The sequence below is a fragment of the Mycobacterium terramassiliense genome, assembly GCF_900157385.1.
Lineage (GTDB): Bacteria > Actinomycetota > Actinomycetes > Mycobacteriales > Mycobacteriaceae > Mycobacterium > Mycobacterium terramassiliense.
Map to the genome: position 1 here is coordinate 1,778,769 of NZ_LT717701.1, position 56,698 is coordinate 1,835,466.

The window sequence follows — 56,698 nt, forward strand, 5'->3', positions numbered from 1 at the left end:
TCGGGATCGTCGCAGCCGGCGACCATCAGCGACGACTCGGCCATGGTCGCGACCAGGACGCGGCTCAGGAGCTGTCCGCGCACCGACGTGTCCAGCCCAAGCACCGCCATCCAGCGGCGGAAGGCCGCCTGCATGCGGTCGCGCCGGGCGACCTCGAATCCCGGGGGCGTGTCCCCGGACGTCAGCACCCGGGCCAGGCGCCGGTTCTCCCACATCGCCTCGAGGTAGGCCCGCACGTGCAGCTCGAAGACGCGCCGCGGGGCGGGCGCCTCGCCGGCCTGCCGCATCGCCTCCTCGATGCGGCGGTCGACGGCGGTGGCCATCTGCTCGAAGATCGCCAGGAACAGCTCGTTCTTGCCGCCGAAGTGGTGGTAGATGCTGCCGACGCTGGCGCCGGAACCGGCCACCACGTCGGCCATCGTCGCCGCGGTGAATCCCCTGGTCGCGAAGACCTCGGTGGCCGCATCGAGGATCCGCTGCTGGGTGGCGCCGGTCTTGGCCCACCGACGGGCCTGCGTTGGGGTCGCCATACCCCAGACGCTATCAGTAGCGCACTGCGGATCCGAAAGGGATTGGGGCCGTGAGGATCTCGCTTATCTTCGACGGTGGTCGGTGCGTCGTGAGTGAACAGGCGTTAGGTTGGTCGGTGCGGACGCGCGCCGACGAGGGAGTGAACATGGCTGACGACACCGAGCGAGCCCGCGATGGGTGAACCGGGCTGGCTGGACGTGCCCGGCCCGGCCGGGGATCTGAAGGCCCTGACGTGGGGGCCGCCGGAGGCGCCGATCGCGTTGTGCCTGCACGGGTTCCCCGACACCGCCTACGGATGGCGCAAGGTCGCCCCGCGCCTGGTCGAGTCGGGGTGGCGGGTCGTCGCTCCGTTCATGCGCGGATACGCACCGTCGTCGCTTCCGGCCGACGGCGATTTTCACGTCGGCGCGCTGATGGACGACGCCCTGCGGGTGCGCGCGGCCGCGGGCGGCACCGAGCACGACGTCGTGATCGGCCACGACTGGGGCGCGATGGCCGCGACCGGCCTGGCGGCGATGCCCGACAGCCCGTTCGCCAAGGCCGTGATCATGTCGGTGCCGGTCTCCGCGGGATTTCGCCGCCGCGGCAGCGCGGCCGACCGGCTGCGGCTGCTCGGCCACCTGCCGCCGCAGCTGGTGCGCAGCTGGTACATCCTGTACTTCCAATTGCCTTGGCTGCCAGAACGTTCCGCGTCCTGGGTGCTGCCGCTGCTGTGGCGGCGGTGGTCGCCGGGCTATCGCGCCGACGAGGACCTGCGCCACGTTGACGCGGCCATCGGCACGCCGGAGAGCTGGCGGGCGGCGCTGGGAACCTATCGGGCCACGATCCGCCACCCGCGGCCGCCGGCGGAGTATGCCGACCTGAACCGGTTGTGGACCCAAGAGCCGTTGCTGCCGTGCCTGTATCTGCATGGGCGTGACGACGGTTGCATGACATCGGCTTTCACCCGCTGGACGGAAAAGGCGCTGCCCGCGGGCAGCGAGGTCGCCATCGTCGAGCACGCCGGGCATTTCCTGCAGCTCGAACAGCCGGACAAGGTCGCCAACCTGGTGCTGACCTTCATCGGCTCGCCCGGCTGAAGCGATGACGGCGCGGCGGATGGCGGCCGTCGACGCGCAGTTCTACTGGATGTCGGCCAAGATTCCCAACGACGAGTTCCTGCTCTACGCGTTCGACGGCGAACCCGCGGATTGCGCGCGCGCCGTCGAGCAGGTGTGCGCGCGGGCGCGCGCGTGCCCGGACCTGGCGCTGCGGGTCGCCGAGCGGGGCCGGCTGGCCTATCCGCAGTGGGTGCCGGCCGCCCCCGGGCCCGAATGGGTGGTCCGCCACGACCTGGCCGACCCCGGCTGGCGCGAGTGCCTGGGGGCCGTCGTCGCCCTCGCCGACGACCAATTGGACGTCCGGACGATGCCGTGGCGGCTGCACGTGTTCACCCCGGTGTTCGGCATCCCGGGCGTTGCCGGGCCGGGCAGCGTCGCGGTCATGCAGGTCGCGCACCCGCTGGCCGACGGCGCCCGCGCCTCGGCGATGGCGGCCTGGCTGTTCGGGCGGGCGGTGCCGGTGCCGGAGGTGGCGGCGCCGTCGGCGGGTTTCTTGCCGTGGCGGGCGATCGAGGCGGCGCGCGCCCATCGCCGGCTGGTCCGCGACACCCACGCCGGGTTGCTGGCGCCGGGGGCCGGGTCGCGGCCGCCGCAACCGACCAACGCCCGGCCCGGCGGCACCCGGTCGGTGCGCACGCTGGTGCGGCGCCGTTCGCAACTGCGCGGCCCGACGGTCACCGTCGGGGTGCTGGCGGCGGTGTCCACGGCGCTGTCCACGCTGCTCGGCGAGGGAACCGACACTTTGGGCGCCGAGGTGCCGATGAGCAAACCCTTTGTGCGGCAGGCGCACAACCACTTCGGGAACGTGGTCGTCGGGCTGTACCCGCAACTCGGCCCCGCTGCCCGGGTGGAGCGGATCGCGGCCGAGTTGGCGAACGCGCGGCGCCGCTTCGAACACCCGGCCACGCGGGCCGCCGATCGGGCCTTTGCCGCGGTGCCCGCGGCGTTACTGCGTTGGGGCGTCGCGCAGTTCGACCCTTATGTCCGGCCCACGCAGGTGTCCGGCAACACCGTGGTGTCCAGCGTCAACCGCGGGAACGCCGATCTGAGCTTCGGGGGAGCGCGGGTGGTGCTGACGGCCGGATACCCGGCCCTGTCGCCGGCGATGGGGCTGACTCACGGGGTGCACGGCATCGGCGACACCATAGCGGTCAGCGTGCACGTCGCCGAGTCGGCCATCGCCGACATCGACACATATCTCGAGCTGCTCGACGCGGAGCTGTGAATTCTATTGCGCGTCATCGGATCTCGCCGCCTCCGCGCGGGTCAGCCCGACGGCGCCGATCAGCTCCTCGTGCAGCTCGAACCACACGGTGTGGTAGGAGTCGATGAGCGGCCGGCTCAGCCACGCGGTGTCGCCGGCTTTGACTTTGTCCAGCGCGGCAAGCAGTTTCGTCGCGTAGAAGCCCAGCCGCGGCACCTGGACCGCGGCGGCCTCGATGATCGGCACCACCCGCGCGTGCACCTCGTCGAGGCGGGCCAGCACCGCGGCGTCGTAGTCGGCGTCGTCGTGGGCGTTGGGCGCGTCCCCCCTGACTTGCCAATCGGTGACCAGCGACTTGAACTCGGTGTTCACCGGCCGAAACTCGCGATAGGCGGCGGTTATCGCGTCCGAGTCGATCCCCCGGCGCTCCTGCTCGAGCAGCGTCTCGAGCCGGGCCCGGCCGCTGGGGCTGATCCGCAGGGTCGCGTCGTCGAGCAGCAGCCCCGCCGCGGTGAGCCGCTCGACGACGTCGGCGATGTCGCCGGGATCCCGGCCCAGGGTCGAGGCCAGCTCCGCGGGACGCACCCGGCCCTTCAGCCGGACCGCCTGCAGCACCGCCAGTTCGGTCATTCGGCGACCTCGGCCGTCAACCGGATCGCGGCCAGCATGACGGTCAGCGGGTTTGCGGAGACCACGTCGTGGCGGCCGGCCTCCAATGCCGCGCGCACCGCGGCATCGGAGGTGTCATCCAGCCTCGGGTGCTCGCCGGTGGCATGGGCGCGCAGCGGGCTGATGCGCCGTGCGATGCCGGCCAGCTCGCGCAACTCCGGGGTGTCGCTCTCCGACCAGGCCGACGGGCTCAGAGTGCCTTCGCGCACTTCGCCTTCGTAGCCGTCGACGGTGATCTGCCTGCCTGCCAGCGCTGCGGCGGCGCCGCGACCGCAGCCCACCACGGCCACCCGGCCGAGTTCGCGGCTGACCACCGCCGCGTGGCTGGCGGCGCCGCCGACCTCGGTGACGATGCCCTGGGCGGCCAGCATCCCCAGGACGTCCTCGGGCCTGGTGTGGTCGCGCACCAGGACGACGCGCTCACCCCGGTCGGCGGCGCCCAGCGCCTCGTCGACGTCGGTGTAGGCCGTCCCCGATGCCACGCCCGGACAGGCGGGCAGGCCCTTGGCCAACAGGGGTGCGGCCAAACGCGTTTCGGGCTGCAACGCGGGCTGCAGCAAAGCCGCGACGTGCGCCGGCGTCACCCGGCGCAGGGCCTCGGCATCGTCGATGAGGCCCTCGCCGCGCAGTTGCAGGGCCAGCCGCACCGCGGCCTGGGCCGAGAGCTCGGCCGCCCGCGTCTGCAGCAGCCACAATTTGCCGTCGTCGACGGTGAACTCGATCTCCTGGATGTCCGACGCGAGCCGCTCCAGGCCGCGGGCGGCGTCCGTCAGCTCGTCGTAGACGGCCGGTTGCTCGTCCCGCAGCGCCGAGATCGGCGCGACGTCGATCAGTCCCGAAACGACGTCGTCGCCCTGGCCGCCGGGCAGCCATTCACCGAAGGGCTCGGCGGCCCCGGTGACGGGGTTGCGCGAAAAAAACACCCCGGCACCGGAATTGGGGCCCCGGTTGCCGAACACCATCGCCTGCACGACGACCGCGGTGCCGCCGCCGCCGCCGTCGAGGCCGTAGTGGGCGCGGTAGGCGAGCGCCCGGGGCGAATCCCACGAGGCGAACACCGCGGCGATGCCGGCCCGCAGCTGCGCGTAGGGGTCGGCGGGCACGGGTTGCCCGACGACCCGCTCATACATCGTCGTGAACCGCCGCCGGGTGTCGCGGGCGAACCCCGGGCCGCCTTCGGAGATGAGCGCCCGCTCGACGGCGTCGTTCATGCCCACATCCAAGATGGTGTCCATCATGCCGGGCATCGAGTGGGTGGCTCCCGAGCGCACGCTGACCAGCAGCGGCCGCGGGCCCCGGCCGAACGTCCGTGAGGTCTCCGCCTCCAGCCAGCGCATCCGGTCGAGCACGTCGTCCCAGATCGCGTCTATCGTCGCCGCGGGCTGGGCGAGGTAGTCGAGGCCCACCTCGGTGGTGAGGCAGAACGCCGGCGGCACCGGCAGGCCCTGCCGGCGCATCGCGTCGATGCCGTGGCCCTTGTTGCCGAGCAGCTCGCGCGGGTGGCGCGTGCCGCCGTCCAGCGCGACCACGGGATTGATGCGGGTCGTGGTGTACTCCCTCGTCGTGCGGCCCGGCCTATCGGGACCTTCCCGGCAGGCCCCGACGAGTATGTCAGTACCGCCCGCGTAGCAGCCCGAAACCGAAGCTCGTGCCCGACCTGCGGCGCAACGCCAGGTGAATCCACAGCGGTCCGTAGGGCTCGAGCAGCCGCGCCGGCGTCAGCTCGCCGGCGTCGACGGTCTCGAAGCCGAGCTCGCCGACCAGGCCGGCGGTCACCGATTTGGCCTCCGGCCGTGGCGAATTCGTTGGTCTCGACCGCGTCGAGCGACGCGTACTCGGGGTCGTCGGGGTGCGGACGCCGACCATGACCCGGTGGCCCCGGTCGTGCCACGTGGTGCCCAAGGCGTTGCCGACGTTGCCGGCCCGATGACCGCGATCTTGATGTCGCGCTCCTTTCCGGTTCGCGATGGCCACCCGCTAGGTTTGCACCTATGAATGTGTATGACGTCGGGTTACTGATCCTGCGGCTGGTGCTGGGACTGACGCTCGCCGCGCATGGCTTCAACAAGTTCTTCGGCGGCGGCCGCATACCGGGCACCGCGCGCTGGTTCGAGAGCATCGGCATGAAACCCGGCAAGTTTCACGCCACCGTGGCCGCGACCACGGAGATGGCCGCCGGGCTGGGCCTGGCGGCCGGGTTGCTGACGCCGATCCCCGCCGCGGGCTTCGTTTCGCTGATGCTGGTCGCGGCGTGGACCGTGCACCGCGCCAACGGCTTCTTCATCGTCAAGGAGGGCTGGGAGTACAACCTGGTGCTGGCCGTCAGCGCCGTCGCGGTGGCCACGCTGGGCGCCGGTCGGTTGAGCCTGGACTGGGTGATCTTCGGCAAGAACTGGTACGACGGCTGGCCAGGGCTGATTATCTCGGCGGGGCTCGGCCTCGCCGGCGCCGTCGGGCAGTTGCTGATCTTCTACCGGCCACCGGTCAAGCAGACGGGCTAAGCCACTGGATACACCAGGAGCCGGAAAAGCAACTGGCTGCGGGCCGGGCGTGGGCTACGGCAACCCGTTCATCCCGTTTTGGCCGAGCAGTAGCCCGCCGGTGCCGCCGGCGCCGGGATTGCGGATGACCGCACCAAACCCTGTGTTTCCGCCGTTACCGCCGTCGCCAATCAGCACGGCGTTGCCGCCGTTGCCGCCTGCGCCCTGAACGCCGCCGAGGTCGCCGTTTCCGCCCTCGCCGCCGTTGCCGCCGTCGCCCATCAGCCCGGCGTTGCCGCCGGCCCCGCCGGCGCCGCCGACGGGATTCGTGCCGGCGGCAGCGCCTCCTGTGCCGCCGGCGCCGCCGGAGCCGTCGAGGAGACCGGCGTTGCCGCCGGCCCCACCGGCTCCGCCGGCCCCGCCGGCCCCGCCGGCCCCGCCGCTATCTCCGAACCCGCCGCTGCCGCCCGCGCCGCCGTCGCCGAAGAACATGCCGGCCCCACCGGCGCCGCCCGCACCGAACAATCCGGCGGACCCGCCCGCGCCGCCGGCCCCGCCGATCCCGTTGGTGCCGGTGGCGGTCCCGCCCGCGCCGCCGCTCCCGCCGCTCCCGATCAGTCCGGCGGCGCCGCCGGCGCCGCCATTGCCGCCGTTGATGCCGGTGGTGCCGGATCCGCCGGCGCCGCCGTTGCCGATCAACCACCCGCCGGGAGTTCCGTTTTGCCCGGTCCCGACGGCGCCGTTGGTGCCGTTGCCGATCAGTGGCCGCCCCGTGAGCGCCTGGACTTCCCCGTTGACCCCACCGAGCAGGGTTTGCAGCGGGGACACGTTGGCCGCCTCCGCGCCGGCAAACATCGCCCCACTGGCGCTCATGGTCTGCACGAACTGCTGATGGAACGCCGCCGCCTCGGCGCTCAGCACCTGATAGGCCCGGGCGTGCCCGGAGAACAGCGACGCCAGCGCCGCCGACACCTCGTCGGCGCCGGCGGCCAGCACCGCGGTGGTCGGGCCCGCCGCCGCCGCATGCGCGGCGCTGAGCGCCGATCCGATGCTCTCCACATCCGCCGCGGCCGAGGCCACCACCTCGGGGGCCACCATCACAAACGACATCGCTATCCTCCCGCTCGTCATCGAGCGTTCGGGCGGATGCGCGTCGCCGCCCATCCGGACGCTCGTCTGGAATCGAATTCAGGATGCGGGGGATGCGGCGTGCGAAACGTCGGTCAAAGCACGTAATAGCGCACGTTGGGGGGTCGTAGATTCGCGCGCCGGCGGTGCTTAGCGATCAGCTGCGACCGGTGACTTCCTGGGCGAGTTGCACGCGGGAGCTGATGCCCAGTTTCGCGTACACGTGCGTGAGATGGGTCTGCACCGTGCGCCGGGAGATGAACAGCCGGGCGGCGATCTCGTTGTTGGCCAGCCCCTCGGCCACCAGCCGCGCGACGTCGCGCTCGGTCGGGGTGAGGGAGGCCCAGCCGCTGGTCGGCCGCTTGCGCTCCCCGCGGCCGCGGCGCGCGTAGGCGATGGCCTCGTCGAGGGACAGCCCGGCTCCCTCCGCCCACGCGCTGTCGTAGTCCTGCTCGCCCATGGCGTCGCGAAGCGCGGCGACCGTCCGCTCGTGGTCCGCGTCGTGGATGCGGTACCGCACCGCGCCGATTCGCCGGCGAATCTGGTCCGCCGCGCCGAAGAGCCGCGCCGCGTCGCGATGGCTCAGGCCGTCCGCGGCCAGCCGCCCCAGGCACTCGAGGATGTCGGGGACGGCCAGGTGCGCCTGGCACTCCGCGGCGCAGCCGAGCGCCTTGTGCGCGTCGCGCTCGGCCTGGTCGGGTTCGCCCTTGGCGATCGCGATGCGCGCCCGCGTGGTGAGCGCCCGGGCCAGGTGCCAGCCTGCCGACGCCGCGACCTGTTGGTCGGCCCAGCGTCGGGCCTCGATGAGATCGCCGCGCGCCAATGCCACGTCGGCCATCGGGTTGACGATCGCCGCGCCGAGCTCGCCCTGCGCGCTCAGGCGTTGCTGGGCGGCCTCGCACGCTACGGTCGCCATTTCCAGGTCGCCGGCGGCCGCCGCCGCGGTGACCAGGACCGCATAGCTGAATCCCTCGTTGTAGGGCCAGAGATCGGCGGCGGCGTCCAGCGATGCGTCGGCAGTGGCGGTGGCCGCGCCGGTATCGCCCTGGAAAGCGAGTGCCAGGCTGAGGCTCAGCCGGGCTCCCCACCTGAACAAGACGTCGTGTGCCGCGTCCGCATCGGCGGTCACCGCCTCGAATTGCTCGACGGCCTTGGCCAGATCGCCCTTCATCATCTGCGCCAGGCCGAGGGTCCAGCGGCACGAGCGCGCGTGGAAGCGGTCACCGATCGCATCGGCGAGCTCGCACCCCTCCTGGGACGCCTCTTCGGCGGCGATCGGGTCGCCCGCGTAGAACGCGCCGTTGGCCTGCCAGGTCAGGATCTGGGTCAGCCGCCACTGGTCATCGAGCGAGCGGGCGATGCCGATCGCCTCGGCCAGGTACGGGCGGGCCGCGGCGGCGCTGTAGGAAGCGATCGCGCCGCATGCCGTGAGCGCGCGCGCCAGTAGGGCGGGGTCATCGATCTCGCGGGCGATCGCCACCGCTTGCTGCGCCTGCTCGAGGTTGTCGCCGATGCTGCGCGACGCGTCGAGCACCGCCTTGTCGGCGAGCGCGCGCCCACGCACCACCGCCGAGATGTCAGAGCGCCGCGCGTCGTCCTCGGCGAGCGTGGCGTCGAACCAGGCCAGCCCCTCCTGGATGCGGCCCCGCGTCTGCCACAGCGGTTGCAGCGACGACGTCAGCTCCAGCGCGCGCTCGATGTCACCGGCTTGGCGGCTCCACACGAACGCCGCCCGCAGGTTGTCGATCTCGACCTCGACCTGTTCGATGCGGCGCTGGTGGTCGGCGTCGGCGGCGCTGTCCAGCAGGGCGGCCAGCGCCGCGTAGTAATCGCGGTGCCGCGAATGCACCTCGTCGGCTTCCCCGGATTCCGCCAGTTTCGCCGCCGCATAGTGGCGCACCGTCTCGAGCAGCCGGAAACGGGTGCGATCGCCGGCGTATTCGGCCACCACCAGCGACTTGTCCACCAGCTGGGCGAGCCGGTCGAGCACCTGGTGCTGCTGCGCCGGATCGCCGTCGCCGACGACCCGCGCGGCATCGAGGTCGAAGCCGCCGCGGAACACCGCGAGCCGCCGGAACAGGACGCGCTCCGGCTCGCTCAGCAGCGCGTGGGACCAGTCGACCGACTCCCCCAGTGTCTTCTTGCGCCGCGTCCCGGCCCGGGGGCCGGTCACGAGCCGGAAGCGGTTGCGCAGGCCGTCGAGGATCTCGGTCAGCGACATCATCCGCACCCGCGCCGCGGCGAGCTCGATGCCCAGGGGCAGGCCGTCCACGCGAACGCAGATCTCGCGCACGGCGGCGCTGTCGTCGACGCCGATGCTGAAATCGGGCCGGGCCAGGCGCGCACGGTCGACGAAGAGTTCGATCGCCTCGTCCGCCAGCGACAGCGACGGCACCCGCCAGGTCACCTCGCCGGGCACCCCGATCGGCTCGCGGCTCGTCGTCAGGATCGTCAGCTGCGGGCAGGCGCCCAGCAGCGCGACGGCCAGTTCGGCGCATTCGTCGATCAGGTGCTCGCAATTGTCCAGGACCAGCAGCACCGGCCGGTCACCGAGGAATCGCGCCAGCGTTTCCGTCGCCGAGCGGCCGGGCTGGTCGGGGAGGCCGAGGGCCCGCATCGCCGCGACCGGCACCACCTCGGGGTCGGTGACCGGCGTCAGGTCGACGAACCACACGTTGCCGTCGAACTCCGCCGCCGCCTGCGCGGCGACCTGCACGGCCAGCCGCGTTTTGCCGACACCGCCGGGACCGGCCAGGGTCACCAGCCGGTTCTCATACAGGGCCTTGACGACGTCGTTGGTCAGGGTGACGCGACCCACGAACCGCGTCAGCTGCACCGGCAGGCCGTGCGGGACGACGCTTCCGGTGGTGCGCAGCGGCGGGAATTCGACGTCCAGGTCGGAGTGGCAGAGCTGCGCCACCCGCTCGGGGCGGGGAAGACCGCCGAGCTGGTGGGTGCCCAGATCGGTCAGCCAGGCGTCGGCCGGCAACTGGTCGATGACCAGGTCGCGCGTGATGCCCGAGAGCAAAATCTGGCCGCCGTGCGCCAGGTGGCGCAGGGCGGCCGCCCGCTCGGGGGTCGAGCCGACATACTCGCCGGCGTCGCCGAGCTGCACCTCGCCGGTGTGCAGGCCGATGCGCAGCCGGATCGGCGCCAGCGGCGCCCGCTGCAACGCCACGGCACACGCCACCGCGTCGGTCGCGTGGGCGAACGCGGCCAGGCAGCCGCCGCCCGCGCCCGCCGAGTCCGCCAGCACGCCGTCGTGGGCGGGGACGATCTCGGCGGCGGCTCGGCCCAGCCGCGCGAGCGCCGCCGTCGTTTGCTCCGGCTGGCTCTCCCACAGTCGCTCGGAGCCCTCGAAATCGGCGAGCAGCAGGGTCACCGTTCCTGTGGGCATACGCTCCCTCACGCGAGGGCCATGCCTTTTACATGACCGTAAATCCCCGCGCACACCAGTTTCGCTCATGGCCGCCGCCAAGGGTCGAATACCACCCGAAAACTATTGAGGTCACCGGGGCGGCGGGGCCTACCGGCGGCGGCCCCGGGCACCCGGGCCGACCATTTGCCGGGGGCGGCCCTACGACCCCGCACCTCGCTGCATTTACGACCCCTCATGCTGAGTATCTACGCGATTCGACCGACGTTAGTTCGACGTCGGACCCCGCATATTTGACTCGCTTGGACGAGAAGCCGGGGCCGGTATCGCAATTCGCTGCGCTTTCGCCGATCGCCCGGACGGCTTGGGAACGGGAGGACGGCGATGTCGCACCTGAGGGCGGCCCCGGAGGCGCCGACGGCGGCGTCGGCGGATCCGGCAGACGGCCGCGCGGCGCTGAGCGCGCCAAACGCGGCGGCCCCGACGACTCCGGCTTATTCGACGGGCCGATGGCGCTCTCGGGTTTCTGCCACTAACGGCGAAGGACGGGTGTGATGAATTTCTTGGTATTGCCGCCGGAGATCAATTCGGCGCGGATGTATCTGGGTGCGGGGCCGGGTCCGATACTGGAGGCGGCCGCGGCCTGGGAGGGGCTGGCCGGCGAGCTGGGTTCGGCGGCGCGCTCCTTCGGGTCGGTGACGTCGGGGCTGGCCGGGGCGGCCTGGCAGGGTCCCGCGGCGGCGGCGATGGCGGGCGCGGCGGCGCCGTACGTGGGGTGGCTGTCGGCCGCCGCGGCGCAGGCGCAGGGCGCGGCCGGCCAGGCGCGGGCGGCGGCGTCGGCGTTTGAGGCCGCGGTGTCGGCGACGGTGCATCCGGGGGCGGTGGCGGCCAATCGCAACCGGCTCGTGTCGCTGGTGCGGTCAAACCTGTTCGGGTTCAACGCCCCCTCGATCGCGGCGGCCGAGGCGCAGTACGAGCAGATGTGGGCCGCCGACGTGTCGGCGATGGTGGGGTATCACGGGGGGGCGTCGGCCGTGGCCGCGCAGTTGACGCCGATGCAGCAGGCGCTCGCCAGCCTGCCCGGCCCGCTCGGTCCGGTGCAGGCTGCCCAGGCGGCCCTGGTCAACCTCGGCGGGGGAAACGCGGGCGGCGGCAACGTGGGCGGCGGCAACCGCGGCAACCAAAACCTGGGCAGCGGCAACAACGGCAGCCAGAACGTCGGCAGCGGCAACATCGGCAGCACCAACGTCGGCAATGGCAACAACGGCATCAGCAACATCGGCAGCGGCAACCGGGGCAACCAAAACCTGGGCGCCGGAAACGCGGGCAACAACAACACCGGCTTCGGAAACGCCGGCCTCGGGAACGTCGGCAGCGGAAACCTCGGCAACACCAACGTCGGCAGCGGAAATCTGGGCAGCGGCAACATCGGCAGCGGGAACCGCGGCGACTCCAACATGGGCATCGGGAACCGCGGCAGCAACAACGTCGGCATCGCCAACACCGGCAGCCACAACTTCGGCCTCGGCAACACGGGCAACAACGACATCGGCTTCGGGCTCACCGGCGACAACCAGATCGGTTTCGGCGGGCTGAACTCGGGCACCGGGAACATCGGCTTCGGCAACTCGGGCACCGGCAACGTCGGCTTCTTCAACTCCGGCACCGGCAACGTCGGCCTCTTCAACTCCGGCAATCACAGCTTCGGTCTCGAGAACTCGGGCAGCTTCAACACCGGGTTCACCAATTCGGGCCAGGGCAACACCGGCTTTTTGAACAGCGGCTTCAGCAACTTCGGTGCCGGCAACGGCGGGTCGAACAACATGGGGATGTTGAACGGCGGTTCGCAGAACTTCGGAATGGGCAACTCCGGCTTCCAGAACACCGGCAGCGGCAACGCGGGCTCGCTCAACACCGGGGACTTCAACGCGGGCGACATCAACACGGGGTGGGGCAACGCGGGTTCCAGCAACACGGGCGGCTTCGACTCCGGCAACCTGAACACCGGTTTCGGCAGCGCGATCACCCCGGTCGGCGTCAAGAACTCGGGATTCGGCACCACCGGCCTCGATTCGTCGGGCTTCTTCAACTCCGGCGGCGACACCTCCGGGTTCCAGAACACCGGCCTTGCCTTCGAGTCGGGCTTCGGTAACTCCGGCAACGGCAACAACGTCGGGATCAACAACGCGGGCAGTTTCCTGGCCGGCATCGGCAACACGGGCTTCGACAACATCGGCATCGGCAACTCGAACGTCTTCAACTCGGGCATCGGCAACTCCGGCAACGACGATTCGGGGTTCTTCAACAAGCGCGACGCGCAGTCGGGCTTCTTCCAATAGGGACTGTGATGTCAGACTTTTCGTCGCTCCCGCCGGAGACCAACTCTGCGCGGATGTACGCCGGTGCCGGGGCCGGGCCGCTATTCACGGCGGCGACGGCCTGGGACGGGCTGGCTGCCGACCTGCGGGCGTCGGCGTCGTCGTTCGACTCGGTGATCTCGGCTCTGATCGGCGGCCCGTGGTCGGGTCCGGCGTCGGCGGCGATGGCGGGCGCGGCGGCGCCGTACCTGGCGTGGCTGGCCGCGTCGGCGGCCCAGGCCGAGGCGGCGGCGGCCCAGGCGCGGGCGGCGGCCGCGGCGTTCGAGGCGGCGCAGACCTTGACCGTGCACCCGGCCGCCGTCGCGGCCAATCGCACGCAGCTGATGACGTTGGCGGCGACCAACTTTCTGGGCCAGAACACGCCGGCGATCGCGGTCACCGAATTCCACTACATGGAGATGTGGGCCCAGGACGTCGCCGCGATGGTCGGCTACCACGCCGGGGCGGTGTCGGTGGCGGCGGCGCTGCCGCCGTTTGCGGCGCCGCCGATCAGCCTGGCGGGCGTGGCTGCTCCGCTGGCGCAGGGGGCCGCGGAGGCGGCCCCCGGGGTGGTGACCGCCTTGCAGTCGCTGCTTTCCGGGGCGCCGCTGCAATCACTGTCGTCGGTGGCCCAAGTCGCGACCCTCCCGATCAGCATGCTGATGTCCCCGATCCTGTCGTTGGCGCAGGGCGCCAACGCCGGCACCGCCGGACTGGCCAATGCCACGGCGGTCGGGGCCGACGTCGGAAAGTTTGTCGGCAGCACCGCCCCGGAAATGAAGCCGTTCGGCGGAGCGGCGGGCCCGGGGCCGGCCGTGTCGGCGGGCCTGGGCAATGCCCGGTTGGTGGGCTCGCTGTCGGTGCCCCCGACGTGGCAGGGATCAACCCCGGCCGGCATGGTCAGTGCGGCCATGTCCGGGCTGGGTGGCGAAATGCCCGGCGCCGCAGCGGGAGTCGGCGCCGGCGCGGGCGGCATGCCGATGATGCCGATGCCGATGGGCGGTACGGGCGGCGCCGGAATGCCCGGTGGGATGTCGGGCCGCGGCGGGGCGAGCCCGCACGTACTGCAGTCACGGCCCAGCGTGGTGCCGCGCGTCGGGGTCGGATAGGGCGGGGGTGGGCAGTCGGGCTTTTCGGACTCGCCGCCGGCTGTCATGCGGCGGCACGTGATTGGACAGTAATTCACTTGTTGAAAGGAGACCGTGATGACTACGCGGTTCATGACCGACCCGGACGCGATGCGGGCGATGGCGGGCCGGTTCGAGGTGCACGCGCAGACGGTTGAGGACGAGGCGCGCCGGATGTGGGCGTCGTCGCAGCACATTTCGGGCGCGGGATGGAGCGGCGCGGCCCAGGCGACGTCGTACGACACGATGGGGCAGATGAATCAGGCGTTCCGCAACATCGTGGGCATGTTGCACGGCGTTCGCGACGGGCTGGTTCGGGACGCCGGCAACTACGAGCAGCAAGAGCAGGCTTCGCGGCAGGTTCTGGGCAGTTAGGAGATTTCGCGATGACGATCAATTATCAGTTCGGTGACGTCGACGCTCATGGCGCGCTGATCCGGGGCCAGGCGGCGTCACTGGAAGCCGAGCATCAGGCCATCGTGCGGGATGTGTTGGCGGCAGCGGATTTCTGGGGAGGCGCCGGCTCGGTGGCCTGCCAGGAATTCATCACGCAGCTGGGCCGCAACTTTCAGGCGATCTACGAGCAGGCCAACGCGCACGGTGCCAAGGTGCAGTCCGCGGGTAGCAACATGGCCACCACCGATTCGGCGGTGGGCTCTGGCTGGGCCTGACCGGATGCTGCGGCGCAGGGGATTTGGCGATCCGCTCCTCGACGGGCCGCCTATCCTTGCGCGATGGTATAGCGCCGCGTGTTATGCGTTGTCTCGCTCGGCCTTGCTCTACGGGATCGGCTTCACCGGAAACGTCGTGGTTCCGCGGAGTATTGACCATGGTCTGGCGGCACCGCCTGACAACGCGATCCTGATCGATCTGCTGCTGCTTGGCCTGTTTGCGGTTCAGTACCACTTCACGGCGCGGCGGATCGAACACGGCACCGATGCGCTGTTCGGGAGCCTCGCGCTGTTCCTGCTCTATTGGCAATGGCGCACGCTGCCGACCGTGATCTGGGATGTGCCAGCACCGGCCCGGCCGGGTCCGCACGTCCTTTTCTGGCTGGGGTGGGCGGTCGTCGTGCTCGGAGCGAACGGCATCCGGCGCCGCGACTGTTTCGAGCTGCGGATCAGGTATTTCATGTGGCGTGAAAGTCCTTCCGGAAGACGGGGATTCGGTTCCCAGCTGCTGTTCTGGCCGGCCCGGCACCCGACCGTGTCGGGGTTGGTCGTCGCGTTGTGGGCGACGCCGGTGATGACGTCCGGGCACCTGCTCTTCGCGGTCGCCGCGACCGGATTCATCGTGGCGGTCGTCAGGGGGGCAGAACACGGCTCGCGGCGACGGTCGGCGCTCGCCGCCGCGGTCATCACCGAGCTGTCCGGCACCGTGTTTCCGGCGCTGCGGCAGGCGACGGTCTTCCCGGGATCCCCTAGACCGGGGTCGCCGCCGCCGCGGCGGTGTCGGCCGTCATCACTTCGGCCGCCGCCCGCTCGCCGGAGCGGATCGCGCCGTCTACCCACCCGCACATGATCGCCGAGCTCTCCGTGCCGGCCCAGTGGACGCGACCGCAGGGCTCGCGCAGGGTGTAGCCGAATTCGGTCAGCACGCCGGTCGGGGCGTGGCTGATCATGCCGCCCCCGGAATAGCGCTCGGTCGTCCAGTTCTGCTCGTGGAATTCCAGCGGCGAGTTGGCCCTGTCGCCGAACCGATCGACGAGCTCGCCGATGACCGCGGCTTTCCGGTCGGCCTCGTCCATTCTTGTCAGCCGCCGTGCGGCCGGCCCCTCGGTGATCACGCACATGATCCCGGGGTCCGCGGTGTTCGTGCACGCGTCGATGGTGAGCGTCGCCGGCGACCCCGGCGCGGCCGACTGGCCGCACAATCCGTCCGCGCGCCAAAACGGCTCGTCGTAGATGATCGAGATCTTGATGACCGAGCCACCTGGCATGCGCTGGTGCAGAAGCGCCCGATCGACGGGCAAAAGCGGCTCGTAGACAATCGAACTGGCGATCGCGACCGGGATCGCCACAATGGCGCGCCGTGCCCGCACCGTCAAACCGTCCGCGGTGACGGTCACGCCGTCGGCGTCCTGGGTGATCTGGCGGACCGGGCGTGAAAGGTGCAGCGCGTCACCAAGTTCGGCGACGATCGATCGATAGATGGCGCCCATCCCCCCGACGGGTCGGGCGTCCTGGGCGCCGCCCTTGCCGGAGATGACGAAGGTAGGCCCGCCGCCCGATCCCATCTGCAGCAGCGCCCACAGCAGCGACGTCTCCGACCCGGCCGAGGTGTACACGCCGGACAGGGCCATGTCCAGCATCTCGCGGGCGGCCTTGGACATGGTGTTCTTTTCGATCCATTCCCCGAGGCTGATGCGGTCCCACTCGGCGGCGTGCTTTGCCTCCCACGGCGCTTCGCGCGGAATCGATTTGCACATCTTCTCGATCGACATCAAGCCGATACCCAGGTTGGTCACCGCCCACGGGCTCATCGACCAGGGAATGGTGCCGCCGTAGCGGTGCTTCTTGCCGTCGACGATCATGATCGCGTCGCCGTCGTTGTGCTGCTTGTATTCCGGAACGCCGAACTCGTTCATCAGCGCGTAGATGCGATCCTGACCCGGACCGATCCAGGCGCCGCCGCGGTCGATCCAGGTGCCGTCGTCGCGAGTGACGGTGAATGTGCGACCGCCGACCCGGTCGCGCGCCTCCAGCAAGGCCACCGAGCGCCCGGCCTGCTTCAACCGCAGGGCGGCCGTCAAACCCGCGAACCCGGCCCCGACCACGCAGTAATCGACATCTGACACGACTGGCTCCTCACGTGGAGTTCGCGGCCCGCCCCAAGCAGCAAACTACACCGATCGCCCGACCGGCAGTACCGTGTTCACCCGGATTTCTCGGGCGATTCAAATGGATCGACGCGGCCGCTGTCCGGTCGAAGCCGATGGCCCGCGCCGTTAGAGCGGCAAAACCCTTGTCGCGCTTTGTCGTTGGCGGGTCACAGGTGGTGGGCCTGATTGCCGCCGCGGCGCTTGGCGGTGTACATCGCGCTGTCTGCGACGTCGATGAGCTTTTCGATGAGCCCGGGGACGTCGGAGATGCCCATCGGGGGCAGCTCGGCGGTGGCCGTACCGATGCTGGCAGTCAGTCCCTGAGGAAGCGCGGCGATGGCCGCGCCCAATTGCTCCGAGACGTGCTCGGCGTTCGGCGAGGAGCCGGTCGCGGCGATGAGAAACTCCTCGCCGCCGGCGCGGCATAGCAGCGCTGTCGGTGCCACCTGTTGCCGCAGCGCGTCGGCGACGGCGATCAGCGCGCGGTCGCCCGCCGCATGGCCGAAGGTGTCGTTGATCCGTTTGAACGCGTCGAGATCGATCATGATCATCGTCAGATGGGTGTCGTCGTCGCGCTGATCGCCGAGTCTCCGGGTGAGCGCGGCGATGAATCCGCGGCGGTTGAACAACCCCGTCAGCGCGTCTTCGTCGGCGCGCTCCGCGTAGGTCCCCATGGCGCGCGACATCCCCCGCATCGCCAGCGGGAAGGCCAGGTTGAGCGTGGCGATCACCCAGAACGCGGCGAGCCCGGTTCCGATGTCGGACTCGCGAGCCACGTGCACCCCGGTCGCGACGGAAACGGTGGCCGCCAGGGCGGCGCTGAAGACCAGAAACTTGTTGCTGTGGAAGAGCGCGACATAGCCGCTGTTGGTGGCCATAGCGCAGCAACCGACGGCCGCCAGCGCGGCGGTCGGCTGGGTCAGGCTCCACGCCGCAATGCAGGTGCCGGCGACAACCCCGAAAATTTCCGATTGGACCCGGGTCGGCCACCGCGTCAGCCAGAAGAAGCTGACCGCGACGACGAAGACCGCGGCCGCCGCGTCGATCAGCACCACCTCGGCGGTTGGCCGATGGGTGCTGAGCATGGTGGTCACCGGGACGAGCGCCGATATCGAGGAGATGACAGCGAGGCTCCACTGTGTCGCGCGCAGCAGCCCGCGCTCGCGCAAGACGGCGGTGATCCAGTCGAACTGATCGGGCTGACCCACCCACGACGCGAATCGGGACACGCTGAGCACCTCCTTCCAGGAGATAGCTCAGCACCAAACGGCGATCGGCGAAGCAAATGTGCCAAATCGGCGAAGCCCTCAGGGTCGCGAGTCGACCCGTCACCGGCTTGCCTGCCCGCCTAGACCGGGAAGGTCGCCGGCTAGTCCGAGGCGGCGGCGACGGTGGCCGACCTGATCATCGACAACGCCCTTCGGCGCCGCGGCCGTGCGATGAAGGCGAATTCGCTCACGATGTCGTGATGCTTCGATCGGGGCTACTGAACCAAGCGATTCTTGGATAGCCCGCGAGTTCCGCGGCATTCCCTGCTCGTCACTCCGTCGGTGACGAGTTGAAGGTATTCATGAGTATGACTGCTGCGACAAACGCGATGATCAAAATCGCAACGAAAAGCACCACCACGGTGCTCAGCAGCTTCAGTAGCACACCGTAAATTCTGTTGTACAAGTTGAGTAGTTGACTCTGGACGCCGTTGAGCAAGTTGGCCGCTTGAGCCGGCAAGCCGCCGACAGCGCCGCCAATCGAGTCCGCAATCGCGCTGAACGGCTGCAACGAGGCGACATTGGTGGCCTCGGCGGCGGTATACGCGTTCGCGCTCGCGGTCAGGTGCCGGACAAACTGATCGTGGAAAGCCGTCGCCTGCCCGGCCAGCGTCTGATAGTCCCGGGCGTACTGGGAGAACAGGTGGGCGACGCCGGTCGATACCTCGTCCCTGGCGGCGGACAGCACCGCCGAGGTCGGCGGTGCCGCCACCGCATGGGCCGCGTCGAGGCTCGAAACGATCGTTGCCAAATCCGTTGCTGCCGAGGTCATTACCTCCGGCACCGCGACCACAGCCGACATTTCTGTCCTCCTGCCCGGCCGTGGATTTGGCGCATTCGGCGACGACGGCTTAACCGTGCAACCGTGCGATCGGTCAGGCTTGCGTAGTCAGGTACTCCATTTTTTGTGGACACCTTTCCACCACATAATCGTTGGTGATGATCGTGCACACGGTCCGGGCGCGGCGCAGCGCCGAGGACTTCCCCCGTGGCGAGCACCTGGCCGCCAAGATCGCCGACGTCGCCGCCGATCCAGTCGCCGTCGAGCCGGAAACGGCGGAGATGGTGGCCAACCGGATTATCGACAACGCCGCCGTCAGCGCGGCGGCGGTGCTGCGCCGGCCTGTCGCCGTGGCCCGCCGGCAGGCGCTGTCCCATCCCGGGCGGCCGGGGGCGCGGATCTTCGGTGTCGCCGGTACCTACTCGGCGGAATGGGCGGCGTGGGCCAACGGCGTCGCCGTGCGCGAGCTCGACTTCCACGACACGTTCTTGGCCGCGGAGTATTCCCATCCCGGAGACAACATCCCCCCGCTCGTCGCGGTGGCGCAGCACCTCGGCGTGCGCGGCGCCGACCTGGTCCGCGGCGTGGCCACCGCGTACGAGGTCCAGATCGACCTGGCTCGCGGAATCTGCCTGCACGAGCACAAGATCGATCACGTCGCGCATCTCGGGCCCTCGGTGGCCGCCGGCATCGGCACCATGCTGCGGCTGGACACCGAGACCATCTACCAGGCGATCGGGCAGGCGCTGCACCTGACCACCAGCACCCGCCAATCCCGCAAGGGCTCGATCTCGAGCTGGAAGGCGTTCGCGCCGGCGCATGCCGGGAAGACGGCCACCGAGGCGGTGGACCGGGCGATGCGCGGCGAACGGTCGCCGGCCCCGATCTGGGAGGGCGAGGACGGGGTGATCGCCCGGCTGCTGGGCGGGCCCGGGCGCGAATACCTCGTGCCCTTGCCCGCTCCCGGCGAACCCAAGCGTGCCATCCTGGACAGCTACACCAAGGAGCACTCGGCGGAGTACCAGAGCCAGGCGCCGATCGACCTGGCCCGGCGGCTGCGACAGCGGATCGGCGACCTCGACCAGGTCGAGGCCATCGTGCTGCACACCAGCAATCACACCCACGTGGTGATCGGGACGGGATCCGGGGATCCGCAAAAGTTCGACCCCGACGCGTCACGCGAAACTCTCGACCACTCGCTGCCGTATATCTTCGCCGTCGCGCTGCAGGACGGCACCTGGCATCACGAGCGCTCCTACGCTCCGGAGCGCGCGCACCGGGCGGACACCGTCGAACTGTGGCGCAAGATCTCCACCGTCGAGGACCCGGAGTGGACGCGCCGCTACCACGCGTCGGATCCGGCGGAGAAGGCGTTCGGGGCGCGCGCTGAGGTGACGCTCACCAGCGGCGAGGTGATCCGCGACGAGCTGGCCGTGGCCGACGCCCACCCGTTGGGCGCCCGCCCCTTCCGCCGGCCGCAGTACGTGCAGAAGTTCACCGAGCTGGCCGACGGCGTGGTGGACCCTGCCGAGCAGCGCAGGTTCCTGTCCGCCGTAGAGGCCCTGGCCGACCTTGACACGGTAGACGCGCTGAACGTGGCGATCGACCCGCGGCTGCTGGGCCGCGCGCCGACGATCCCGCCGGGCATCTTCGGCTGAGTTAGGTTGCGGCGCCGCGGCTTTGGCAGTGAATCCTGGGCGACGCCGCCCGGCGTGTCGCCGCCCTGGGCGCACACGCAAAGCCGTCAGCGCGCACTCGAACGCGGTTAAGGTGTGGCGGGCCCGCCGAGCTACATGCGTTCGAGGTTTCGGAATTCGTCGGTCCCGAACCAATGGGCTTGGAGATCCGCCGTGGCCTGATTAACGTCAGCCGGGCTGATCTTGTTCGCGATCTCCCACAGCCCGTAGTAAGCCCAGCCGTTTCCGGGAAAAGTTCCCGTCGGGATTTGGTCGGGATCGGCGCCCGGGAGCTTATTCAAGCTCTCCAACAGCAGCTGCTTGGCCGTGTCCAGATCGTGTCGGGCCGAATCCGCCCTCCGGATCAGGACGGAGGCCAGGGTTTGGCGCGCGGGATAGAGCCATACGGGAAGCTCCTTATAGGGCAGGGCGTCCTGGATCACCCTCGCGCGGTCCGCATGGTCAACCGCTTCGTTCCAGTTGGCTTCCGAGGCGGCGATCCGCGCCTGTCCCAGCTCATTGAGGATCGCGGCCAGGCACAGGCCTTTCCAATCCCTAGGGAGTTGGACGCCGGCTGCGGGAGGATCGCAGTTCTCGTTCTGTTCGCCCTTGTTCTTGCGATATTGTGCGAGGTCGTTGCCGAATTTGCCGACCCATTTACTGGAACGATTTCCGTCCCAGATATCCGCCATCAGCTGCGCGTAGTCATAGGCAAGATTTGCGAGCGGCTGCTGGTCGAAAGAATCCGGTCCCCGGAAGTTACGAATATCCCCCGTACTGGTGAAATTCATCCTTACGAGGTAATAGATGGTCCTGTATCTGTCCGCACCGCTTCCCTTCCCTTCGCCGGGCGCCGATGTCAACAGCTTCTCGGCGTAAGGATTGACGTCCTGAGTGTCGCCGCTCAACACCGCGGCGGCGAGTAGGAAATGAATATTGTGGAGGTAATAGTCATACCTATAGCGATCGTCGTCCGGGCGATACAAACCCGGCTCCTTGGCGAAATACGCTTCGTCCGCCTCGATGGCTTTTTTGTTGGCCCAGATCGCGTCCTGCATGTCCCCGATGCGGTAGTAGATGTGGGACGGCATGTGGACCAGGTGACCTGCATTCGGCGCCAATGACGCTAATAGGCCCGCGTATGGTTTCGCCGCGCCCGGCGTGCGTGACCCTTCCATGAGGTGGATATACCAGTGGATGGGCCCTTCGTTTTGCGGGTACCGGCCAAAGTCCAAAGCCTCCTTGAGAGAAGTCTGTGCCTCCGTGAGCGGCCCGCTCCACTCGGTGATCGGTTTTCCGTTTTTGTCCCAGTAATTCCAAGGCGTCAGGTTCATGGCCGAGTCAGCGAAAAGCGTGATGACATTGGCGTCATCGCTGCCGAACTCGTCACGCACTTTTTTCATCCCGCGATAATAGGCTTGGTTGCGAACCCGTTGGCATTCCTTTTCGTCCTTAACAGTGCAATCCTGGTAGCGTTCGAACAAAGCCCGGATGATCTCCCAGTCTTTAGCACTTGGATTCGCATCTATGGCGCGGTGGAGCGCCTCTCTCGCGGCCTTCCGGTCAGGCTCCGATTGTTTGGGCATATTGATGTCTACGCCAAGCGGCAGCGCTTGGGCCCAGTAGCACGCCGAGCAACGAATGCCAGCATTCTCGGCCTCATCGGCCGCTGCGCGGAACGCTCTCAAGGACTCACGATTGTTGAACGCGAAGAAGAATTGTAAGCCCTGATCAAAATACGGCTGGCTCGACGGCACGGGCACGGGCCAATGCGCGGTTCCGATAAAGGGGTATAACGGCGGCGGCGCCGGATCATCCTCGGCCAGGCTGGATAGGGGACAAGTCTGGGTCGGCTTTTTCGTCCCTCGCATGCTGTCCATACCCGAGTCCGCGTCCGTGTCGGCAGCGGGCTGCGTCGTCGTCCCCTCGGACGGGCCTGCACAAGCATCCGCCCGCTCGGAAGGCGAACAGCATGATGCAACGGTGAAAACAACGATAATCGCCACTGCCGACAGTCTGCTCCGAAATAGTTTGAGCATGACTTCCCTCGTAGCAGAACAATCTTGCGGGCAAGCTCATTGAGACGAAGGCATCTTATTCCGCAGCGAGTCGCCGCGCCACGATATATCCGCATGGCTTTCCGGCGACGACGCTAAGGGGTGGAGGGCCCGCCGTACTGCCACACCAGGCTGTGGTCGCCGGTCATGGTCGGGTTGCACCACATCGTCCGGCCGTTCGCGTCATGGGTGGTGGCGTGCAACGCCGTGCACGAGTCACCGGGCGCGGGCGAGTCGGCCCGGGCGACCCCGCCGCCGGCCATCGACGCGACGGCGGCTATCAGCGCCGCGACGAGAAAGCGAAGTCTGTTCATCGTGGAGTTCTCCTGGCGACTCACGGTATCCGGGCATTAACGCCCAGGCAAAGGATTCTTTGCCCCCATCCAAGCCACGCGCCTAGAACGCGTTCTAATCTGTCAAACCATGGGATTTCTCAAACCCGAGCTGCCGCAGCTCGACATGGAGGAATGGAACAAGGGCACCCGCAGCGAGAAGATCCGTCCGATGGCCCGGCACTGGGCCGAGGTGGGCTTCGGCACGCCGGTCGCGCTGCACCTGTTCTACGTCCTCAAGATCCTGCTCTACATCCTGGGCGGGTGGCTGTTCGCCTCGGCCACCAAGGGACTCGGCGGGTTCACCAACGTCGCGCACTGGTGGTCCGAGCCGATCGTCTTCGAGAAGGTCGTGCTCTACACGATGCTGTTCGAGGTGGTCGGCCTGGGTTGCGGCTTCGGGCCGTTGAACAACCGGTTCTTCCCGCCGCTGGGCTCGATCCTGTACTGGATGCGGTTCGGCACCATCCGGCTGCCACCGTGGCCGGACCGCGTTCCCCTCACCAAGGGCAGCGCCCGTCGGCCGGTGGACGTCTTCCTGTACGCGGCGCTGCTGGTGATGACGTTGTGGGCGTTGTTCTCCGACGGCACCGGCCCGGTTCCGGAGCTGGGCACCACGGTAGGGCTGCTGCCGACGTGGCAGATTGTGTGGATCCTGTTGTTCCTCGGCCTGGCGGGGCTGCGCGACAAGGTGATCTTCCTGGCCGCGCGCGGCGAGGTCTACGCGACGATGGCGGTGACGTTCCTGTTCGGCGGCCCCGACCTGATCGTCGGGTCCAAGGTGGTGTTCCTGGTCATCTGGATGGGGGCTGCGACCTCGAAGCTCAACAAGCACTTCCCGTTCGTGATCTCCACGATGATGTCCAACAACCCGCTGGTGCGGCCCCGGTGGCTGAAACGGCGGTTCTTCGAGCACTTCCCCGACGACCTGCGCCCCGGCCGGCTCTCGCGGTTCGTGGCCCACGTGAGCACCGCCATCGAGATGCTGGTGCCGCTGCCGCTGTTCTTCTGCCACGGCGGCTGGCCGACGACGGTGGCCGCCGTCGTGATGGTGTGCTTTCACCTCGGCATCCTCGTATCGATCCCGATGGGCGTGCCGCTGGAGTGGAACGTTTTCATGATCTTCGGGGTGCTGTCGCTGTTCGTCGCGCACGCCCGCCTGGGGCTGACCGACCTGAAACATCCGGTGCTGGTCGCGATCCTGTTCGTCGTGATCGCGGGAATCGTGGTGCTGGGCAACATGTTTCCGCGCAAGATTTCCTTCCTGCCGGGCATGCGCTACTACGCCGGTAACTGGGACACCACGCTGTGGTGCATCAAGCCGTCGGCCAACGAGAAGATCGGACGGGGCATCATCGCGATCGCGAGCATGCCGCAGGCCCAGCTGGAGCGGTTCTACGGCAGCCCGGAGGCGGCCCAGATACCGATCTTCATGGGGTACGCGTTCCGCGGGTTCAACACCCACGGCCGGGCGCTGTTCACGCTGGCTCACCGCGCCATGGCGGGGCAGAACGAGGACGACTACGTCATCACCGACGGCGAACGGATCTGCAGCACCGCGATCGGCTGGAACTTCGGCGACGGCCACATGCACAACGAGCAACTCATCACCGCCATGCAGCAGCGTTGCCACTTCGAGCCGGGTGAGGTGCGCGTCGTGCTGCTCGACGCGCAGCCCATCCACCGACAGACCCAGGCCTACCGGCTGGTGGACGCCGCGACCGGCGAGTTCGAGCGCGGCATCGTGCGGGTCGCCGACATGGTGACGCGGCAGCCCTGGGCCGACGACGTGCCGGTCCAGGTGCTGCCGGCTTCGGAGTAGGTTCGCGAACGTAACCGCACTGCGAAATAAGCGTCGGAAAATCGCTGTGCGGTTACGCCCGCGAACGACTAAGCCCCCGCCCGCACCTCCTGCGCCGCGGCGACCATGTTGCGCAGCGACGCGGTCACCTCGTCGGCGTTGCGCGTCTTCAGGCCGCAGTCGGGGTTGACCCAAAGTCGTTGCGGCGGGACGGCTCTCAGCGCCGCGCGCAGCGACTCGGCCATCTCGTCGGCGCTCGGCACCCGCGGCGAGTGGATGTCGTAGACGCCCGGCCCCACGCTGTTGGCGAAGCCGACGGAGTTCAGGTCGTCGAGCACCTCCATGTGCGAGCGGGCCGCCTCGATGGAGGTGACGTCGGCGTCCAGGTCGGCGATGGCCCCGATCACCTCGCCGAATTCCGAGTAGCACAGGTGGGTGTGGATCTGCGTCGAGTCGGCGACGCCGGAGGTGGCCAGGCGGAAAGACCCTACGGCCCAACGCAAATATTCCTCCTGCTGGGCGCGGCGCAGCGGCAGCAGCTCGCGCAACGCGGGCTCGTCGACTTGGATGACGGCGATCCCGGCGGCCTGCAGGTCCACGGTCTCGTCGCGAATGGCCAGCGCCACCTGGTACGCGGTGTCGGCCAGCGGCTGGTCGTCGCGGACGAACGACCAGGCCAGGATCGTGACGGGCCCGGTCAGCATGCCCTTCACCGGCTTGTCGGTGAGGGACTGGGCGTAGGTGATCCACTCGACGGTCATCGGGTGCGGTCGCGACACGTCGCCGTAGAGGATCGGCGGGCGCACGCAGCGGCTGCCGTAGCTCTGTACCCAGCCGTTCTGGGTGGCGAAGAACCCCTGCAGCTGCTCGGCGAAGTACTGCACCATGTCGTTGCGCTCCGGCTCGCCGTGCACCAGCACGTCGAGACCGAGCTCCTCCTGCAGCTTGATGACGTCGGCGATCTCCTGGCGCATCTTGGCGACGTACTCGGCCTCGTCGATCTCGCCGGCCCGAAACGCCGCGCGCGCCTTGCGGATTGCGGAGGTTTGCGGGTAGGAGCCGATGGTCGTGGTGGGCAGCGGCGGCAGGTGCAGCCGCGCCTCCTGGCTGGCGCGGCGCTGCTCCGCGTCGCCGCGGTGCGCACCCGACGCGACGATCGAGTCGATGCGCGCCCGAATCTGACCATCGTGCAGCCGCGGATCGCTCGTGCGCGATGCCACGGCGGCATTGGACGCCGCGATCTCCTCGGCGACCGCTTCACGCCCGTCATGCAGTGCGCGCGCCAGGGTGACGACCTCGCCCACCTTTTCCGCCCCGAACGCCAACCAGCTGCGCAGGTTGTCGTCGAGATCGGTTTCGGGCTCCAGCGAATACGGCACGTGCAGCGTCGAGCACGACGTCGAAACCGCCACTGTGGCAGCCGAACCCCGCAGGGCGGCCAGCTTGCCCAGCGCTGCCTCCAGGTCGGTGCGCCAAACGTTGCGCCCGTCGACGACGCCGGCCACGAGCAGCTTGGTGGACAATTCCGGGATGCCCGCGACCGCGGTGTCCGCTCCGGCCACCAGGTCGACGCCGATCGCCTCGACGGGCGTGCGGGCCAACCCAGCCAGCGCGGCGCCCGGGTCGCCGAAGTAGGTGGCGACGTAGATGGCGGGCCGGTTGCTCACCGCGCCCAGCGCGTTGTACACCGCCTCGGCCAGCGCCGGCGCGTCGGGGGAGATGGCGGTGACCAGCGCGGGCTCGTCGAATTGCACCCACCGCGCCCCGCTGTCGGCGAGCAAACGGAGCAGCTCGGAGTAGATCGGCACCAGCTCCTGAAGCCGCTCGATCGGCGCGCCGCCGCCGTTGACGGCCTTGCTCAGCAGCAGGAACGTGATGGGCCCGATGACGACCGGGCGCGCGGGGATCCCTTGCTGCAGGGCCTCTTTCAGCTCGGAGAGCACCTTGTCGGGGTTCAGGGCGAACTTGGTGGCGGGTTCGATCTCGGGAACCAGATAGTGGTAGTTCGTGTCGAACCACTTGGTCATCTCCAGCGGCGCGACGTCGGGGTTGCCGCGGGCCACGGCGAAGTAGCGGTCCAGATCGTCGGAAACCCGTGTGGCCCGGGCCGGCAGCGCGCCGAGCATCACCGCCGTGTCGAGCATCTGGTCGTAATAGGAGAAGGTGTTCACCGGGACCGAGTCCAGGCCGGCGGCGGCCAGCCGGGACCACGTGTCGCGGCGCAAATCGGCGGCGACGGATTCCAGCTCGGCCCGGCTGGTGCGCCCGGCCCAGTAACCCTCGGTGGCGCGCTTGAGTTCGCGCTTCGGGCCGATGCGCGGGGAGCCGGTAACGGTGGCGGTGAATGGTTGAGAGCTGATCACTTTGTCGTCCTAACACTCGACGGGTGGTTCACCGCCGCCGGACGCGCAGCCGAAGCAACGACCGAACGCCCATTCCACGAGGCGATGAGCCGCCGGACGCGGCGCGCCCGGCACAGCCGGCAGGTCTTCGGACTCGCAGGCGTGCACTTGACGGTGCTCCTACTGGCCGTCGCTTCCCGGTCTTGCGACCAGTGCTGGTGACGGCGGTCGTTCCTGCTCACCGCTGCGGGACAGTCCCGGACTTCCACCGGGTTCCCTCTCGCGGGGCATGCGTAACATGCCCCGCTCGATGCCGGCGCCACGGTTGCGGCGACGGCAAACCAGCTGCGCAGCGGAGTTTACCGCGTCGACTGTTGCGGTGAAGGCCGTCAAGTACTGCGCGGGACCGTCCGCGCTGATACAAATGCTCTCAACGCTAGAAAAGGAACCCCACCATGAAGACGAGACTGTTGATGGCCACGTTCGGCGCTGCGGCGGCCTTGGCCGCCGGTGCGCTCGGGGCCGCGCCGTCGGCCTCGGCCGACAGCGACTTTTGCAACTCGCTCCCGCCCAAGGACGCTCGCGATTGCAACTGTGGCTTCAATTTCGCCCCCGGTAGTCCGGAGTTTCAGCAATGTATGTCGGGAAAGGCGCCTGCGCCGGGTCCCGCGCAACCATAGGCAGCCGGCACTAAGCCCTCGGCGCCAGCGGCAGCTGCGGCAGCCACAGCGAGCTCTCGATCCGCGGGAACCCGGCCGTCGGCCGGAAACCGGGAACCAGCCCGATATGCCCGACCGGTCGACCCACTCCTCAACCAGCACGCGCAACACCTGCCCGACGATGTGCCCTCCACGGCCCGCATCGACCCCGCGCCCAGACTCCAATGCCGGTGCGCCCTAACGCCAATCACCAGATCATCGGTGGACATGGCGTCGCTGCCGTCCCGCTGCACCGCGGCGATGCACAACATCGCCCAACCCAAGCCGCGGTCCGTGCTAAGGGCGGTTCCCGCCTCGGCCGGGAAAGACCGGGCAGTCGGCGAGCTTCATGTGCCCAGTGCTTCGGCGATGGGGGTGTCACCGTTGTTGAAGTCGATGGTTCGCCCGACGGTCGAGTCGTCCGCGAGTGCGGCCGCCGCGACGAGGGCGACGTCGGCGCGCGAGACCTCGCCCTTGCCCTGGCCCAAGGCGATGCGTCCGGTGGCCGGCTCCAGCGTCAGACGGCCCGGTCCCAGCACGGTCCACTGCAGGCCGCTGGCGCGCAGGTGGGCGTCCGCGGCCGCCTTGGCCTCCGCGTAGGGGAAGAACGAATTGCCCTCGGGCACTCCGTGATCCGGCCCGGCGCCGAAGTAGGACACCATCACGAACCGCTTGACGCCGGCCCGCGCGGCGGCATCGATCACCCGGATCGCCGCGTCGCGGTCGACGGCGTACGTCCGCGCCGGGTTACCGCCGCCCGCCCCGGCGGAGAAGACGACCGCGTCGTGACCCGCCAGCAGACCGGCCAGCGCGTCGGTGTCGAGCCCCTCGATGTCGGCCACCACGGGTCGCGCGCCCGTCGCCGCGACGTCGTCGGCGTGGTCGGGGTTGCGGAACACCGAGCTCACCTCGTCGCCGCGTTCCGTCAGGATGCGGGCCAGCTGCAGCGCGACCTTGCCGTGCCCGCCGATGACGACGATCCGTGCCATACCTCCGACGGTACCGGCGTTAGAGCTTCACCCGGCCCATGATCAGGTCGATGATCGGCTTGCCGGGCGGGTACGCGCCGGTCAGCGAGGCCATCGTGTGGCCGTAGTCCACCAGCAGCGTGATCCCGTTGATGCCGAAGGCGGCGGCGCTGTTCAGGAACGCCATCACGTCGCCCATCTGCTCGGGGGTGTGCACCTTGGAGCCGGTCTCGTCGCGGTAGTCCTGCGCGAAGGTGAGCCAGAGGTCGGCATTGGCCTGGGCCAGCGGGGTGTCGGTGGGCCCCGGGCAGATCGCGTTGATCCGAATGCCCTTCTTCAGCAGCGGGTAGCCCTGCGTCGCCACGTAGGCGTTGACGACCTTCTTGGAAAAGCCGTAGTGGATGATGCCTTCCGATTCGTGCGCTTTGACCCACTCTTGCGCCGAAGCGAAGTCCGGCGTGGCGAGGAACTCGGTCAGCAGCTCCAGGTCGTTCTCCCAGCCCATGCCGGCCACCGAGGAGATGAAGCAGATCGCCGAGCCCGAGGGAAGCTGGTTCTTCTCGAGCAGGCGGCCGATGAGGTGGCGGTGGCCGATGAAGTTGATCGCCATCAGGTCGGTCGTCCCGTCGGCGATGCCGGCGGCCGAGAACAGGGCGTGGATCGGACCGTCCAGCTGCTCGATCGCGCCGTCGATCGAGGCGGGGTCGCGCAGGTCCACCTGGATGGACTTGGCGACGTCGTAGCTCACCGGCGCGTAGTCCATCACGATGACTTCGGCGCCGAGCTCGGCCGCCGACTTGGCCGCCGCCGCGCCCATCCCGGTGGCGCCGCCAACAACGAGAGCCCGTTTGCCGTCGTAGCGCAACCGATCGACGATAGTCATGGAAATCCCCTTCTCGTTCACTGCCAATCCGGTTCTAACCGCCCAACTGTATGGGTAACAGTTATTAGGTTCAATACCTACCTGCCGCGAACCGCGGCTCCGCGAAGGACCGTGTCGCGGACATGCATCAACGCCGCGCGTTTCCCCACGGCGCGCAGGATGTTCTCCGGTATCCACTGCAGGCCGATGACGCAGCGTGCCAGCATCGTGAGGGACGGGGCGTCGATGCTGATCTCCCCCGACCGGATACCTTCGGAGAGCAGCGATTTCATCTGCCGAAGTCGGGTGGCGTACAGCCAACCGGGGTTGGGTGTGTTGGGCGGGGATTGCCGCATCCAGGCGAGTTGAATCCTGAACTCGTCGGAGTACCGGTCGAGCGCGTTGACGTTGACCCAGCTGAGGGCGTCAAGTTTCTCGACGACCGTGGAGTCCGAGCGCAGGACGCCGACCCACCCGGCCTCGACCTTCCTCCCGAAGGATTTCATGATCGAGGCGAGGAGTTCGTCCTTGGACCCGATCACCCGATAGACCGTTCCGGTGCCCAGGCCGGCCGCGGCGGCGATGTCCCTGATGGTCGTGACCTCATACCCTTTGCGGCCGAACTCCGTTCGTGCGACCGCGAGGACGTGGGCCGCCTTGTCGTCGGGATCCGCTTCGCCGTCGTCGGCCCACGTGTCGATGACGGCGCGGGCGGCCGCGAAGGCCTTGGACCGATCCAAGGCCGCGTCGGTCGGCGGCTTGGCCGCCAGACCGTCCAAGATGATTCGGCACAGCAGCCGGGCCACCTGGTCGGGTGGGGCGTTGTGCCGCATGACGGCGAGCCCGACCTGCAGCATCGTCTGGCAGATCCGGTCGGCCAGCGTGGGCAGGTCGATGTCGGGCTTGATGTAGCCGCTCCACCTGCCCGCGCGCAGCGTTTGCAGCATCGCCTCCTGCACCGCGTTGGGTGCCTCCCGGGTCAGCTTCATCAGCTCCGGGTCGTCGTTCGGCCCCTCGTAGAACGACATCTGCAGCGCCGCCCCGTGCCGCGCGGCGCAGTGGGCGATCGCCGACCCCAGCTCGACGATCTTCTCCGAAGCCGGTCGCGCGTCCGGTTCATCCAGCCGCGCCTGCGCGGTTTGCCCGATCCGGGTCAGATCGTCCTGGTAGCGGCGGATCAGCTCGACGAGGATCGCCTCTTTGGACTCGAAATGGTGATACAGGCTGCCGGGGAGAATGCCTGCCGCGTCGGCGATCTCCTGCAAAGACGTGCGCAACCCCGACGACGCGATCAACGACGCCGCGGTCTGCAAGATCTCGGTCCGGCGCGTGCCGGGATCGTCGGCGGCGCTGACGCGCAACGGCTGCGCTTTCGCCATGATCAGCGGTGTGCAGATCCGGACGATTGCGGCTTCGCGAACATGCGCATTCGTCCTCTCGCGCGAACCAAATGTTTGTTAGAGGCTATCAGACCCGGGTAAGACGAATTCGCTGCGCAGAGCGTTGACAGACCCATTCTAGAGCGCGGGCCCCTCCCAGCCGTCGCGCACGACCACCTCGTCGACGGGGCGCCGGCGGGCCGGGGAAAAGGCGCGCCCGGCGCGCAGCCGCGCCACCGGCAGCAGGCAGCCCTGGGTGTAGCTCTCGGGGATGCCGAGTAGCCGGCGGACCTCGGCTTCGCGGTGCAGGTGCAGCGTCGTGATGCAGGTCCCGTATCCGCGGGTGTGCAGGGCGAGCTGAAAGTTCCATACCGCCGGGAAGATCGAGCCGTACAGCGTCGCCTGATGGAAGGACTCGTCGCCGTCGATGCGGGGCAGGTAGGGCTCATAGCAAGGGATTACCAGCAGCGGCACATTCGCCATGTTCTCGACCAACCACTCCGTCGACGACATGATGCGACGTTCCGGCGTGCCGGCCGGCAGCAGGTCGGCGATCAACTGCCCGCCCACCCGCAGCAGGTAAGCCTCGCGGTACAGCTCGGCGATCCGGGCCCGCAACGAGGGGTCGGCGATCACCAGCCAGCGCCACGACTGTTGGTTGGAGCCGTTGGCCGCCTGCAAGCCGACGCGCAGGCAATCCCGGATCTTCGCGAGGTCGACGGGGGCCTGTAGGTCGAGCGACTTGCGCGCCGACGGGGTCGCGGTGAGCAGGTACTCGATGTCCATCATTGCTGGCCTCTCTTGGCAAGGCGCGCACCAAGTTCCGTGAGGTATCGGTCGGGCCCACCGAGGAGTCCGCTCCAGCTCAGCAGGCGCTTGAGATAGAGATGGGCGTCGTGCTCCCAGGTGTAACCGATGCCGCCGAACACCTGGATGGCGGTGTCGCCCACGGAAGCCAGCCGCCCGGCGAATCCCTTGGCCCGCAGCGCGGAGAGGTGGCGCTCCTCGGCGCCGGCATTGTCGGCCGCCCAGAGCGCGTGGATGACACCGCTGCGGGCGAGCTCGACGGTCTCATACATGTCGACGCAGAGGTGCTGGACCGCCTGGAAGGAGCCGATGACCTGACCGAATTGCTTTCTGACTTTTGCGTATCCGACGGCCAGGTCCATCACAGCCCGCGCGGCGCCGAGCGCGTCGGCGGCGCCCGCGATGAGCACATCGTCGACGACGGCCGCAACGGCATCCGACGGCGCCGTGGCCAGCCGGTGCGCGGGCGCACCGTCGAGCCCGACGCCGAAGCGCTTGCGGGTCTGGTCGATTCCGGGCTCGGCCGTGATCGAAACACCGGAGGAGTCGGTCCTTACCGCGAAAAGCCCGGTGCCTGCTTGGTCCCGGGCGAGCACCAGCAGGGTGTCGGCCGCCGCCGCGTCGGGCACGCCGGCGATCTCACCCCGTACGACGGGGTGGCGGTCTCGCCCGGCCACCTCGACGCGGGCGTTGTCCGCGTCGAGAAAGCCGACGGTGGCGATGGTGGTCCCATCGGCAATCCCGGCCAGAATCGTTGCGGCACTGTCATCGCCGCGGAGCCGCGTCAGCGCGCGCGCCGCGGCGACCGCGGTCGACGACCACGGGCCCGGGTGCAGCGCGGCGCCGAGCTCTTCGGCGACCACGCCGGCCTCGACCATCGTCATCCCGGCGCCGCCATGTTCCTCCGGCACCAACAGTCCGGTTGTCCCGATGTCGGCCAGGGCGCGCCAGACGGGCTCGTCGAGGCCGGTCGGATCGTCGAGCAGTTCGCGCACGTGTCCCGAAATCGGTGCCTTCTCAGCAAGAAATCGCCGGGTGGTGTCGCGCAGCGCCGCCTGCTCGGCGGTGAGTTCGAGGTTCATTTTCGCGGCAGCCCGAGCACCCGCTGCGCGGTGATGTTCTTGTTGATCTGGGTCGTTCCGCCCGCGATGGTCAGCGAACGCGAGGTGAGTCGGTAGTTGGCCCACGGGGCGCCAACGCCGCCGGTGCCCAACACGTCGAAAGCCAGGGCGGCCATGTCCTGTCCGATCTCACCCCACACGGTCTTGGCGAGGCTGGCCGACGCGAACGGGTCGCCGCCGTGCAGCGTCGCCGAGATCGACCGCTGGCAGAGCACCTCGAGATACTTGATGCGAACGGCAATTTCGCCAAGGCGCTGCCGCGTTACCGGATCGTCGAGCGCTCCGGCGTCGGCCGTGGCGATGTCGTCCACCAGCTCTTCCAGCCGCACCTGCATCTCCGCGTACAGCCGTGCCGCCCCGGCGCGCTCGTGGCTGAGCGTGGTGGTCGCCACCTGCCAGCCCGCGTTCACCGGGCCCAGCAATGCGTCGGCCGGCACCCGCACGTCGTGAAAGAACACCTCGGCGAAATCGGTGTCGCCGTTGAGAGTGACGAGCGGGCGGACCTCGATGCCGGGCAGCGCCATGTCGACGATCAGGCAGGAGATCCCCTTGTGCTTCGGGGCGTCGGGATCGGTGCGCACGTACAGCTGACACCAGTGCGCCCGATGCCCCAACGAAGTCCAGATCTTCTGGCCGTTGACGACGAAGTCGTCACCGTCCCGCACCGCGCGGGTGCGCAAGGCGGCGAGATCGGATCCCGCTTCGGGCTCCGACATTCCCTGGCACCAGATGTCGTCGGCGCGCATCATGCGGGGGAGCAGCGTTGCCTTCTGGTCTTCGGTGCCGTACTGCATGATGGCGGGGGCGATGTTGTTCATCCCAATGACGTTGAGCGGCATCGGTGCCCGTGCGCGGGTGGTCTCCTCGGTATAGACCAGCTGTTCGAGAACGGTCGCTCCGCGTCCGCCGTACTCGCGCGGCCAGGAGACCGCGGCCCACCCGGAGTCTGCCATCGTCCGGCTCCACCCGCGCAGCAGCTCGATTGCCGCGTCGTCGCGCCCCGCGGGCCGGCGGGCGGCCACCAGCTCGTCGGTCAGGTTCGCCGACAGCCAGTCGCGCAGCTCGGCGCGGAACCGTTCCACTTCCGCCGGGTAGGAGAAATCCATTTTTCGGGACTTTACGGTTGAGCAGATAGCGGGTCAATAACGGTCAGTTGCCCCGGTGGTCCGGAAAGGCGACCTCGGCGTTGCCCGGCATGGCGCTGACGCCGCGCCGCGCACACACTTCCAGCACCTCGTCGACGATGGACGCGGGCACCATGAACTTTTCCGTGGACGAGATCTCCTCGAGGTGCGCCTCGATGTCTTCGGCGGTCGGCTGGCCGTCGGCGTCGGCCAGCCAGCCTTCGGTGAGCCCGACGAACACCCGCGCGTAGCGCCCGGCGGCGGCCGAATAGTTCCGGTGGGTGAACGTGCACGCGGAGCTGGCGAGGAAGGTCACCAGCGGCACGACGAGTTCGGGCCGGATGGCCTGCATGAAGCCGGATTCGGCGAGAAACTTCTCGTCGCCGACGGTCTCGGTGACCATGCGCGAGAAGCCGGTGGGCATAACGGAATTGGCGAGGATTCCGTGCGCCTCACCCTCGATCGCGATCACGTTGGTCAACCCGACCAGGCCGGCCTTGGCCGCCGCGTAGTGGGCCTCCATCGGCTGACCGAAAATGCCGGCGGAGGACGAGATGAACACGAACCGCCCGCCGCCGTTCTTCTGCATGACGCGGTACGCGGGCTGGGCGAGATGAAAGCCGCCGTCCAGATGCACCCGCAGCATGCGCGTCCACTCGCCGGCCGAGAGGGCTTCGAACGGCGTGCTGCCGAAGATGCCCGCGTTGCTGACCACCGCGTCGAGGCGGCCGAACGCGCCCACCGCCGCATCGACGATCGCCTGGCCGCCCGCGGGGCTGCCGACCGAGTCGTACGAGGCGATGGCCGTGCCGCCCGCAGTCGTGATCTCGGCGACCACCTCGTCGGCGACGCGAAAGTCGGCGCCCTCGCCGCGCATCGAGCCGCCGAGGTCGTTGACCACCACCGCGGCGCCCCGGCGCGCCAGGTCGAGTGCGTAAAGGCGGCCGAGCCCACGACCGGCGCCGGTGACGACCGCCACCCGGTCGGTGAAGTCAATCATGATGCGCTCCTGACTAATCGACGGCCGGGTTGATTGACTGCCCTGAGGCCGGACTCTACGGTGGAACAGATATTTGGTCAAAGGTGTCGGTGGTTCGGAGGTTCAGCGTGGGTCACGACGCTCCTGCCCGGCGGCTGCAGGCCCTGGGCATGTTCGCCTCCGCGCTGGCGGGCCGCGCCACGGCGGTTGCCGAGCTGCGACCGGGCGAACCGCCGTGGACCGACGGCCAGACGATCTACGTCGATGCCGCCGCGCCGGGCCGCGCGCCGCTCGAGGCGGTTGCCGTACAGGCTTCGATGATCGCCGCGGGCAGTCTGGACCCCGGCGTCGTCCGTCCCTTGGTCCGGCATCCCCGGATGGCCCGCCGCTACCTGGCGGTCGAGGGCCACCGGGCACTGGTCGCCACCGAAGACCTGCTCCCGCGCGCGCTGGCGTCGTTGGGCGACCGCGAGATCGCGAGCCGCAGCGACTCGCCCGCGGCGTCGTTGCGAATCGCCAAGGCGCGGGCCAGGATCGACGGCCCGCCGGCCGAATTCGGCGTGATCTGCGCGGCGAGGGTGTTGGCCGCGCGCCGCGCGGCCGAACAACAAGACCGGGCGAACCCCGGGCACGTTCCGCGCGGGCGCGCCGCGAAGGAGCCGGCGGAGCTTGCCGACGGTCAGACCGACGATTACGACGATCCCGACCTGTTCACCAGCCCGGTGGGCGGGGGCGGCTTCATCGGTAAGTGGTTGAAGAAGATGTTGTCTTCACAAAGGAAGAAGTCGCGCAGCAGCGGCGGCGGGCCGCCTGGTGCGGACACACCGACGCATCGCACGAACTCGGGAATCCGCGGCTCGCACGCCGTGTCGTCGCTCGCGTCGGCCCCGAGCGAGGGGATCAACGACGAGCAAGTAAACGGGTTCGCGGACGGTGTGAGATATCCGGAATGGGACGCCGCGCGCAAGGGCTACCGACGCGCGTGGTGCACCGTGCGCGAGGTCGAGCCGACGATCAAAGCGCAGGCGACCCCGGAAATCGAAGCCGCCATCGGCGTGCGGCGGCCGCTGTCACGCCTTGGAATGGGGCTGCACCGCCGCCATCGTCAGCCGCAGGGCGACGACATCGACATCGACGCCGCGGTGGAGGCTCGCGTCGAGGTGCGGGCCGGGTCGGTCCCCGACGAGGCCGTCTACCTCGACAGCCTGCGCCGCCGCCGGGACCTGTCGGTGCTGCTGCTGCTCGACGTGTCGGGCTCGGCGGCCGAGGCGGGAACGCTGGGCCGCACGGTGCACCAGCAGCAGCGCGCGGCGGTCGCCAATCTCACCGTCGCACTGCATGACCTGGGCGACCGGGTCGCGCTGTATGCCTACTACTCACAGGGCCGCCAGGCGGTCAGCATGATTCCCGTCAAACGGTTCGACGACCACCTCGACTCCCGCGTCATGCGGCGGCTGAACAGCCTGGAACCCGGCGCGTACTCCCGCCTCGGTGCGGCGATCCGTCACGGCTCGGCGGTCTTGGAGGCGCGTGGGGGAACGGCGCGCCGACTGCTGGTGGTGCTGTCCGACGGACTCGCCTACGACCACGGGTACGAACGGGCCTACGGCGCCGCGGACGCGCGCCGCGCCCTGATCGAGGCCCGCCGCCGCGGGACCGGTTGTGTGTGCCTCACGATCGGTGCGGGGACCGACGTGCAGTCGCTGCGCAGAGTCTTCGGCAGCACCGCGCACGCCACGATCGCGCGGCCGGATCAACTCGCCGGCGTCATCGGCCCGCTGTTCCGGTCCGCCCTGCGCTCGGCGGAGGTCCGCCGCCGGCCGCGCGCGCACGCCGGCGGTCGTTGAAAACAAACATCTGTTCCGGATAGGCTCAAATCGACATCGGAAGGGAAGCTATGCCCAACGAGTCCGGGTTTGCTCACCGGAACGGCGTGACCCCCGAGGCGGAAAGCGTGCGGCCCTATTACAAGGCGATCGGCAATGAGGAAGCCATTTTCAAGGCCGCCTACCGCCAGGGGCTGTCGCTCGTTTTGAAGGGGCCGACGGGGTGCGGCAAGACCCGCTTCGTCGAGGCGATGGCCTACGACCTGGGCCGGCCACTGATCACCGTCGCCTGCCATGACGACCTCACCACCGCCGATCTCGTCGGCCGGTATCTGTTGCAAGGCGACGAGACGGTGTGGGTGGACGGCCCGCTGACCCGCGCGGTGCGGGAGGGCGCGATCTGCTATCTGGACGAAGTGGTGGAAGCCCGACAGGACACCACCGTGGTGCTGCACCCGCTCGCGGACCACCGGCGCCAGCTGCCCATCGAGCGCCTCGGCGTCACGCTGGACGCCGCGCCCGGGTTCGGCCTGGTGGTGTCCTACAACCCCGGCTACCAAAGCGTCCTCAAGGATCTGAAGGATTCGACGCGCCAGCGGATGGTCGCCCTCGAATTCGGTTTTCCCGCAGCCGATGTCGAAGAGGGGATCGTTGCGCACGAGGCGGGCGTCGACGCGGCCACCGCGGCCGAGCTGGTGCGTCTCGGGCAGGCCATCCGCCGCCTGGAAACCGGCGGGTTGCGTGAGGTCGCGTCGACTCGCGTGCTGATCGCCGCGGGCAGGCTCGTCGCGGAGGGCCTGACCATGCGGGAGGCCGCCCGGGCGGCGATCGCCGGGCCGCTCACCGACGACGTCGCCGTGGGGGAGGCGCTGAGCGAGATGATCGAGATCTACCTGGGCGGCGGCGTCCGATGATTGACGGTGCATACCGCCGCCGCTAGGGTCTGAACAAATATTAGGTTTGTGGCCGGGAGGTCGGATGTCCTACGAAAGCAGCGCAGAGCCGATCAAGGTCGGCTACCTGATGGACTTCGCGCTCCCGCCGGGCTTTCCGGAAGAGTTGTTGGCGAGTTTCACGCGGTGCTTCGACCTCATTTTCGAAGAAGCCCGTGAACAGGGACTGATCGATCGCCCGGTGCAAATGATCTACCGCGAGGTGGAGGGTCTCCCCAAGGGCTCGGTCAAGGCGGTCATCGACGCGTTCGGCGAGCTGGTCGACGAGGGCTGCCTGGTGGTGTTCGGGCCGCACATCACCGATAACTGCGTGCCCACCCGGGAGGCGATCGACGAGCGGTTCCGGGTGCCGGCGATCAGCGTCACCGGAACCGACGACTGGTTGGGCGAATGGACGTTCGCGTTCCCGCAGGGATCGATGACCGACGAGCCGATCTTTATCGCGGACCTGGTCGCCAAGCGCGGACTCAGCGAGATCGGGGTGCTCGTCGAGCAGAGCCTGATCGGCGAGAGCTACCTGAAGAACCTGCGAAGCGCGTGCCGGCGCAAGGGCATTCGCGTCGTGGCGGAGGCGGCGATCGCCCAGACGGCGCAGGACATCAACGAGGCGGTGCGCACCCTGCACGATGCGAAGGCGGAGGCGGTCGTGCACCTGGGCTTCGGCTTCGGCATTGTCTTCATCAACCCTGCGTTGGAAGCCGCGGACTGGGATCCGCCGCGATTTACCACCACGGCGTTTCAGAACGCCTGGGTGAATCCGATCATGTGGAGCGCGTTCATGGGTTGGGTCGGCGTCGACCAGTACGACGAGGCGAACCGGCTCGGCCAGGACTTCCTCGACCGCTATGCACAGAAATACGAGGGCAGTCGTCCCGAATATTGCGTGCCGGTGGTCAACCGCGACGTCGCCGCCACGTTGGTGCGCGCCTTCGCCGACGCGCACCCGCTCAGCCCGCGCGGTGTCAAGGAGGCGTTGGAGCGGGTGAAGATGATGCCCGCCGCCTCGGGTGCGCCCGGCACCCGGGTGTCGTTCGGCAAGTGGACGCGGCGGGCCTGGATGGGCGCCGGTTACCTGGTGGCCCGGACCCTCGATGCCGACGGCGTCAACTCGCATCTGGTCGATCGCTTCGGAGAGGACGGGTGACGAGAATGAGCACTGAGCAATCCGCACCTCTTGCCGCGGAGGAGAAGCCGGCATCCCCGCAGCGGGGGGTAAAGCGCGGCTGGGGAGGCTGGGTCGCCGGTGCCGCCCTGGCGGCATTCGCGCTCTTCTTCATCGCGAACTGCCGCGTCGCGCTCGACCCGCGCGTCGCCAACCCGAACGTGCAGGGCCGGCCGCGACCCGTGAAGTTCATCTTCGGCCTGGACTACATCACCTTCCTGCAGATCTCCACGGTGATCATGTTGCTGGTGCTGCTCGTCGTGTTCGTCAGGGGATGGCGCCGCAATCCCGGCAGCCCGGTGATGCTGATGTTCCTGTGCACCACGCTGATCGTGTGGCAGGACCCGATCATGAACTGGGCGCCGTTCGCCGTCTACAACCCCGATCTGATCCATTGGCCGGAGTCCTGGCCGCTGGTGTCGCTGTCGCCGACCGTCGAGCCGTTCGTCGTATTCGGCTACGTCACTTTCTATTTCGGGCCGTACTTCCCGGCGATCTGGATGCTGCGCAAACTGCAGGCGCGCAAGGGTCCGGAGGCCTTCGTGTCGCGGCACCCCCTGGTCAGCCTGGGCGTGCTGACCTGTGCCATCGGCTTCGTCTTCGATGCGTGGCTGGAGATCCAGCTGGTCCACATGGGCATGTACATCTACTCCCAGGTGATTCCCTGGGGCTCGGTGTTCACCGGCACCACATTCCAATTCCCGTTGATCTGGGAGTCGTTCTCGGTGACGTTCGTGATGGTGCCCGCGGCGATCCTCTGTTACCGCGACGACACCGGAAAGTCGGTGGCGGAGAAGCTCGCCGCGAAAGCCAGGATCTTCCCGGGTCGCCCGGTGCTCGGCACGTTCCTGGTGATGTTCGCCATCATCAACGTGTCCTATTTCGCCTACGGGGCGTGGTTCGCGGTCATCAAGGCCACCAAGGCGGCGACCTCGGTGGCCTGCCCGTGGCCGTATCCGGAGGCCAAAGTCTATGACCCACAAGGGTTTTACGAAACAGCCGGCGCCCAGGGGCCGTATTCGGTCGGCATCTGGTCGACCTGGATGAGTGGCCAGCCGAACGGGCGGCCGCACGTCGACTCGCCCCCGCCGGGTGCGGGTGCGTGCGCCGCCACGGGCAAGAATGGCTGAGCCGCGCGCGGTTGTCATCACCGGTGCGTCGCGCGGACTGGGGTTCGCGTCGGCCGTGCGTCTGTATCGCGAGGGGTGGCGCGTCGTCGCGGCGATGCGGACACCCGACCGCGGGCTTCCGCTGCTACAGGAAGCCATTGGATCAGGAGGGGCCGGCCGCGACGACGATCGGCTCATCGGTGTCCAGCTCGACCTGACCGATGCCGCGTCGATTTCCGCGGCGGCCAAGGCGATCGAGGAAGCCGTGGGCGCGCCCTACGCCCTGGTGCACAACGCGGGCATCTCCGCCGCCGGCGTGGTGGAGGAGACCGACATGGCGTTGTGGCAGAGCATGTTCGCCACCAGCGTCCTGGGTCCCGTCGCGCTCACCCAGGCCCTGCTGCCGTCCATGCGGGCGGCGGGCGAGGGGCGCATCGTCCTGGTGTCCAGCGCCGCCGGCGTGCGCGGACAGCCGGCCACCGCCCCGTACTCGGCGGCCAAGGGGGCGCTGGAGCGATGGGGCGAATCGATGGCGTGCGAGATCGCGCCCTTCGGGCTGGGTGTCACCGTCCTGGTGGCAGGCACGTACGACACCGAGATCATCACCGACGCCGGCACCACCGACAATCGCGATTTCGGGGGCCCCTACGCGCGGTTGCACACCACGATGAACACCCGCGGGCGCCTCGCGATGAAGCTGGCCCGGCCACCCGAGCGGTTCACCGACGGGCTGCTGAAGGCGCTGGACGACCAGAAGCCGTTCCGTCGCCGCGGGGTCGGTCCGGACGCCTCGATGCTGTTGGCCGCCAACAAGATTCTCCCGGCGTCGGGCATGCACCATGTGTCGCGGATCGTGCTGGGCATCCCGCGACGGGGCTCGATGCGGGGCGGGGCGTGGCCGTTGACGACAACCCAAAAGGCGATGGTGCTTGTCGCGCGAGTTCTTCCCGCGCCGGTGTTGCGGCGCTTGGCGTCGCTGGCGGCCAAGCGCCGCACGGGGAGTGAGGAGTAGGCGATGGAACAGCTGTTTGACGACCTCGAGGATTTCGGCGCCTTCGATGACGCGATATCCGGTGACGTGCGCGACCCGTACACCGAATTGGCGCGGCTGCGCCGTGAGGAACCGGTGCAGCGCCTGGAAACGTCGGGGGCGCTTCCGCACGAGGAATCGCTGCCGATGTTCATCGTGTATCGCCACGAGGATGTCCAGCAGATGTTGCGCGACAACGAGACGTTTTCCTCGGCGGCCGTCATCGCGGCGTTCGGCCCGGTGCTGGGGGAAGGGGTCATGCTCGGCATGGACGAACCCGTGCACGGCCGGCTGCGCTCCCTGGTGTCAAAGGCGTTCTCGCAGAAGTCGTTGGCGCGCTGGCAGGACGAGCTGGTCGGCCGCGTGGCCAACAGCCTGATCGACAACTTCGCGCCGCATGGCAAAGCGGATCTGGTGAAGGAGTTCACCTTTGACTATCCCAGCCAGATCATCGCGGGCCTGCTGGGCTTGCCGGAAAAGGACTACCCACAGTTCCAGCGGTGGTCGATTTCGCTGCTGAGCTGGTTGATGAACCCGGAGCGGGGCCTGGCGGCCTCGGCCGCCCTGTGCGACTACTTCGCCCCGATACTCGAGGCCCGCCGGGCCGAGCCGAAGGACGATCTGATCAGCGCGCTCGGTGCGGCGGAGATCGACGGGCAAAAGCTCGCGGACGAGGAGATCTTCTCCTTCCTTCGGCTGCTGCTGCCCGCCGGCGTGGAAACGACCTACCGGGCGCTGGGCAGCCTGCTGTTGGCGCTGCTGTCGAACCCCGCTCAGTTGGACGCCGTCCGCGCGGATCGGTCGCTGCTGCCGCAGGCGATCGAGGAGGGGGTGCGGTGGGAGCCGCCGCTGCTGACCATCACCCGGGTCGCCACCCGCGACACCGAGCTCGGCGGGGTGGCGATCCCGGCCGGCGCGACGGTGATGCCGATGCTGGGCGCGGCGAACCGGCAAGAAGATCGCTATCCCGAGCCGGACACGTTCGACATCCACCGGCAGCAACGGCCGAACCTGGCCTGGGGGCACGGCGTGCACGTCTGCCTCGGCATGCACCTGGCGCGCCTGGAGATGCGCACCGCCATCAATCTTCTGCTCGACCGGCTGCCGAACCTGCGGCTGGATCCCGACGGGGACGACCCGCACGTCCGCGGGCAGGTTTTCCGCTCTCCGACCTCGGTGCCGGTGCTCTTCGACCCCCAATAGCCAGGGCCGAAGAGGTTCCTGCTTGCCAATCGGCTACTTTCCGGTAAGGCTCTCCGTAGCCCCTCAACGACTCAGAAGAGAGTGACAAACATGACCGAGGCTGTAAAGGTGCGCTTCGAGCCCAAGATGATGATCGACGGCAAGCTCGTCGAGGGTCAGGCCGGCACCTTCACCAACATCAACCCGGCGACCGAGGAGCCGCTCGGCGAGGTCGCGGACGCGTCGAAGGAAGACATGCAGCGGGCCATCGACGCCGCCCGGCGCGCCTTCGACGAGACCGACTGGTCCACCAACCGTGAGCTGCGCAAGCGCTGCCTGTTGCAGCTGCACGAGGCCATCGAATCCGAGAAGGAGGAGCTGCGCGAGGAGCTCATCCTCGAGGTCGGCTCCCCCCGGGCGATCACGTTCGGCCCGCAGCTGGACGCCCCACTGGAAGACGGACTGAAGTACCCCGCCCGGCTGATCGACGAGTACGCCTGGGAGACCGACCTCGGTGACAAGGTGATCAGCCTGACCGGGACGCTGACCACCCGCAAGGTCTGGCGCGAGCCGGTGGGCGTGGTCGGCGCGATCGTGCCGTGGAACTTTCCGTTCGAGGTCACCCTCAACAAGCTCGGCCAGGCCCTGGGCACCGGCAACACCGTGGTGCTCAAGCCGGCGCCCAACACGCCGTTCAACGCGACCCGCCTCGGCAGGCTGATCGCCGAAAAGACCGACATCCCGGCGGGTGTCGTCAACGTCGTCACCGCGTCGGATCACTTTGTCGGCGAGGAGCTTACGCTGTCGCCCAAGGTCGACCTCATCTCGTTCACCGGCTCCACCGTGGTCGGCCAGCGGATCATGGAAAAGGGCGCGGCGACCATGAAGCGGCTGTTCCTCGAACTCGGCGGCAAGTCGGCGACCATCGTGCTCGAAGACGCCGACTTCGGGATGGCCTGCGCGATCGGCATCGCGCCGTGCATGCACGCGGGGCAGGGCTGCGCCAACCCCACCCGGATGTTGCTGCCGCGGTCTCGCTACGAGGAGGGCGTGGCGATCCTCAAGAGCATCTACGAGAACGTCACCTGCGGTGACCCGCAGGACCCCGGAACCCTGTGCGGCCCGGTGATCTCGGAGGTGCAGCGCAACCGCGTGATGGGTTACATCCGGAAGGGTGTCGAGGAGGGCGCCACCGCGTTGGTCGGCGGTCCGGACGCGCCCACCGGCTTCGACAAGGGATTCTTCGTCAGGCCAACGCTTTTCACCGACGTCGACAACTCCATGACGATCGCCCAGGAGGAGATCTTCGGCCCGGTGCTGTCGGTCATCCCGTTCGACGACGAGGAGGACGCGATCCGGATCGCCAACGACAGCAAGTACGGATTGGCCGGCAACGTGATGTCGGGCTCGCTGGAGCACTCGCTGGCGGTGGCGCGCCGCATCCGGGCCGGCTTCATGGGCGTCAACGGCGGCGCCCCGTACGGCGCCGACACCCCGTTCGGCGGTTACAAGTACAGCGGGGTCGGTCGCCAGAACGGCGTCGCCGGCTTCGACCAGTACACCGAGATCAAGTCGGTGGGATACCCGGCCGGCTAGGGGTCTGCGCCGCGGCGCACGCGACTAATCAGCGACTTTCGAATGCGGTATCACATGCGCTATCGCGTTCGCCGATCGAGTGATGGTCTGCTCACGGTACGGGTGGGACCCCGGCCATCGCCCGTCCAACCCCTTGGTTGACAATCGACGCAAGGCCCACACGTCAAAGGAGACACCACCATGCCTGAAGCCGTCATCGTCGAGGCAGTCCGCTCACCACTCGGGAAGCGCAACGGAAGCCTGTCGGGGGTGCACCCGGCCGACCTGTCCGCGCAGGTCCTCAACGGCCTGGTCGACAAGGCTGGCATCGATCCGGGAATCGTCGACGACGTCATCTGGGGCTGCGTCATGCAGGCCGGTGAGCAGGCCCTCGACATCGGCCGCACCGCGCTGCTGGCCGCCGGCTGGCCCGAGACCGTGCCGGGCGTGACCGTCGACCGCCAGTGTGGGTCGAGCCAGCAGTCCATCCACTTCGCCGCGGCGGGCGTGGTCGCCGGACACTACGACGTCGTCGTCGCCGGCGGTGTCGAGTCGATGTCACGGACGCCGATGGGATCATCGCTGGCCGGTGGCGGCAACCCCTACCCGCAGGCCTTCAAGGACCGCTACCACAAGACACCCAACCAGGGCCTCGGCGCCGAGATGATCGCCGAGCAGTGGGGGTTCGATCGACTGGCGCTCGATGAGTTCTCGCTGGGGTCCCACGAAAAGGCCGCCGCCGCACAGGATTCCGGCGCGTTCGACGATCAGATCGTGGGCATCAATGTGACCGATGGTCACGAAAAAACAACAGTGCTCAAGGACGAGGGCATCCGCCGCGGCACCCCGATGGAGAAGATGGCGTCGCTGAAGCCGGCGTTCAAGGAGGACGGGGTGATCCATGCCGGCAACTCCTCGCAGATCACCGACGGTTCGGCCGCACTCCTGTTCATGTCGGCAGAGAAGGCCAAGGAACTGGGCCTCACGCCGATCGCCAAGGTGCACACCGCGGTACTGGCCGGCGCCGACCCGGTGATCATGCTGACGGCGCCCATCCCGGCGACGCAGAAGGCGCTCAAGAAGTCCGGCCTCTCGATCGGCGACATCGGGGCCTACGAGGTCAACGAGGCGTTCGCGCCCGTCCCGCTGGCGTGGCTGAAAGACATTGGGGCGGATGAGAAGAAGCTCAACCCCCACGGCGGCGCCATCGCGCTGGGCCACCCGCTCGGCGGCTCGGGGGCGCGGCTGATGACCACGCTGCTCTACCACATGCGCGACAAGGGAATCCGCTACGGCCTGCAGACGATGTGCGAAGGCGGTGGCCAGGCCAACGCGACCATCGTGGAACTCTTGTGACCCAAGGGGATAACGACCCGCCCGGCGCTCTCGTCGAGCTTCGCGGCAACGTGATGGTCATTACCATCAACCGGCCGGAGGCCCGCAACGCGGTCAACGCGGCCGTCAGCATCGCCGTCGGGGACGCGCTGGAGCAGGCGCAGCACGACCCCGGCGTGCGGGCGGTGGTCATCACCGGCGCCGGCGACAGGTCGTTCTGCGCCGGCGCCGACCTCAAGGCGATCTCGCGCCGGGAGAACCTCTATCACCCGGAGCACGGCGAGTGGGGCTTCGCCGGCTATGTGCACCACTTCATCGACAAGCCCACGATCGCCGCGGTCAACGGCACCGCGCTGGGCGGCGGGACCGAGCTCGCGCTGGCCAGCGACCTGGTGGTCGCCGACGAACGGGCCACGTTCGGCTTGCCGGAGGTCAAACGTGGCCTGATCGCCGCGGCCGGCGGCGTCTTCCGGATCATCGACCACCTGCCCCGCAAGGTGGCGATGGAGCTGCTGCTGACCGGCGAGCCGATCACCGCGGCGGACGCCCTCGGATGGGGCCTAATCAACCGGGTCGTCGGTGCGGGGGAGGTGCTGGACGCCGCGCTGGCCCTGGCCGCCCGGGTGACGGCCAACGCGCCGCTGTCGGTGCAGGCCAGCAAGCGCATCGCCTACGGGGTCGACGACGGCGTCATCGTGGGCGACGAGCCGGGCTGGGAGCGCACCGTGCGCGAAATGCGTTCGCTGATCAGGTCCGAGGACGCCAAGGAGGGGCCCCTGGCGTTCGCCGAGAAGCGAGAACCGGTCTGGCAGGCGCGCTAGCTAGCGCGCCAGGATGTTCACCGCGCCCCCGAACACGCCGGGCAGCATCGCGGCCGCCGGCACGATGGCGCGGCGCGCCAGCACCGGCGCGCTGCCCAGCACCACCGCCCGGGTGAGCAGCCGGTAGTTGCGGGTGACCCGGTGCCACGCGGCCTCGTATGACGACGGCGCGTCGCTGATGATGGCGTCGACCGCCGCGGCCGCCTGCTTGACCGCGAGGCTGATGCCCTCGCCGGTCAGCGCATCCTCGTATCCGGCCGCGTCGCCGACCAGCAGCACCCGTCCCGCCACGCGGCGGGAGACCACCTGACGCAGCGGGCCGCAGCCGCGGGCCTGCCCGCGATCGGCGTCCTTCAGGCGCTCGGCCAGCCACGGGAACCAGCCCAGGTCGGGCCGCCCCCCGGACAGGATCGCCACGCCCACCAGGTCGGGTTCCACCGGCGTCACGTACGCCTCGCCCCAGCGGGACCAGTGCACCTCGACGAACTCCGACCACGCCGGCACCTTGAAGTGCCACCGCACCCCGTGGCGCCGCGGTGTTCCGGCCGTGGCCTTGATGCCGACCGCGCGCCGCACCGCCGAGTGCAGCCCGTCGGCGCCCACCAACCATTTCGCGCGCACACCCGCAGCCGTCACGCCGTGCGCGTCCTGCTCGACGCTGGTCACCCGCGCCCGAATCCACTCGGTGTCTTGCTCTTTGGCGCGCGCCGCCAGCGCGGCGTGCAACGTGGTGCGCCGCACGCCCCGGCCGGACCCATCGCGAAACAGCGCCTCGGCCCGGCGATGCTCGCTCACATAGGCGATCCCGCGAAAGGGCATGCCGGCCGGGTCCACCCCGAGCGACGTCAGCTCCGCCAAACCGCCGGGCATCAGCCCCTCGCCGCACGCCTTGTCGATGGGGCCCTCGCGCGGTTCGGCCACGATCACCGAAAGCCCAAGCCGCCGAGCGTGTAACGCCGTTGCGAGGCCCCCGGGACCGCCCCCGATGATCAGCAGATCGGTGTCGTAGGTCATGACGTGTAGCCCAGGGCCGAGTTCTCCACGTGCAGGCGCACCCCGAGCAGCATCGCGTTGGCCAGCGTGAAGATCGCCGCGGTCAGCCACGCCGTGTGCACCAGCGGCAGCGCGAACCCCTCGGCCACCACCGCAACATAGTTGGGATGGTGCAGCCATCGGTAGGGGCCCTCGCGCACCAACGGCGCATTCGGCAGCACGATCACCCGGGTGTTCCACCGGTGCCCCAGCGTCGTGATGCACCACCAGCGCAGCACCTGGCTCAGCGCGGCGATGGCCAGCATCGGCCAGCCCAGCCACGGGATGAACGGTCGGTGCAGCGCCCACGGCTCGATGATGCAGCCGAGCAGCAGCGCGGTATGCAAGACGACCATCACCGGGTAATGGGATTGGCCAAACTCCTTGGCGCCCTGGGCAAAAGACCATTGCGCGTTGCGCTTGGACACCACCAGCTCCGCCACGCGTTCGATGGCGACGGCCAGGATCAGCAGGTAATACATAGCGTTATCCGGCCCTACCAGCGCAGCAGGACGAATTCGGCGGAGAAGCCCGGTCCCATCGCGACCATCAGCCCGATCGAACCCGGCGACGGTGGGTCGGCCATGGTGGCGTGCAGTATATCAAGTACCGAAACCGACGAGAGGTTTCCGTTGTTGCGCAACGAGTTTCTGGTGACCTCGAGCGCATCCGGCGGCAGCTCCAACACTTCTTCGACCGCGTCGATCACCTTGGGGCCGGCGGCGTGCAACAACCACGTCGACACGTCCGTGGTGGCCAGTCCGTGGTCGGCCAGGAATGCGCGGACGTCGTCGCCCAGGAATTTCTCGACGATGGTCGAGATCTCGACGGACAGGACGATCCCGAACCCGTTGCTGCCGATGTTCCAGCCCAACACGTCCTCGGTGTCGGGGTAGGTCCGGCTGCGGGTGGCCAGCACCTTCGGCCCGGCCGCGTCGCGGTTGGCCCCGGTCGCGACGACGACCCCGGCGCCGTCCCCAAACAAGCTGGAAGCCACCAGATTTGGGATCGAATTGTCCTGCCGCTGGACGGTCAGCGAGCACAGCTCGACCGCCAGCAGCGCCGCCACCTCGTTGGGGAACGCGCGCAGATAGTCGTGCACGCGGGCCATGCCGGCCGCGCCGGCCACGCAACCCAGGCCGAACAACGGGATGCGTTTGACGTCCTGGCGCAGCCCGATCCGTGTTGCCAGCCGCGCCTCCAGCGACGGCACGGACAACCCGGTGACCGTCGTCGAGAAGACGGCGTCGACGTCCGACGGCTCGAGCTTCGCCTGGGCGAGCGCGGCGAGCATCGCCTGCTCGGCCAGGTCGAGGGCGATTTCGATGTAGGCGTCGTTCGCCTCGGTGAAGCCGCTCAGCTTGCCGTACCGCGACAGCGGCAGCGCGGTGTTCCTGAACTCCACCCCGCTGCTGAGCGCAAAACGCCGGAACTCCGGACCGGCGAAGTCGGTCAGCGCCCCGATGGTTTCGTCCTGTGTGTAGCGGTTGGGTGGAAATGTGACGGCCACGCCCGCGACGGACGGGTCCGCTGTTGAATTTTCGATACGCACGCGCGTAGAAGCGCCCCCGATGATCTCCTCCATGTGGGGGTCACGGTGCGCACGCCGCATCGGTTCAAAAGTCTGGCTAGTGTCGGGGTATGCGGATTCTGGTCACCGGCGCCACCGGCTATGTCGGATCGCGCCTGGTCACTGCGCTGCTGGGGGAGGGGCATCAGGTCGTGACGGCCACCCGAAACCCGGGGCGCCTCAAGCGTTTCGGTTGGTCCGACGATGTCATCCCGGTCACCCTCGACGCGTCGGATCCGGCGTCGGTGCGGGCCGGCCTGGCCGCCGCCGGCCCGGTGGAGGTGCTGTATTACCTGGTGCACGCCATCGGCCAGCCCGGTTTCCGCGACGCGGACAAGGCCGCGGCCCACAACGTCGCGGTGGCGGCCCGCGACGCCGGGGTGGGGCGCATCGTCTACCTGGGCGGCTTCGTGCCGGCCGACGAGGCGCTGTCCGAGCACCTGACCAGCCGGGCTGAGGTGGCCGAGGCCCTGACCGTCGAAGGCGGGCCCGAGCTGGTGTGGCTGGGCGCGGCGATCATCATCGGCGCCGGCTCGACGTCGTTCGAGATGATGCGGTACGTGGGGGACCGGTTCCCGCTCATTCCGATACCGAGCTGGATGGACAACCCGATCGACCCGATCTCGATCCGCGACGTGCTGCACTACCTCGTCGCGGCGGCGGACCCCGCCCGGGTGCCCGCGGGCGCGTACGACATTTCCGGGCCGGGCACCACCACCTACCGGGGGTTGCTCAAGACGTACGCGCGCGTCTCGGGCAGGTGGCATGTCTCGTTGCCGGTGGGCAGGATCGACATGGCCCTGGCGTCGCTGATCACCGGCGTCGCGCTGCCGGTTCCCCCGGGGCTGGCCGCGGACCTGGTCGAGTCGCTCGACCATCCGATGGTGGCGTCGGTCAGCGGGCTGCGCGACCGCGTGCCCGACCCGCCCGGGGGCCTGCTCGGCGTCGAGGACGCCATCGCCCTGGCGCTGGCCGGGTCGAGGCGCCGGCCGAAACCCGTCAACGCGCTGACCGATCCGCACGACCTGGCCGACAGCGACCCCGCCTGGGCCGGCGGCGACGCCCTGCGCATCCGGCGGGTCGCCCGCGCGATCACCCCGCGCGTCGCCCGGCCCACCCTGCGGTTGGTCAACAACGTCCCCGGCCCGCTCGCCGGGGCCCTGCGCACCGGCCTCGACATCCTTTTCGCGTTGAACGCGAAGGTGCGTCCGGCATGAGCCAGTCGACCGCGCCGTACCGCGCCACCGCCTTCTCCGAGTTGCGCCGCGCGATCACCAACGTGGCCGTGCCCCATAACGAGCCGCCGGGCGTGGTGCGGCGCCGGCGCGTCATCGTCGCCATCACGCTGGTGATCGGCGCGGTGGTGCTCGGCTTTTCGCTGCGCTGTCATCCGGGCGAGTCGAGCTTCTACTGGTTGACCCTGGCGCTGGCGGCGGTATGGGTCGCCGGCGGATTCGTCTCGGGCCCGCTGCACCTGGGCGGCATCTGTTGGCGCGGACGCAACCAGCGCCCCGTCATCACCGGGACGACCGTGGGCCTGCTGCTCGGTGGGGTGTTCATCGTGGGCGGGCTGATCGCCCGGGAGATACCGCCCGTAGCGGAGTTGATCACCCGGGTGCTGCTCTACGCCCACCACGGGTGGTATCCGGTGATCGTGGTGATCACCCTCGTCAACGGCGTCGCCGAGGAGATCTTCTTTCGGGGCGCGCTCTACACCGCCCTCGGGCGGTACCACCCGGTGCTCATCTCGACGCTGCTGTACACCTGCGCGACCCTGGCGAGCGGCAACCCGATGCTGGGATTCGCGGCGATCATTCTCGGGATGGTGTGCGCGCTGGAGCGCCGGGCCAGCGGCGGCGTGCTGGCGCCGGTGCTCACCCACCTCGTGTGGGGCCTGATCATGGTGCTCGCACTGCCCCCGTTGTTCGGCGTCTGACCGGTCACGCGGCGTCACGTGCCAGGGCGCGCAGCGCGGCCGCGAGCACGGGCCGCGACGCGACCCAGTACAGCCGCCCCGGAAGGCCGCGCGGCACAAAGGTCGCCCGCTGCGTGTACCGGGCGCCCCCGCCGTCCCGCGGCGCCACGTCGATCTCGAGCCAGCCCTGGCCCACCGAGCTCGGCCCGGAGTGCAGTCGCAGCGCGCTGCCGGGTTCCCGCTCCTCGACGACCCAGCCCCTGAAGAGGCGGCTTCGGGCGATCCCGGCCTCGGCCGCCCGCCACACATCGGCGGGCTGCGCGGCGGTCTCGGCGGTGCGCACGTCGGTGTGGATGATCTCGCCGGCCCAGTGCGGGTCACTGGGCAGCGGCTCGGCGGGATCCGAGCCCAGCGAGGCCCAGGTGGCGGGCTCGAGTCCGCGCGTCCCGCGGTCGAGCGCCAATTCGACGGCGCGGCGGTAGCCTGTCAGGCCGCCCGCCGGCGGGTCGATGATGCTGTCGATGTCCGAATTGCGCATCACCGCATCGCATTCCAGCGATTCGATGAGCGGGCGGGCCAGCCCGGGTGGGATCGGCGTGACGGCCCCGATCCACAAACTGGCGATCGTCGGGGTCAGGAATGGCAGCACGACCAGATAGCGCCGCCCGAGGCCCGCGACCTCGGCGTACACCCGCATCATGTCGCCGTACTCCAGGACGTCGGGTCCGCCGATGTCCCAGGTCCGCGATTCCGGCACCGGCGCCGTCGCCGCGGCGACGAGGTAATGGAGCACGTCGCGCACCGCGATCGGCTGAATCTTGTTGTGCACCCACTTCGGCGTGGTCATCAGGGGCAGCCGGTCGGTGAGGTGGCGGATCAGCTCGAAGGACGCGGAACCGGACCCGATGACCACGCCGGCCTGCAGCACCACCGTCTCGATGCCGGAGTCGATGAGGGCCTCGCCGACGGCCGCGCGCGATTCGAGGTGCTCGGACAGCTTGGTGCCCTCGGGATGCAGCCCGCTCAGATACACCACCCGCCGCACCCCGGTGCGGCGTGCGGCGGTCACCACGTTGCGCACGGCACGGTCTTCCTCGGCGGCGAAGTCCTTGGAGGCGCCCATCGAGTGGACCAGGTAGTAGACGACGTCCATCCCGTCGAACGCCGCGATCAGCGACCCAACGTCGCCGAGGTCGCCGCGCGCCACCTCGGCCCGCGCGCGCCACGGCACGCCGGCCAGCTTGTCCGGGTTGCGCGCCAGGGCGCGAACGGCGTGGCCCTCGTCGAGCAGTCGGGGCACCAGTCGGGCACCGATGTAGCCGGTCGCCCCGGTGACCAGGCAGCGCACCATCGACCCTCCCGTTCCTCCCAGGTCTTATTCGGAACCAACAAGGGGAAGGATTGCCGGTTCTGGCCGGGGTAAGCCTGTCAGTCGTCGGTGAAGTTGGGGGCGCGGCGCTCCTGGAAAGCCGTGGTGCCCTCCTTGAAGTCGTGCGAAACCAGCAGCCGCGACTGCCCTTCGTATTCACGATCCAGGGCGGCGTCCAACTCGGTGAGTGTGGCCGCGTTGATCGCCTGCTTGGTCCTGGCGAACGCCACCGCCGGGCCGGCCAACAACCGTGCGATCACCTTGTCCACCTCGGCCTCGAAGTCGTCCGCCGGATAGACCGCGCTGACCAGCCCCCACGCCAGGGCCTCGGTGGCCGGCAATCGCTCGGGCAGCAGCGCCATGCGCATCGCCCGGATCCGGCCCACCGCGGCCGCGATCAACGCCGACGCGCCGCCGTCGGGCATCAAACCGATCTTGGTAAAGGCGAGCATGAAAAACGCTTTGTCGGAGGCCAATACGACATCACAGGCCAGGGCGATGGAGACGCCCACGCCGGCCGCCGGTCCCTGAACCACCGCGACCACCGGGTGCGGCACCGCGGCGATGGCCCGCACCAGCCGGTTGATCTCCAACACGATCTCGTCCGGCGGAACCCCGCCGCTGCCGGCCATGTCGTCGGCGCTGATGCCCGCTCCGGAACTGAAGCCGCGGCCCGCGCCGCCCAGTCGCACCACCCTGACCGCCGGGTCGGTGGCCGCGTGTTCCAACGCGTCGGCGATGCCGGTGATCACCGGGATAGTCAGGGAGTTCAGGCTGTCGGGGCGGTTGATGGTCAGCGACAGCACGCCGTCGGTCAGCGCGACGTCGAGACCAGCAACCGGTGCGAGCGTGGCGATTCCAGAATCCGGCATGCGCCTCACACTAGGTGACCGGGCTGCGCGACCGTCGAGTGCGGCTGAGAAGATGCCAACGACGTCAAAGCGGACGAAGGGGCAACATCATGGCGGGACCGCTGCAAGGACTGCGGGTAGTCGAGCTGGCCGGCATCGGGCCCGGCCCACATGCCGCGATGATCCTGGGCGATCTGGGCGCCGACGTGGTGCGCATCGACCGGCCCAGCAAGGGACCCGGTGGCGTGGCGAAGGACGCCATGAGCCGCAACCGCCGCATCGTGACCGCCGACCTCAAGTCCGAAGCGGGCCGCGAACTCGTGCTCAAGCTCGTCGCGAAGGCCGACGTCTTGATCGAGGGCTACCGTCCCGGCGTCACCGAGCGGCTCGGCCTGGGCCCGGAGGACTGCTCGAAGGTCAACGAGCGACTGGTCTACGCCCGGATGACCGGCTGGGGTCAGACCGGCCCGCGCAGTCAGCAGGCGGGCCACGACATCAACTACATCTCGCTGAACGGGATCCTGCACGCGATCGGCCGGGCGAACGAGCGGCCGGTGCCGCCGCTGAACCTGGTCGGCGATTTCGGCGGCGGCTCGATGTTCCTGTTGGTCGGCATCCTGTCCGCGCTGTGGGAGCGGCAGAGCTCCGGCAAGGGTCAGGTCATCGACGCCGCGATGGTCGACGGTTCCAGCGTGCTGATCCAGATGATGTGGCAGATGCGTGCCTCGGGAATGTGGACGGACGTGCGCGGCACCAACATGCTCGACGGCGGCGCCCCCTACTACGACACTTACGAGTGCGCCGACGGCCGCTACGTCGCCGTCGGCGCAATCGAGCCACAGTTCTACGCGGCGATGCTCGCCGGGCTGGGCTTGGACGGGGCCGACCTGCCACCGCAGAACGACGTCACGCGGTGGCCCGAGCTGCGGGCGATACTGACCGAGAAGTTTGCCGGCCACGACCGCGACCACTGGGCGAAGGCGTTCGCCGACTCCGACGCCTGCGTGACGCCGGTGCTGGCCTTCGGCGAGGTGCAGACCGAGCCGCACATCACCGAGCGCGACACGTTCTACGAGGTCAACGGGGCCCTGCAGCCGTTGCCCGCGCCGCGGTTCTCCAGGACCGCGCCGGGCACGCCACGCCCGGCCGCGCCGGTGACCGCCATCGAAGCGGTGCTCGAGGACTGGGTATAGTCCCCAACCAACTGGTTGGCTGGACGTGAGGGAAGGACACGCATGGAGATCAAAGACGCCGTCGCCGTCGTCACCGGGGGAGCGTCGGGACTGGGCCTGGCCACCACCAAGCGGCTGCTCGACGCCGGGGCGCAGGTGGTGGTGATCGACCTCCGCGGTGAAGAGGCGATCCGCGAGCTCGGCGACCGGGCGCGTTTCGCGGAGGCCGACGTCACCGACGAGGCTGCCGTTTCCGCCGCGCTCGACGTGGCCGAGTCGCTGGGCCCGCTGCGCATCAACGTCAATTGCGCCGGCATCGGCAACGCCATCAAGACGCTGTCCAAGGACGGCCCGTTCCCGCTGGACGGGTTCAAGAAGGTGATCGGGGTCAACCTGATCGGCACGTTCAACGTGCTGCGGCTGGCCGCCGAGCGCATCGCCAAGACGGAGCCGGTCGGTCCCCCGGACAAGCAGGAGCGCGGCGTCATCATCAACACCGCCTCGGTCGCCGCGTTCGAGGGCCAGATCGGCCAGGCCGCCTACTCGGCGTCCAAGGGCGGCGTCGTGGGCATGACGCTACCAATCGCGCGCGACCTGTCGCGCGAACTCATCCGGGTGGTGACGATCGCGCCGGGGTTGTTCAAGACCCCGCTGCTGGGGTCGTTGCCCGAGGAGGCGCAGAAGTCGCTGGGCAAGCAGGTTCCGCATCCGGCCCGGCTGGGTGACCCCGACGAGTACGGCGCCCTGGCCGTCCACATCATCGAGAACCCGATGCTCAACGGCGAGGTCATCCGGCTCGACGGCGCCATCCGCATGGCCCCCCGCTAGTCCCGATCGTGGCCACCCGCTTCGCCCGGCTACGCCGCGCTTGCGATCGCCACTGTTTCGATTGTGGCCACCCGCTTCGCCCGGCTACGCCGCGCTTGCGATCGCCACTGTTTCGATTGTGGCGACCCGCTTCGCCCGGCTACGCCGCGCTCGCGATCGCCACTGTTTCGATTGTGGCGACCCGCTTCGCCCGGCTACGCCGCGCTTGCGATCGCCACTGTTTCGATTGTGGCGACCCGCTTCGCCCGGCTACGCCGCGCTCGCGATCGCCACTGTTTCGATTGTGGCGACCCGCTTCGCCCGGCTACGCCGCGCTCGCGATCGCCACTGTTTCGATTGTGGCGACCCGCTTCGCCCGGCTACGCCGCGCTCGCGATCGCCACTGTTTCGATTGTGGCGACCCGCTTCGCCCGGCTACGCCGCGCTTGCGATCGCCACTGTTTCGATTGTGGCGACCCGCTTCGCCCGGCTACGCCGCGCTCGCGATCGCCACTGTTTCGATTGTGGCCACCCGCTTCGCCCGGCTACGCCGCGCTTGCGATCGCCACTGTTTCGATTGTGGCGACCCGCTTCGCCCGGCTACGCCGCGCTCGCGATCGCCACTGTTTCGATTGTGGCGACCCGCTTCGCCCGGCTACGCCGCGCTTGCGATCGCCACTGTTTCGATTGTGGCGACCCGCTTCGCCCGGCTACGCCGCGCTCGCGATCGCCACTGTTTCGATTGTGGCGACCCGCTTCGCCCGGCTACGCCGCGCTCGCGATCGCCACTGTTTCGATTGTGGCGACCCGCTTCGCCCGGCTACGCCGCGCTCGCGATCGCCACTGTTTCGATTGTGGCGACCCGCTTCGCCCGGCTACGCCGCGCTCGCGATCGCCACTAGCGCAAACGAAAGCCCCCCGCGGTGAGCGGGGGGCTTTCGTTCGTAAGCAAGACCAGTGGCTATCGACGGAACCATCGACTGACGGCGGGTTCGGCCATGAGAAGCCGCGCTAATACGCTCATGACGGTCAGCTCGCCGTCTGCAGCGGGTGCCAGTCTTCGAGCTGCTCCGAGGTCTCGCCTTCCACCAGCATGTCGCCGTGGTAGAGGGCGTCGAAGTCAGCTTTGATGACGTCTGCGCTCGAGTCGTCGATCCACATGACACTGAGCGTATGGGCCGCCTCTAAGGATTCATTGAGTCCCGATTCGGAAAATGATGGCAATTTACCGGCGGGTAGGTTTCCAGCGGGTAAGCGGGGTCGTGGCCCCCTGAGCGGCTTGGTTGCGGACCACTTTTCTTGCCGCGCTCTTTAGTGCCGCGCGGTTTTGAACCATCCGGCCGCGCCGAACCGTACTAATGGGTAGTGTTGTTTTACACCTGTCAGTTATCGCTGATAAGTTACCGCGGATTGGGGGCGGCCAGCCTGGCCGGCCGGCGGTGGGAGGACCGGGGAAAATGCTGCAAGCGATCGCGCGACTGGCCATAGCGGCTCCACGAAGAATCATCGCGATCGCGGTCCTGGTCTTTATCGGCGCCGCCGTCTTCGGCCTACCCGTCGCCAAGAGCCTGTCCCCGGGCGGGTTCCAAGACCCGAACTCGGAATCGGCCCACGCCATCGGGATCCTGACCGACAAGTTCGGGCAGAGCGGCCAGCAGATGCTGATCATGGTGACCTCGCCCGCGGGTGCCAACAGCGAACAGGCGCGCAAGGTGGGCACGGACCTCGCCCGCGATGTGCAGGGGTCGCCGCTGGTGTACAACGTGACCACGGCCTGGACCGCGCCGCCGCAGGCCGCCGCCGACCTGGTCAGCAAGGACGGTAAGTCGGGGCTGATCGTCATCAACCTCAAGGGCGGCGAAAACTTCGCGCAGAGCAACGCGCAGACCCTGGCGGACCAATTCGTCCACGACCGCGACGGCGTCACCGTGCGCGCCGGCGGGCCGGCGATGCAGTACGCCCAGATCAACAAGCAGAACCAGGAAGACCTGGTGGTCATGG

General features: G+C 69.0%; 50 protein-coding genes and 1 riboswitch (2 of these 51 only partly in view). Of the genes, 24 read left to right on the plus strand and 26 right to left on the minus strand.

Annotated features, from left to right (window positions below; translation table 11 throughout):
* Positions 1-530, minus strand: the 5' portion of a protein-coding gene (locus tag MTAB308_RS23220) for a TetR/AcrR family transcriptional regulator (RefSeq protein WP_077102530.1). It extends 58 nt beyond the left edge of the window; 530 of the gene's 588 nt are visible here — the first part of the coding sequence; its start codon is at positions 528-530; the stop codon falls past the left edge of the window.
* 174 nt (positions 531-704) lie between these two features.
* On the opposite strand from MTAB308_RS23220, the gene MTAB308_RS23225 reads away from it, so the two are divergent.
* Complete coding sequence (locus MTAB308_RS23225) at positions 705-1,610, plus strand: alpha/beta fold hydrolase (RefSeq protein WP_077102532.1); 906 nt, start codon at positions 705-707, stop codon at positions 1,608-1,610.
* Positions 1,611-1,614: 4 nt separating this feature from the next.
* Positions 1,615-2,856: a WS/DGAT domain-containing protein gene (locus MTAB308_RS23230; RefSeq protein WP_077102534.1), complete on the plus strand. Its 1,242-nt coding sequence runs from the start codon at positions 1,615-1,617 to the stop codon at positions 2,854-2,856.
* A 3-nt stretch (positions 2,857-2,859) separates the two neighbouring features.
* On the opposite strand, the gene MTAB308_RS23235 is transcribed toward MTAB308_RS23230, so the two are convergent.
* From MTAB308_RS23235 to MTAB308_RS23245, 3 genes are all read right to left on the minus strand, one after another.
* Entirely contained in the window at positions 2,860-3,465 is a 606-nt protein-coding gene (locus MTAB308_RS23235) for a MarR family transcriptional regulator (RefSeq protein ID WP_077102536.1), read from the minus strand.
* Positions 3,462-5,042 carry a pyruvate, phosphate dikinase gene (locus MTAB308_RS23240; RefSeq protein ID WP_245831545.1) on the minus strand — a complete coding sequence of 527 codons (1,581 nt, stop codon included), beginning with the start codon at positions 5,040-5,042 and terminating at the stop codon, positions 3,462-3,464. Before MTAB308_RS23240 ends, MTAB308_RS23235 begins: the two co-directional genes overlap by 4 nt.
* A 73-nt stretch (positions 5,043-5,115) precedes the next feature.
* Positions 5,116-5,280 carry an NAD(P)-binding domain-containing protein gene (locus MTAB308_RS23245; protein WP_216823691.1) on the minus strand — a complete coding sequence of 55 codons (165 nt, stop codon included), beginning with the start codon at positions 5,278-5,280 and terminating at the stop codon, positions 5,116-5,118.
* Positions 5,281-5,495: 215 nt separating this feature from the next.
* On the opposite strand from MTAB308_RS23245, the gene MTAB308_RS23250 reads away from it, so the two are divergent.
* Entirely contained in the window at positions 5,496-6,005 is a 510-nt protein-coding gene (locus tag MTAB308_RS23250) for a DoxX family protein (RefSeq protein ID WP_077102540.1), read from the plus strand.
* Positions 6,006-6,059: 54 nt separating this feature from the next.
* On the opposite strand, the gene MTAB308_RS23255 is transcribed toward MTAB308_RS23250, so the two are convergent.
* Together MTAB308_RS23255 and MTAB308_RS23260 are read right to left on the minus strand one after the other, a co-directional pair.
* Positions 6,060-7,094, minus strand: coding sequence for a PE family protein (locus MTAB308_RS23255; RefSeq protein ID WP_083746730.1), 1,035 nt, complete (start codon positions 7,092-7,094; stop codon positions 6,060-6,062).
* A gap of 175 nt (positions 7,095-7,269) precedes the next feature.
* On the minus strand, positions 7,270-10,521 hold the full coding sequence (locus tag MTAB308_RS23260) for a helix-turn-helix transcriptional regulator (RefSeq protein WP_077102545.1): 3,252 nt from the start codon (positions 10,519-10,521) through the stop codon (positions 7,270-7,272).
* A gap of 521 nt (positions 10,522-11,042) precedes the next feature.
* Here MTAB308_RS23260 and MTAB308_RS23270 point away from each other — a divergent pair.
* The 5 genes from MTAB308_RS23270 (at position 11,043) to MTAB308_RS23290 (ending at position 15,493) form a co-directional block, all read left to right on the plus strand.
* Positions 11,043-12,827, plus strand: a complete 1,785-nt coding sequence (locus tag MTAB308_RS23270; RefSeq protein ID WP_077102549.1) for a PPE family protein — start codon at positions 11,043-11,045, stop codon at positions 12,825-12,827.
* 8 nt (positions 12,828-12,835) lie between these two features.
* Positions 12,836-13,954 carry a PPE family protein gene (locus MTAB308_RS23275; RefSeq protein ID WP_425436309.1) on the plus strand — a complete coding sequence of 373 codons (1,119 nt, stop codon included), beginning with the start codon at positions 12,836-12,838 and terminating at the stop codon, positions 13,952-13,954.
* Between the two features lie 96 nt (positions 13,955-14,050).
* A complete protein-coding gene (locus tag MTAB308_RS23280; RefSeq protein WP_077102553.1) occupies positions 14,051-14,347 on the plus strand; it encodes a WXG100 family type VII secretion target in 297 nt (98 codons plus the stop codon).
* Positions 14,348-14,358: 11 nt separating this feature from the next.
* Entirely contained in the window at positions 14,359-14,643 is a 285-nt protein-coding gene (locus tag MTAB308_RS23285; protein WP_077102555.1) for a WXG100 family type VII secretion target, read from the plus strand.
* An 88-nt stretch (positions 14,644-14,731) separates the two neighbouring features.
* Positions 14,732-15,493, plus strand: a complete 762-nt coding sequence (locus tag MTAB308_RS23290) for an isoprenylcysteine carboxylmethyltransferase family protein (protein WP_157901002.1) — start codon at positions 14,732-14,734, stop codon at positions 15,491-15,493.
* Here the strand turns inward: MTAB308_RS23290 and MTAB308_RS23295 are convergent.
* The 3 genes from MTAB308_RS23295 to MTAB308_RS23305 all read right to left on the minus strand — a co-directional run bounded on the left by MTAB308_RS23295 (position 15,393) and on the right by MTAB308_RS23305 (position 18,863).
* Positions 15,393-16,769, minus strand: a complete 1,377-nt coding sequence (locus tag MTAB308_RS23295) for a flavin monoamine oxidase family protein (RefSeq protein WP_077102557.1) — start codon at positions 16,767-16,769, stop codon at positions 15,393-15,395. The two genes, MTAB308_RS23290 and MTAB308_RS23295, sit on opposite strands and share 101 nt — an antisense overlap.
* A 191-nt stretch (positions 16,770-16,960) precedes the next feature.
* Complete coding sequence (locus MTAB308_RS23300; RefSeq protein WP_157901003.1) at positions 16,961-18,022, minus strand: GGDEF domain-containing protein; 1,062 nt, start codon at positions 18,020-18,022, stop codon at positions 16,961-16,963.
* A 310-nt stretch (positions 18,023-18,332) separates the two neighbouring features.
* Entirely contained in the window at positions 18,333-18,863 is a 531-nt protein-coding gene (locus tag MTAB308_RS23305) for a PE family protein (protein WP_077102561.1), read from the minus strand.
* Positions 18,864-19,000: 137 nt separating this feature from the next.
* On the opposite strand from MTAB308_RS23305, the gene prpD reads away from it, so the two are divergent.
* On the plus strand, positions 19,001-20,500 hold the full coding sequence (gene prpD / locus MTAB308_RS23310; protein ID WP_077102563.1) for a 2-methylcitrate dehydratase PrpD: 1,500 nt from the start codon (positions 19,001-19,003) through the stop codon (positions 20,498-20,500).
* A gap of 131 nt (positions 20,501-20,631) precedes the next feature.
* On the opposite strand, the gene MTAB308_RS23315 is transcribed toward prpD, so the two are convergent.
* Together MTAB308_RS23315 and MTAB308_RS23320 are read right to left on the minus strand one after the other, a co-directional pair.
* Complete coding sequence (locus MTAB308_RS23315) at positions 20,632-22,524, minus strand: hypothetical protein (protein ID WP_245831478.1); 1,893 nt, start codon at positions 22,522-22,524, stop codon at positions 20,632-20,634.
* Positions 22,525-22,670: 146 nt separating this feature from the next.
* Entirely contained in the window at positions 22,671-22,889 is a 219-nt protein-coding gene (locus MTAB308_RS23320; RefSeq protein WP_077102565.1) for a hypothetical protein, read from the minus strand.
* Between the two features lie 109 nt (positions 22,890-22,998).
* On the opposite strand from MTAB308_RS23320, the gene MTAB308_RS23325 reads away from it, so the two are divergent.
* Complete coding sequence (locus MTAB308_RS23325; RefSeq protein ID WP_077102567.1) at positions 22,999-24,729, plus strand: DUF3556 domain-containing protein; 1,731 nt, start codon at positions 22,999-23,001, stop codon at positions 24,727-24,729.
* Positions 24,730-24,797: 68 nt separating this feature from the next.
* Here the strand turns inward: MTAB308_RS23325 and metE are convergent, their stop codons facing one another.
* The 9 genes from metE to MTAB308_RS23365 all read right to left on the minus strand — a co-directional run bounded on the left by metE (position 24,798) and on the right by MTAB308_RS23365 (position 35,009).
* Positions 24,798-27,068 carry a 5-methyltetrahydropteroyltriglutamate--homocysteine S-methyltransferase gene (gene metE, locus MTAB308_RS23330; protein ID WP_077104705.1) on the minus strand — a complete coding sequence of 757 codons (2,271 nt, stop codon included), beginning with the start codon at positions 27,066-27,068 and terminating at the stop codon, positions 24,798-24,800.
* Between the two features lie 122 nt (positions 27,069-27,190).
* A riboswitch (cobalamin riboswitch) is annotated at positions 27,191-27,357 on the minus strand.
* A 129-nt stretch (positions 27,358-27,486) separates the two neighbouring features.
* Positions 27,487-27,609, minus strand: a complete 123-nt coding sequence (locus MTAB308_RS30345) for a hypothetical protein (RefSeq protein WP_264033626.1) — start codon at positions 27,607-27,609, stop codon at positions 27,487-27,489.
* A 486-nt stretch (positions 27,610-28,095) separates the two neighbouring features.
* A complete protein-coding gene (locus MTAB308_RS23335) occupies positions 28,096-28,737 on the minus strand; it encodes an SDR family oxidoreductase (protein WP_077102570.1) in 642 nt (213 codons plus the stop codon).
* Positions 28,738-28,756: 19 nt separating this feature from the next.
* The gene (locus MTAB308_RS23340; protein ID WP_077104707.1) at positions 28,757-29,599 is read right to left on the minus strand and encodes an SDR family oxidoreductase; all 843 of its coding nucleotides are present in this window, start codon (positions 29,597-29,599) and stop codon (positions 28,757-28,759) included.
* A gap of 77 nt (positions 29,600-29,676) precedes the next feature.
* Positions 29,677-30,957 carry a TetR/AcrR family transcriptional regulator gene (locus tag MTAB308_RS23345; protein ID WP_077102572.1) on the minus strand — a complete coding sequence of 427 codons (1,281 nt, stop codon included), beginning with the start codon at positions 30,955-30,957 and terminating at the stop codon, positions 29,677-29,679.
* A gap of 138 nt (positions 30,958-31,095) precedes the next feature.
* Positions 31,096-31,743 carry a nitroreductase family protein gene (locus MTAB308_RS23350; protein WP_077102574.1) on the minus strand — a complete coding sequence of 216 codons (648 nt, stop codon included), beginning with the start codon at positions 31,741-31,743 and terminating at the stop codon, positions 31,096-31,098.
* Positions 31,743-32,846: an acyl-CoA dehydrogenase family protein gene (locus MTAB308_RS23355; RefSeq protein WP_077102575.1), complete on the minus strand. Its 1,104-nt coding sequence runs from the start codon at positions 32,844-32,846 to the stop codon at positions 31,743-31,745. The genes MTAB308_RS23350 and MTAB308_RS23355 overlap by 1 nt, the downstream gene beginning before the upstream one ends.
* Complete coding sequence (locus tag MTAB308_RS23360) at positions 32,843-33,991, minus strand: acyl-CoA dehydrogenase family protein (RefSeq protein WP_077102576.1); 1,149 nt, start codon at positions 33,989-33,991, stop codon at positions 32,843-32,845. The genes MTAB308_RS23355 and MTAB308_RS23360 overlap by 4 nt, the downstream gene beginning before the upstream one ends.
* Before the next feature lie 43 nt (positions 33,992-34,034).
* Entirely contained in the window at positions 34,035-35,009 is a 975-nt protein-coding gene (locus tag MTAB308_RS23365; protein ID WP_077102577.1) for an SDR family NAD(P)-dependent oxidoreductase, read from the minus strand.
* A gap of 149 nt (positions 35,010-35,158) precedes the next feature.
* Here MTAB308_RS23365 and MTAB308_RS23370 point away from each other — a divergent pair, with 149 nt between their 5' ends.
* From MTAB308_RS23370 to MTAB308_RS23410, 9 genes are all read left to right on the plus strand, one after another.
* Positions 35,159-36,835 (plus strand): nitric oxide reductase activation protein NorD, encoded by a 1,677-nt coding sequence (locus tag MTAB308_RS23370; RefSeq protein WP_083746731.1) that lies wholly within the window; start codon positions 35,159-35,161, stop codon positions 36,833-36,835.
* A 50-nt stretch (positions 36,836-36,885) separates the two neighbouring features.
* On the plus strand, positions 36,886-37,728 hold the full coding sequence (locus tag MTAB308_RS23375; protein ID WP_077102579.1) for a CbbQ/NirQ/NorQ/GpvN family protein: 843 nt from the start codon (positions 36,886-36,888) through the stop codon (positions 37,726-37,728).
* 64 nt (positions 37,729-37,792) lie between these two features.
* Positions 37,793-38,911: an ABC transporter substrate-binding protein gene (locus tag MTAB308_RS23380; protein WP_077102580.1), complete on the plus strand. Its 1,119-nt coding sequence runs from the start codon at positions 37,793-37,795 to the stop codon at positions 38,909-38,911.
* A gap of 5 nt (positions 38,912-38,916) precedes the next feature.
* Positions 38,917-40,059: a spirocyclase AveC family protein gene (locus MTAB308_RS23385; RefSeq protein WP_077102581.1), complete on the plus strand. Its 1,143-nt coding sequence runs from the start codon at positions 38,917-38,919 to the stop codon at positions 40,057-40,059.
* Complete coding sequence (locus MTAB308_RS23390) at positions 40,052-41,050, plus strand: SDR family oxidoreductase (RefSeq protein WP_077102582.1); 999 nt, start codon at positions 40,052-40,054, stop codon at positions 41,048-41,050. The genes MTAB308_RS23385 and MTAB308_RS23390 overlap by 8 nt, the downstream gene beginning before the upstream one ends.
* Before the next feature lie 3 nt (positions 41,051-41,053).
* The gene (locus MTAB308_RS23395; protein WP_077102583.1) at positions 41,054-42,271 is read left to right on the plus strand and encodes a cytochrome P450; all 1,218 of its coding nucleotides are present in this window, start codon (positions 41,054-41,056) and stop codon (positions 42,269-42,271) included.
* Positions 42,272-42,361: 90 nt separating this feature from the next.
* Positions 42,362-43,846: an aldehyde dehydrogenase family protein gene (locus MTAB308_RS23400; protein ID WP_077102584.1), complete on the plus strand. Its 1,485-nt coding sequence runs from the start codon at positions 42,362-42,364 to the stop codon at positions 43,844-43,846.
* A 180-nt stretch (positions 43,847-44,026) separates the two neighbouring features.
* Positions 44,027-45,181, plus strand: coding sequence for a thiolase family protein (locus MTAB308_RS23405; protein WP_077102585.1), 1,155 nt, complete (start codon positions 44,027-44,029; stop codon positions 45,179-45,181).
* Positions 45,178-45,981 (plus strand): crotonase/enoyl-CoA hydratase family protein, encoded by an 804-nt coding sequence (locus MTAB308_RS23410; RefSeq protein WP_077102586.1) that lies wholly within the window; start codon positions 45,178-45,180, stop codon positions 45,979-45,981. The genes MTAB308_RS23405 and MTAB308_RS23410 overlap by 4 nt, the downstream gene beginning before the upstream one ends.
* Here the strand turns inward: MTAB308_RS23410 and MTAB308_RS23415 are convergent, their stop codons facing one another.
* The 3 genes from MTAB308_RS23415 to MTAB308_RS23425 are packed head-to-tail and all read right to left on the minus strand — an operon-like array spanning position 45,982 to position 48,598.
* On the minus strand, positions 45,982-46,995 hold the full coding sequence (locus MTAB308_RS23415) for an NAD(P)/FAD-dependent oxidoreductase (protein ID WP_077102587.1): 1,014 nt from the start codon (positions 46,993-46,995) through the stop codon (positions 45,982-45,984).
* Positions 46,992-47,495 (minus strand): isoprenylcysteine carboxyl methyltransferase family protein, encoded by a 504-nt coding sequence (locus MTAB308_RS23420; protein WP_077102588.1) that lies wholly within the window; start codon positions 47,493-47,495, stop codon positions 46,992-46,994. Before MTAB308_RS23420 ends, MTAB308_RS23415 begins: the two co-directional genes overlap by 4 nt.
* A gap of 14 nt (positions 47,496-47,509) precedes the next feature.
* Positions 47,510-48,598, minus strand: coding sequence for a type III polyketide synthase (locus tag MTAB308_RS23425; protein ID WP_077102589.1), 1,089 nt, complete (start codon positions 48,596-48,598; stop codon positions 47,510-47,512).
* 56 nt (positions 48,599-48,654) lie between these two features.
* On the opposite strand from MTAB308_RS23425, the gene MTAB308_RS23430 reads away from it, so the two are divergent.
* Positions 48,655-49,800: an NAD(P)H-binding protein gene (locus tag MTAB308_RS23430; protein WP_077102590.1), complete on the plus strand. Its 1,146-nt coding sequence runs from the start codon at positions 48,655-48,657 to the stop codon at positions 49,798-49,800.
* Complete coding sequence (locus MTAB308_RS23435; RefSeq protein ID WP_077102591.1) at positions 49,797-50,519, plus strand: CPBP family intramembrane glutamic endopeptidase; 723 nt, start codon at positions 49,797-49,799, stop codon at positions 50,517-50,519. The genes MTAB308_RS23430 and MTAB308_RS23435 overlap by 4 nt, the downstream gene beginning before the upstream one ends.
* A gap of 4 nt (positions 50,520-50,523) precedes the next feature.
* Here the strand turns inward: MTAB308_RS23435 and MTAB308_RS23440 are convergent, their stop codons facing one another.
* Positions 50,524-51,849, minus strand: a complete 1,326-nt coding sequence (locus MTAB308_RS23440; RefSeq protein WP_077102592.1) for a DUF2867 domain-containing protein — start codon at positions 51,847-51,849, stop codon at positions 50,524-50,526.
* A 77-nt stretch (positions 51,850-51,926) separates the two neighbouring features.
* Positions 51,927-52,739: an enoyl-CoA hydratase gene (locus MTAB308_RS23445; protein ID WP_077102593.1), complete on the minus strand. Its 813-nt coding sequence runs from the start codon at positions 52,737-52,739 to the stop codon at positions 51,927-51,929.
* Between the two features lie 89 nt (positions 52,740-52,828).
* On the opposite strand from MTAB308_RS23445, the gene MTAB308_RS23450 reads away from it, so the two are divergent.
* Both MTAB308_RS23450 and MTAB308_RS23455 read left to right on the plus strand, forming a co-directional pair.
* Positions 52,829-53,911, plus strand: coding sequence for a CaiB/BaiF CoA transferase family protein (locus tag MTAB308_RS23450; RefSeq protein WP_077102594.1), 1,083 nt, complete (start codon positions 52,829-52,831; stop codon positions 53,909-53,911).
* Positions 53,912-53,953: 42 nt separating this feature from the next.
* Entirely contained in the window at positions 53,954-54,718 is a 765-nt protein-coding gene (locus MTAB308_RS23455) for a 3-hydroxyacyl-CoA dehydrogenase (RefSeq protein ID WP_077102595.1), read from the plus strand.
* Between the two features lie 1,008 nt (positions 54,719-55,726).
* Here MTAB308_RS23455 and MTAB308_RS30350 read toward each other — a convergent pair.
* The gene (locus tag MTAB308_RS30350; protein WP_255361745.1) at positions 55,727-55,858 is read right to left on the minus strand and encodes a hypothetical protein; all 132 of its coding nucleotides are present in this window, start codon (positions 55,856-55,858) and stop codon (positions 55,727-55,729) included.
* A gap of 296 nt (positions 55,859-56,154) precedes the next feature.
* On the opposite strand from MTAB308_RS30350, the gene MTAB308_RS23470 reads away from it, so the two are divergent.
* Positions 56,155-56,698 carry the 5' portion of an MMPL family transporter gene (locus tag MTAB308_RS23470; protein WP_077102596.1) on the plus strand. Its footprint extends 1,781 nt past the window's final position, so only the first 544 of its 2,325 coding nucleotides appear in the window; its start codon is at positions 56,155-56,157; its stop codon lies off the right edge, out of view.

Excerpts from the sequence above, each read along its gene's own strand:
- MTAB308_RS23225 (WP_077102532.1), top strand. The coding sequence starts at position 705 with ATGGGTGAACCGGGCTGGCTGGACGTGCCCGGCCCGGCCGGGGATCTG.
- MTAB308_RS23230 (WP_077102534.1), top strand. The coding sequence starts at position 1,615 with ATGACGGCGCGGCGGATGGCGGCCGTCGACGCGCAGTTCTACTGGATG.
- MTAB308_RS23235 (WP_077102536.1), bottom strand. The coding sequence starts at position 3,465 with ATGACCGAACTGGCGGTGCTGCAGGCGGTCCGGCTGAAGGGCCGGGTG.
- MTAB308_RS23250 (WP_077102540.1), top strand. The coding sequence starts at position 5,496 with ATGAATGTGTATGACGTCGGGTTACTGATCCTGCGGCTGGTGCTGGGA.
- MTAB308_RS23255 (WP_083746730.1), bottom strand. The coding sequence starts at position 7,094 with ATGTCGTTTGTGATGGTGGCCCCCGAGGTGGTGGCCTCGGCCGCGGCG.
- MTAB308_RS23270 (WP_077102549.1), top strand. The coding sequence starts at position 11,043 with ATGAATTTCTTGGTATTGCCGCCGGAGATCAATTCGGCGCGGATGTAT.
- MTAB308_RS23275 (WP_425436309.1), top strand. The coding sequence starts at position 12,836 with ATGTCAGACTTTTCGTCGCTCCCGCCGGAGACCAACTCTGCGCGGATG.
- MTAB308_RS23280 (WP_077102553.1), top strand. The coding sequence starts at position 14,051 with ATGACTACGCGGTTCATGACCGACCCGGACGCGATGCGGGCGATGGCG.
- MTAB308_RS23285 (WP_077102555.1), top strand. The coding sequence starts at position 14,359 with ATGACGATCAATTATCAGTTCGGTGACGTCGACGCTCATGGCGCGCTG.
- MTAB308_RS23305 (WP_077102561.1), bottom strand. The coding sequence starts at position 18,863 with ATGTCGGCTGTGGTCGCGGTGCCGGAGGTAATGACCTCGGCAGCAACG.
- prpD (WP_077102563.1), top strand. The coding sequence starts at position 19,001 with ATGATCGTGCACACGGTCCGGGCGCGGCGCAGCGCCGAGGACTTCCCC.
- MTAB308_RS23320 (WP_077102565.1), bottom strand. The coding sequence starts at position 22,889 with ATGAACAGACTTCGCTTTCTCGTCGCGGCGCTGATAGCCGCCGTCGCG.
- MTAB308_RS23325 (WP_077102567.1), top strand. The coding sequence starts at position 22,999 with ATGGGATTTCTCAAACCCGAGCTGCCGCAGCTCGACATGGAGGAATGG.
- MTAB308_RS23335 (WP_077102570.1), bottom strand. The coding sequence starts at position 28,737 with ATGGCACGGATCGTCGTCATCGGCGGGCACGGCAAGGTCGCGCTGCAG.
- MTAB308_RS23340 (WP_077104707.1), bottom strand. The coding sequence starts at position 29,599 with ATGACTATCGTCGATCGGTTGCGCTACGACGGCAAACGGGCTCTCGTT.
- MTAB308_RS23345 (WP_077102572.1), bottom strand. The coding sequence starts at position 30,957 with ATGGCGAAAGCGCAGCCGTTGCGCGTCAGCGCCGCCGACGATCCCGGC.
- MTAB308_RS23350 (WP_077102574.1), bottom strand. The coding sequence starts at position 31,743 with ATGGACATCGAGTACCTGCTCACCGCGACCCCGTCGGCGCGCAAGTCG.
- MTAB308_RS23355 (WP_077102575.1), bottom strand. The coding sequence starts at position 32,846 with ATGAACCTCGAACTCACCGCCGAGCAGGCGGCGCTGCGCGACACCACC.
- MTAB308_RS23360 (WP_077102576.1), bottom strand. The coding sequence starts at position 33,991 with ATGGATTTCTCCTACCCGGCGGAAGTGGAACGGTTCCGCGCCGAGCTG.
- MTAB308_RS23365 (WP_077102577.1), bottom strand. The coding sequence starts at position 35,009 with ATGATTGACTTCACCGACCGGGTGGCGGTCGTCACCGGCGCCGGTCGT.
- MTAB308_RS23370 (WP_083746731.1), top strand. The coding sequence starts at position 35,159 with ATGTTCGCCTCCGCGCTGGCGGGCCGCGCCACGGCGGTTGCCGAGCTG.
- MTAB308_RS23375 (WP_077102579.1), top strand. The coding sequence starts at position 36,886 with ATGCCCAACGAGTCCGGGTTTGCTCACCGGAACGGCGTGACCCCCGAG.
- MTAB308_RS23380 (WP_077102580.1), top strand. The coding sequence starts at position 37,793 with ATGTCCTACGAAAGCAGCGCAGAGCCGATCAAGGTCGGCTACCTGATG.
- MTAB308_RS23385 (WP_077102581.1), top strand. The coding sequence starts at position 38,917 with ATGAGCACTGAGCAATCCGCACCTCTTGCCGCGGAGGAGAAGCCGGCA.
- MTAB308_RS23390 (WP_077102582.1), top strand. The coding sequence starts at position 40,052 with ATGGCTGAGCCGCGCGCGGTTGTCATCACCGGTGCGTCGCGCGGACTG.
- MTAB308_RS23395 (WP_077102583.1), top strand. The coding sequence starts at position 41,054 with ATGGAACAGCTGTTTGACGACCTCGAGGATTTCGGCGCCTTCGATGAC.
- MTAB308_RS23400 (WP_077102584.1), top strand. The coding sequence starts at position 42,362 with ATGACCGAGGCTGTAAAGGTGCGCTTCGAGCCCAAGATGATGATCGAC.
- MTAB308_RS23405 (WP_077102585.1), top strand. The coding sequence starts at position 44,027 with ATGCCTGAAGCCGTCATCGTCGAGGCAGTCCGCTCACCACTCGGGAAG.
- MTAB308_RS23415 (WP_077102587.1), bottom strand. The coding sequence starts at position 46,995 with ATGACCTACGACACCGATCTGCTGATCATCGGGGGCGGTCCCGGGGGC.
- MTAB308_RS23420 (WP_077102588.1), bottom strand. The coding sequence starts at position 47,495 with ATGTATTACCTGCTGATCCTGGCCGTCGCCATCGAACGCGTGGCGGAG.
- MTAB308_RS23425 (WP_077102589.1), bottom strand. The coding sequence starts at position 48,598 with ATGGAGGAGATCATCGGGGGCGCTTCTACGCGCGTGCGTATCGAAAAT.
- MTAB308_RS23430 (WP_077102590.1), top strand. The coding sequence starts at position 48,655 with ATGCGGATTCTGGTCACCGGCGCCACCGGCTATGTCGGATCGCGCCTG.
- MTAB308_RS23435 (WP_077102591.1), top strand. The coding sequence starts at position 49,797 with ATGAGCCAGTCGACCGCGCCGTACCGCGCCACCGCCTTCTCCGAGTTG.
- MTAB308_RS23440 (WP_077102592.1), bottom strand. The coding sequence starts at position 51,849 with ATGGTGCGCTGCCTGGTCACCGGGGCGACCGGCTACATCGGTGCCCGA.
- MTAB308_RS23445 (WP_077102593.1), bottom strand. The coding sequence starts at position 52,739 with ATGCCGGATTCTGGAATCGCCACGCTCGCACCGGTTGCTGGTCTCGAC.
- MTAB308_RS23450 (WP_077102594.1), top strand. The coding sequence starts at position 52,829 with ATGGCGGGACCGCTGCAAGGACTGCGGGTAGTCGAGCTGGCCGGCATC.
- MTAB308_RS23455 (WP_077102595.1), top strand. The coding sequence starts at position 53,954 with ATGGAGATCAAAGACGCCGTCGCCGTCGTCACCGGGGGAGCGTCGGGA.
- MTAB308_RS30350 (WP_255361745.1), bottom strand. The coding sequence starts at position 55,858 with ATGTGGATCGACGACTCGAGCGCAGACGTCATCAAAGCTGACTTCGAC.